At 57.0% G+C, this 44,318-nt stretch carries 35 protein-coding genes and 1 riboswitch; of the genes, 19 read left to right on the forward strand and 16 right to left on the reverse strand.

Translation table 11 applies throughout. The annotated features are described in order from the left end of the window. Nucleotides 1-2,694, reverse strand: a 2,694-nt coding sequence (locus APA10_RS15375; RefSeq protein ID WP_250698527.1) for a Hint domain-containing protein, incomplete at its 3' end; no start/stop codon positions are given. Continuing rightward, a complete protein-coding gene (locus APA10_RS05830; protein WP_003630127.1) occupies nt 2,691-3,986 on the reverse strand; it encodes an autotransporter strand-loop-strand O-heptosyltransferase in 1,296 nt (431 codons plus the stop codon). The genes APA10_RS15375 and APA10_RS05830, both read right to left, overlap by 4 nt. Before the next feature lie 449 nt (nt 3,987-4,435). Here APA10_RS05830 and APA10_RS05835 point away from each other — a divergent pair, with 449 nt between their 5' ends. Genes APA10_RS05835 through APA10_RS05850 form a run of 4 tightly spaced genes read left to right on the forward strand, consistent with a single transcriptional unit; the run spans nt 4,436 to nt 10,081 of the window. Next, nucleotides 4,436-5,902, forward strand: a complete 1,467-nt coding sequence (locus APA10_RS05835; RefSeq protein ID WP_035365953.1) for a sodium:solute symporter — start codon at nt 4,436-4,438, stop codon at nt 5,900-5,902. A gap of 20 nt (nt 5,903-5,922) precedes the next feature. Next, nucleotides 5,923-6,855 carry an N-acetylmuramic acid 6-phosphate etherase gene (locus APA10_RS05840; RefSeq protein WP_003630125.1) on the forward strand — a complete coding sequence of 311 codons (933 nt, stop codon included), beginning with the start codon at nt 5,923-5,925 and terminating at the stop codon, nt 6,853-6,855. Then, nucleotides 6,855-7,841, forward strand: coding sequence for an N-acetylglucosamine kinase (locus tag APA10_RS05845; protein ID WP_003630124.1), 987 nt, complete (start codon nt 6,855-6,857; stop codon nt 7,839-7,841). Before APA10_RS05840 ends, APA10_RS05845 begins: the two co-directional genes overlap by 1 nt. After that, on the forward strand, nt 7,838-10,081 hold the full coding sequence (locus APA10_RS05850) for a beta-N-acetylhexosaminidase (RefSeq protein ID WP_003630122.1): 2,244 nt from the start codon (nt 7,838-7,840) through the stop codon (nt 10,079-10,081). Before APA10_RS05845 ends, APA10_RS05850 begins: the two co-directional genes overlap by 4 nt. Before the next feature lie 27 nt (nt 10,082-10,108). On the opposite strand, the gene APA10_RS05855 is transcribed toward APA10_RS05850, so the two are convergent. The 6 genes from APA10_RS05855 to APA10_RS05885 all read right to left on the reverse strand — a co-directional run bounded on the left by APA10_RS05855 (nt 10,109) and on the right by APA10_RS05885 (nt 18,056). After that, complete coding sequence (locus APA10_RS05855; protein WP_003630120.1) at nt 10,109-10,861, reverse strand: ABC transporter ATP-binding protein; 753 nt, start codon at nt 10,859-10,861, stop codon at nt 10,109-10,111. Continuing rightward, on the reverse strand, nt 10,855-11,868 hold the full coding sequence (locus tag APA10_RS05860; protein ID WP_035367356.1) for a FecCD family ABC transporter permease: 1,014 nt from the start codon (nt 11,866-11,868) through the stop codon (nt 10,855-10,857). Before APA10_RS05860 ends, APA10_RS05855 begins: the two co-directional genes overlap by 7 nt. Then, a complete protein-coding gene (locus tag APA10_RS05865; RefSeq protein WP_003630118.1) occupies nt 11,865-12,776 on the reverse strand; it encodes an ABC transporter substrate-binding protein in 912 nt (303 codons plus the stop codon). The genes APA10_RS05860 and APA10_RS05865 overlap by 4 nt, the downstream gene beginning before the upstream one ends. After that, on the reverse strand, nt 12,776-14,935 hold the full coding sequence (locus tag APA10_RS05870) for a TonB-dependent receptor plug domain-containing protein (protein WP_003630114.1): 2,160 nt from the start codon (nt 14,933-14,935) through the stop codon (nt 12,776-12,778). Before APA10_RS05870 ends, APA10_RS05865 begins: the two co-directional genes overlap by 1 nt. Nucleotides 14,936-15,070: 135 nt before the next feature. Beyond that, nucleotides 15,071-15,302: riboswitch (cobalamin riboswitch) on the reverse strand. Nucleotides 15,303-15,354: 52 nt separating this feature from the next. Beyond that, the gene (locus tag APA10_RS05880; RefSeq protein ID WP_003630111.1) at nt 15,355-17,067 is read right to left on the reverse strand and encodes a Na+/H+ antiporter; all 1,713 of its coding nucleotides are present in this window, start codon (nt 17,065-17,067) and stop codon (nt 15,355-15,357) included. Between the two features lie 65 nt (nt 17,068-17,132). Next, the gene (locus tag APA10_RS05885; protein WP_003630110.1) at nt 17,133-18,056 is read right to left on the reverse strand and encodes a LysR family transcriptional regulator; all 924 of its coding nucleotides are present in this window, start codon (nt 18,054-18,056) and stop codon (nt 17,133-17,135) included. Between the two features lie 157 nt (nt 18,057-18,213). On the opposite strand from APA10_RS05885, the gene APA10_RS05890 reads away from it, so the two are divergent. From APA10_RS05890 to APA10_RS05900, 3 genes are all read left to right on the forward strand, one after another. Then, nucleotides 18,214-18,987, forward strand: a complete 774-nt coding sequence (locus APA10_RS05890) for an SDR family oxidoreductase (protein WP_003630108.1) — start codon at nt 18,214-18,216, stop codon at nt 18,985-18,987. A gap of 217 nt (nt 18,988-19,204) precedes the next feature. After that, nucleotides 19,205-21,454, forward strand: coding sequence for a TonB-dependent receptor (locus tag APA10_RS05895; protein ID WP_080587118.1), 2,250 nt, complete (start codon nt 19,205-19,207; stop codon nt 21,452-21,454). Between the two features lie 129 nt (nt 21,455-21,583). After that, entirely contained in the window at nt 21,584-22,096 is a 513-nt protein-coding gene (locus tag APA10_RS05900; RefSeq protein WP_003630104.1) for a hypothetical protein, read from the forward strand. A gap of 103 nt (nt 22,097-22,199) precedes the next feature. Here the strand turns inward: APA10_RS05900 and APA10_RS05905 are convergent, their stop codons facing one another. Next, on the reverse strand, nt 22,200-22,736 hold the full coding sequence (locus APA10_RS05905) for a DUF1269 domain-containing protein (RefSeq protein ID WP_003630102.1): 537 nt from the start codon (nt 22,734-22,736) through the stop codon (nt 22,200-22,202). Between the two features lie 379 nt (nt 22,737-23,115). Here APA10_RS05905 and APA10_RS05910 point away from each other — a divergent pair, with 379 nt between their 5' ends. The 3 genes from APA10_RS05910 to APA10_RS05920 all read left to right on the forward strand — a co-directional run bounded on the left by APA10_RS05910 (nt 23,116) and on the right by APA10_RS05920 (nt 25,780). Next, a complete protein-coding gene (locus tag APA10_RS05910; RefSeq protein ID WP_012812457.1) occupies nt 23,116-23,583 on the forward strand; it encodes a hypothetical protein in 468 nt (155 codons plus the stop codon). A 194-nt stretch (nt 23,584-23,777) separates the two neighbouring features. Continuing rightward, nucleotides 23,778-24,197 carry a hypothetical protein gene (locus APA10_RS05915; protein ID WP_003625093.1) on the forward strand — a complete coding sequence of 140 codons (420 nt, stop codon included), beginning with the start codon at nt 23,778-23,780 and terminating at the stop codon, nt 24,195-24,197. 143 nt (nt 24,198-24,340) lie between these two features. Continuing rightward, entirely contained in the window at nt 24,341-25,780 is a 1,440-nt protein-coding gene (locus tag APA10_RS05920) for a hypothetical protein (protein WP_003630096.1), read from the forward strand. Between the two features lie 3 nt (nt 25,781-25,783). Here APA10_RS05920 and APA10_RS05925 read toward each other — a convergent pair whose 3' ends face one another. Together APA10_RS05925 and APA10_RS05930 are read right to left on the reverse strand one after the other, a co-directional pair. Then, a complete protein-coding gene (locus APA10_RS05925; protein WP_003630095.1) occupies nt 25,784-26,386 on the reverse strand; it encodes a histidine phosphatase family protein in 603 nt (200 codons plus the stop codon). An 11-nt stretch (nt 26,387-26,397) separates the two neighbouring features. Further along, nucleotides 26,398-27,330 (reverse strand): ribose-phosphate pyrophosphokinase, encoded by a 933-nt coding sequence (locus APA10_RS05930; protein ID WP_035362377.1) that lies wholly within the window; start codon nt 27,328-27,330, stop codon nt 26,398-26,400. A gap of 122 nt (nt 27,331-27,452) precedes the next feature. Here APA10_RS05930 and APA10_RS05935 point away from each other — a divergent pair, with 122 nt between their 5' ends. From APA10_RS05935 to APA10_RS05960, 6 genes are all read left to right on the forward strand, one after another. After that, on the forward strand, nt 27,453-28,484 hold the full coding sequence (locus APA10_RS05935; RefSeq protein ID WP_003630094.1) for an ABC transporter permease: 1,032 nt from the start codon (nt 27,453-27,455) through the stop codon (nt 28,482-28,484). Nucleotides 28,485-28,489: 5 nt separating this feature from the next. Continuing rightward, nucleotides 28,490-29,296 carry an ABC transporter ATP-binding protein gene (locus APA10_RS05940; protein ID WP_003630093.1) on the forward strand — a complete coding sequence of 269 codons (807 nt, stop codon included), beginning with the start codon at nt 28,490-28,492 and terminating at the stop codon, nt 29,294-29,296. A 144-nt stretch (nt 29,297-29,440) separates the two neighbouring features. Then, nucleotides 29,441-30,937 carry an MATE family efflux transporter gene (locus APA10_RS05945; protein ID WP_012812453.1) on the forward strand — a complete coding sequence of 499 codons (1,497 nt, stop codon included), beginning with the start codon at nt 29,441-29,443 and terminating at the stop codon, nt 30,935-30,937. Beyond that, nucleotides 30,930-31,139 carry a hypothetical protein gene (locus APA10_RS05950; protein ID WP_003625103.1) on the forward strand — a complete coding sequence of 70 codons (210 nt, stop codon included), beginning with the start codon at nt 30,930-30,932 and terminating at the stop codon, nt 31,137-31,139. The genes APA10_RS05945 and APA10_RS05950 overlap by 8 nt, the downstream gene beginning before the upstream one ends. Nucleotides 31,140-31,152: 13 nt before the next feature. Next, nucleotides 31,153-31,731, forward strand: a complete 579-nt coding sequence (locus APA10_RS05955; protein ID WP_003625105.1) for a YqaA family protein — start codon at nt 31,153-31,155, stop codon at nt 31,729-31,731. Nucleotides 31,732-31,865: 134 nt separating this feature from the next. Further along, complete coding sequence (locus APA10_RS05960) at nt 31,866-32,873, forward strand: SDR family oxidoreductase (protein ID WP_003630091.1); 1,008 nt, start codon at nt 31,866-31,868, stop codon at nt 32,871-32,873. Nucleotides 32,874-33,066: 193 nt separating this feature from the next. On the opposite strand, the gene APA10_RS05970 is transcribed toward APA10_RS05960, so the two are convergent. Genes APA10_RS05970 through APA10_RS05980 form a run of 3 tightly spaced genes read right to left on the reverse strand, consistent with a single transcriptional unit; the run spans nt 33,067 to nt 36,315 of the window. Then, nucleotides 33,067-33,501 carry a hypothetical protein gene (locus tag APA10_RS05970; protein ID WP_003625111.1) on the reverse strand — a complete coding sequence of 145 codons (435 nt, stop codon included), beginning with the start codon at nt 33,499-33,501 and terminating at the stop codon, nt 33,067-33,069. A 49-nt stretch (nt 33,502-33,550) separates the two neighbouring features. Beyond that, a complete protein-coding gene (locus tag APA10_RS05975) occupies nt 33,551-34,456 on the reverse strand; it encodes a 4-(cytidine 5'-diphospho)-2-C-methyl-D-erythritol kinase (RefSeq protein ID WP_003630088.1) in 906 nt (301 codons plus the stop codon). Beyond that, on the reverse strand, nt 34,453-36,315 hold the full coding sequence (locus tag APA10_RS05980) for a tetratricopeptide repeat protein (protein ID WP_003630087.1): 1,863 nt from the start codon (nt 36,313-36,315) through the stop codon (nt 34,453-34,455). Before APA10_RS05980 ends, APA10_RS05975 begins: the two co-directional genes overlap by 4 nt. A 156-nt stretch (nt 36,316-36,471) precedes the next feature. Between APA10_RS05980 and APA10_RS05985 the strand changes: the two genes are divergently transcribed. Beyond that, on the forward strand, nt 36,472-37,326 hold the full coding sequence (locus APA10_RS05985) for a uracil-DNA glycosylase (protein ID WP_003630086.1): 855 nt from the start codon (nt 36,472-36,474) through the stop codon (nt 37,324-37,326). 224 nt (nt 37,327-37,550) lie between these two features. Continuing rightward, a complete protein-coding gene (locus APA10_RS05990) occupies nt 37,551-39,512 on the forward strand; it encodes a lytic transglycosylase domain-containing protein (RefSeq protein ID WP_003630084.1) in 1,962 nt (653 codons plus the stop codon). 141 nt (nt 39,513-39,653) lie between these two features. Here APA10_RS05990 and APA10_RS05995 read toward each other — a convergent pair whose 3' ends face one another. Both APA10_RS05995 and hpnH read right to left on the reverse strand, forming a co-directional pair. Then, a complete protein-coding gene (locus APA10_RS05995; RefSeq protein WP_003630082.1) occupies nt 39,654-41,036 on the reverse strand; it encodes a hemolysin family protein in 1,383 nt (460 codons plus the stop codon). 160 nt (nt 41,037-41,196) lie between these two features. Beyond that, nucleotides 41,197-42,408 (reverse strand): adenosyl-hopene transferase HpnH, encoded by a 1,212-nt coding sequence (gene hpnH / locus APA10_RS06000; RefSeq protein ID WP_035365943.1) that lies wholly within the window; start codon nt 42,406-42,408, stop codon nt 41,197-41,199. Between the two features lie 423 nt (nt 42,409-42,831). Here hpnH and dxs point away from each other — a divergent pair. Next, nucleotides 42,832-44,318, forward strand: a 1,487-nt coding sequence (gene dxs, locus APA10_RS06005; RefSeq protein WP_035367357.1) for a 1-deoxy-D-xylulose-5-phosphate synthase, incomplete at its 3' end; no start/stop codon positions are given.

The raw sequence follows: 44,318 nt of genomic DNA on the forward strand, positions 1-44,318 counted from the left end.
GCCTTCGGGCTTTTCGGCCTGAAGATGCGCTGTAATGGGATACAGCTTTTTGGCGGTGATAAAATGCACATCTGCCACAGCCACACCCATCTGGCGGCGGTCATCCACAAACGGGCCGATAACATCTGCCGGGCGGCTGGCGCGGGAAACAATGCGCACAGACTGCGTATTGGCGGGCAGCATAAAGCTGTAATGCTGGCCTTCATGCCTTACCGGGCGCACAACTGCCCCAGCCTGCGTAACCAGATGCAGGTTAGGATCTGCCACAACAACACCCTGTTCTGTTGGCACATTATGCCCAACCATACTGTTGCCGCGTGCTTCCAGCTTGTGGAACAGAGGTTCAACACAAGCGCGGTCCACACAAAGCGGTGCGCCTGCATCTTCTACCCAGCTCTGCACTGCGCCACGTAGCGTTGCAACCTTACCTTCCTGACGGAAAGCGCGGCGGTTACCGGTATCCAAGTAGCTTTCTGTCAGCATGCCATCAGCCGTGATGACGGAATGCTGGTCTGTTTCCACATGATAGTAATCGTAAGAGGTAATGGATTTATCATAGAAAATGGAAAAACCATTTACCAGCATACGAGCCGGTACAAACTTACCCTCAAAGCACAGGCAATGTTCTGCGGTAATCAGCATATCCTTGTAAGGCACGCCATCTGAAATGGCATTTTTAAGGATGCGCACAGGGTATCCGGCCTCATCATCCGGCAAACCAGCCCGCACTTTAGCATGCGCCTTGCCAACCCATACAACCGGGCGGGTCACTTCCCTATCATGTTCCCAATCGAACGTAACAAGCTGATCACCAATCTGGATATCTTCTACCGCAACATCACCATTGGGCGTGCAGATCATGCTGCCAGTCAGGAAGCAGGTAATGATTGTACCACCCTGCCCATCATTAATTATGCTGAAACCTGTTGTTTCAACATTCGGTATGTTCAGTGTGATAGTGTGTTTGTTTGCTAGCGTGAATGTAACGGAGTTTCCGTCATTTCCATATATAGGGGTTTTATCTGCGCCATCAAACGTAACATATTGCAGATCAATCTGGCTGTCTTTGGTCCAATTGTTAATAGTCGTATTAACAGTTGTATCCGTATCAATATCTATACCAGTAATTGTTAAACCACTTGTATAGCCATCTCCCAGATCAACAGTACCCCCTGTAGTGCCCGTGATGGAAGCCGTGGCACCACTTGAGAGTGTGAGTGTGTCGGTTAATGTTGCGCCGGTATTAAAATTAACCGTGCCGCCGGATGAAACAGTGACATCAGCAACAGATCCGCCCGTAATAGCTCCGGAACCACCAGAAGTAATGTTGATATCGGAAACAGTTCCGCCGCTTACATTGGCATGTCCGTTATTGTTAATGGTAACAGTACCGCTAACTGTGCCAGCAGAAACAGTCATTGTGGCGCCACTCTGGAACATGCCACCAGAGAGTGTGCCGCCGCTCATTGTAATACCACCGCCTGTTGCGGAAAGGTTATTTACAGTGCCGCTAATAAGGGTGACGTTACCGTAATCGTGCGTTGTGGCATCTGTAACCGTGCCGCCATTAACCGTAATGGTACCTTGCGTGCCGTAATCAGTACCTGAAGCAGTTACGCCAGAAGCTACCCCGCCATCATGAACTTTGATTTCTCCGTTGTAGATTGATCCACCAGAGAAGGTTCCATAAACATCAGTATACCCGGCATCAACCGTGGTATTTGCGGCAGAACCACCAGCAGAGATCCACAGGCTGCCTGACGTTGCGCTCATGCCGGAAATAACACCGCCAGCAGAAACAATTATCTGCCCACCATCCGTAAGCGTTCCGCCGGAAACAACACCCTCTACAAAAACACCACCACCATCAATGGTGTTTCCGTAAGCACTTGCATTGCTATTTACATACAATGATGCACTTGTACCGTTAACGGTAGTGGTAGTAGCCGTTCCGCCATCAAGAACAGTCAACTTTCCATCGTTTAGTGTTGTGTCGGTAACATTGCCCCAGGCAGACATGTCACCACCAGCATTGACTGTGGTGGCTGTTGCAGTCTGGCCAGCGGAGACCTGAAATTCACCACCAGCATTGACTGTTGTATCCGTCGCACTTGCTGCGCCAAGATTCCCAACAATAGTAACGCTGCCGCCACTTCCTGCAATAGCAGAAACAACACTTCCTTGTTCTGCCTTAATTGTACCGCCAGAGCTGGCTGTAACATTACTCAGAACAGCAGTGCTACCTTTAGCGTCAATCATGCCCCCAGACGTAGCAGTGCCACCATCTACCGTACCGCCAGAGATAATAAGGTAGCCTTTACCGTTAACATTATCGGCATTATCAACGGTTGGATCTGTAATTTTATCAACATACCCGGAAGCATATCCGCCGGATATGACCAGCCCGGTAATATCACCTGCTGAATTAAAATTAATTGTTCCGCCATCAATAGAACTCAAGTTATTAATGGATACACCATCGTTAACATTAATTGTTCCACCGGCTACATTTCTGTTTTCATCCATGCTTGCAAGATCACCAATAGCGGCGATGTCGGAGACGACTGCACCCGCACTAATGGTAATGCTATCTGTGCCTGTAACGTAGGAATCCGTAATAGAGCTCCCATTTGCAGCATCAGTGCCATATGTTGGCGTTCCAGTTACCTGCGTCTTGTCCGTGCTAATACTCATAATAATTTACCTTTTTGTGCTTGGACTTTTTTGCACTGCTCAATCACCTGTTTTGCCGTGATCAGTTGGGTGCATTCGAACTGTCTCGGCGTTCCTGCATGACGCGGACACCACAGGAAATCCTGGTGATTGAAGCGCTCTTTGGGGTCATTCCAGCACGAATTGCAGGTGTGCCAGTTTATGACCCGATAAGGCGTATAAAACTCAGTAGTGGGGTGGCTGAAACCAGCGATCATGACCACCGGTGTGCCGGCTGACCACGCAAGCCATGACAGGCCAGAACCAAGGCCAATAAAAAACGCGGCATGCTTGAGCCAACGGGCACGTTCTGCCAACGGGCGGTTGCCTGTCTGGTCTTCCACCCCATAGGGAATGTGGTTCCAGACAATACCTGTGCCGTGGACCTTTTCCCGATCAATGCAGATAACCCGATAGCCCTGCGCCTTTAGCCAGGAAACAACTTCCCCCCACCCATTCGGATTATTCCAGTATTTGGCCTGAGATGAAGCCTGCGCAGCAATACAGACATAAGGCTCTGCAATAGGCCGACCTTCATCCGGAAAGCTGAGACGCGCTGGTTCTTCATCCGGGCTCACACCCAAGATGTAAGCTGCTGTTTTATGCAGCCCCACCAGCCTGAAATCTGTGGGTTGCCAATCACAGGCTACATCATCAAAAAACAGGCCCAGATAATAGGTAGCGTAAGCGTTTTGCGTGAGCGCTTGCTGCGTGACCTCTTCTGGCGTGAAAAATTCAATATCTGGATACGCCTCTTTAAAAAGAGGTCTGATCAGATCTGAAAGAGCGCAGGTTACACGGGCCTGATGCTTGGCTGCAAAGCGGGCCGCATATGGCATCCATGCCAGGGTATCCCCCAACGTGCCAACCGGGAAAAGAATGAGAACGTTTTGCCCCGTCACATCCATTTCATGCGAGAAAACAAGCTGTTCTTCGGGCTGTGTTTCTTTCCAAACCTGTATGCCAAAACGCACAAACCAACGTTTGGCAGAACGGACAAAGGCATCTTCCAGGCCACCTTTTTCAAAAAGGATATTGCCCGTATCCAAATCCGTTAAACGGATATGCCATGTTCCGTTATCGGGTTTGGGCAACAAAACCCGGCAGCCCTCATTAAAATCATACAGAATGCCTTCGGGGCCTGCCTGTGTCGGGGTTGTGGCCACAGGAGGATAAGATGATTTTACTGGTTGTGGATTTTCGGCTTTTGGTGCGGAAGACGCAGTTTGCTCTGCATTGGAAATAGAAAGTGCGTTCGAATTTTCGCTCATCATAAATTATGCCTGCTTCCAAAACTGTTACGTGCACAAAAGATCTCGAAAAATCAGGCACTTCGTTAAATTATCTTTGCACCCTAGAATCTTAATTCTTGTTAGACAAACAAAAACTATAATGCAACCAAAAAACAAACACATTTCCCGATATTAATAACGTACCAAAATAGTCCAATATAACTTTGCTGTTCTTAACTAGAAAAAATAAGGACGGGTGCGTTCTGTAGTAGAATCACCTATCAACATATCACCCAAACATTACGTACAATAATGCGCAACACCCCTTGGTTTGTCCGCATGGCAGATATGGGGCCCAACATTATTGACTGCCACCACACAACAACATGCGCCTAAGCGGTTGATCTTTTATAGCGGCAAAACTACGCTTACCTTGTTTTTCCAAAACAGCTTTAGTGCAGCTACATCATGCCAAAACCTTTACGCCTGATATGACATTTGCCGATCTGCTGGTCATGCTGGCGTATCTAACTGCCCTGCCCCTTCTGGCGCTGGGGCTTGCTGGCCGCCAGACCTCCGCCACCGCATACCTTGAAGGGCATGGTGATCTGCCGTGGTGGGCGCTGTGCCTTTCCCTTGTGGCAACAGAAACCTCCACCCTTACGCTTATCAGCGTGCCGGGCATTGCCTATGGCAGCGGCATGGTTTTTGTAGGGTTGGCGCTGGGGTATCTGATAGGCCGCGCCATTGTGGCATGGAAATTTCTACCCCTTTACCAGTCCGGCAAAATGCTGAGCGCGTATGATTGGCTGGGCCAGCGCTTTGGTGCTTCCATGCAGCGCATGGCGTCCTCCACATTCCTCATCACCCGTCTGCTGGCCGAGGCGGTGCGCCTGTTTGCAGGCATGTTGCCTTTAGCCGCCATGCTGAATGCCGCACATATGGGCCTGCCCCATGCCATGCTGCTGGGCGGCATTATGCTTGTTACGCTGTTTTATACGCTGTGCGGTGGCCTGCGCGCTGTTGTGTGGTCAGACAGTATTCAGTTCGGGCTGTATCTGTTTGGCTCTGCGGCCTGCCTTGCGCTGCTATGGCACGCGGCCCCTGCTGGCGTTCTGCACACACTGCATGCTGCTGGTCGGTTTGATTTGTTTATTGGCCACACGCCACCTTTCACAAGTCCCTTTACACCTCTGGCAGCACTTTTGGGCGGCACGGTGCTTTCCGTGGCCTCCCACGGCACAGATCAGCTTATGGTGCAACGCGTGCTGGCAGCCCGCTGCCTGCGTGATGCCCGGCTGGCCCTTATGGGCAGTGCTGTGGGTGTGGGCCTTTTGTTTGCCCTGCTTTCTGGCGTGGGTGTGCTACTATGGGTGCATCATGGTGGGGCCACCTTGCATCAGGCCGGGTTTGCCACGCCGGATGCTGTGTTCCCCGCCTATATTGCGCAGGAACTGCCCTCCGGCCTGCGCGGGCTGATGCTGGCGGGTGTGCTGGCAGCCACTATGGGGTCTCTCTCCGCCACCCTTTCCGCCATGACAGCCGCCACTGTGGGAGACTTTGCAGCCCCCTGCGCATGGGCCGCCCGCAGGCTTGGCCTTTCCGGCCTTGGGTTTGCACGGGTTATCACCTTGTTCTGGGCTGGGGCGTTAGTGCTTTGCGCGGGCATGTTTGCACAGGGCAGCCAGTCTGCCGTGCTGGTGGGGCTTTCCATTGCCGCATGTGGGTATGGCCCCATGCTTGCCAGCTTTATAGCGGGCATGGCGTGGCCCGGTTTAAAAGCCCGCACCCTAGCCCCCGCCTTTGGCCTGAGTGTACCGCTTATGGTGCTGGCCATGATGTATCTGCACCCCTACGGCAAACCGCTGGCGTTTGTCTGGCTGATTGTGCTGGGCATGATCACACTGTTTGGGCTGGTCGGCCTGCGCTATGTGATGCAGAAGAAAAGTCACCGTTAGTTTTATAAAGGTTTCCGCTTATGCTCCAGCCTGCCTCTGTTCCACTTGCCCACACAGAAACGCTGGATGCCCGCTATACGGATCTGGACATATGGCCCACAGGCACGGTGTTGGAAGCCCTGCTGGAAAGCCAGCTTGGAGCCGTTGCGGCTGTAAAATCCGCCCTACCACAACTGGAAACCGCCATTACCGCCGCCGTGCCGCGGCTGGAAGCCGGAGGCCGCCTGTTTTACGTGGGGGCAGGCACATCGGGCCGCATTGGGTTGCAGGATGGGGTAGAGCTTATTCCCACCTATGGCTGGCCTGCCGAACGGCTGGTGCTGATGCTGGCGGGAGGCGATGCCGCACTGTTCAACCCCGTGGAAGGGGCCGAGGATGATGAGGCCGAAGCCCGCCGCGCCATAAGTGCCCACACGCCCACAGCGCAGGATGTTGTGATAGGTGTGGCCGCCAGCGGTGGCACGCCTTACACCTGCGCCGCGCTGGAAACCGCGAAGGAAGCAGGCAGCCTGTGCATTGGCATGTCGTGCAGCCCCAACACACGCCTTTTGAATGCGGAATACCCGGTGCTGATCCAAACCGGGCCGGAAGTGGTGGCGGGCTCTACCCGCATGAAGGCTGGTACGGCGCAAAAAGTAACCCTCAATCTACTTTCCACCACGTTAATGATCAGATTGGGCCATACATGGCGCGGGCAGATGGTGGATATGCGCATTGTTAACGCCAAGCTGGTGCGGCGTGCACACCGCATGTTGCGCCATCTTACGGGCTGCACACAGGCACAGGCGGAAGAGGCCCTGCAACAGGCCAATGGCAGCATCAAACTGGCTGTGCTGCTACGCCACGGGCTGGATGTTACTCAGGCTCAGCAGCTTTTGGTGTTGTGTGGCGGGCATTTGCGCAAGGCTCTGGCGCGTATTGCCGCACAAACACCCACAAAGGCCCACGCCTGATGCCCGCCCAGCCCACCATTCTGGCGCTGGATGGCGGCGGCACTCATACGCGTGCGGTGGTGATAGCGCCCGATGCTACCGTGCTGGCACAGGCTACCGGCCCCGGCTGCAACCCGTTTGACAGGCCGGAATGGGCCGAAAACCTGCGCCACCTTTTAGAGCAGATGCCCCGCGCCACGTTGCAATCCGCCGTGCTGGGCATGGCAGGGTATGATGCCGCACGCCCTTCCTCCGCCCAGCAGGAACAGGTGGCGCGCGCTGCCCTTGGCCCTGATGTGCGGCTGTGGCTGGAAAACGATGTAGAAACCGCACATCGCGCTGCCTTTGCCGGGCAAGCCGGTGTGTTTGTGCTGGCGGGCACGGGGTCTGTCGCCATGGCAGTGGGCGCAAACGGGCAAACAGCACGCGCTGGTGGCTGGGGCTGGCTTTTGGGGGATGAAGGCGGCGGATACTGGATAGGCCGCAAAGCCTTAGGCTATGCCACGCGGTATCTGGATGATCCTTCCGTGCCCTTTGCTGCTTTTGCACAGGAACTGCTGCACAGCCTGAACCTGCCCACCACAGGCCCCACCGCGCCAGATGCCCTGCGGGAATGGCTGCGCACCTGCACGCACCCGCGCTCCGCCGTGGGCGATGTAGCAGCAACCGTGCACACACTGGCCCTAAATGAAGACACATATGCCATAGCCCTGCTGCGTGCCGCTGGCGGACATCTGGCAGAACTGGCCCATACAACTACCAAACAGGTGAGCAACCTGCCACCTTCTCCCCTGCCCTTGGCATGGAGTTACGGCGGCAGCGTGATGCACAACCCCGTTGTGCTGCAAACCGTGACATCCCTGTTGGGGGCAGAACCGCACCCAGCCACACTGCCCCCTATTGGTGGGGCTGTATTAAAAGCAGCAGAACTGGCCGGATGGCACACTGATGCCACATGGATCTGCCAACTTGCCCGCAATCTCACGCATGGAAAGGCGATTGCATGATAAAGGGGTTTTCCATCCGCACTGGTTTACGTGTTCTGGCCGCCGGGTGCGCCATAGGTGTGCTGGCAGGTTTTAGCGCATATCCTGCCCCTGCCAAAGCAGATACCACACCGCCCGCAGCGTTTAATGCGCCACGGCCGCCGGTTATCATGCCCGCACCCAGCACCCTGCAAACGGATGGATCTGCCTTTGCCCTGCCTGCCAACTGGCAGGTTATCTGGCAAAACCCACCTACCCCGCTTTTAACCCGTGCCACACAACGCTTTGCAAACCGCATGAGCATAGTGGCCGGGCAGGCTGTTACACTCGAAAATGCGGGAAAGGACAAAGACACTTTCCCCCTCCACATCCAGTATGCGCGTGAGGCCACGTTCCCCGCCCCCACCATGCGGGAGGATTATACGCTGGATGTGGGGCCAGATGGCATAACCCTCACCGCGCAAGGCCCTGCCGGTGTGCTGCACGGCTTGGCCAGCATTGTGCAGCTTGTGCGGCGCGAGGCCACAGGCCCCGTTATGGCGCAGGCGCATATTCAGGATAGTCCGCGTTTTGCATGGCGTGGGCTGATGCTGGATGTCAGCCGTCATTTCATGTCCATCCCCACCATTGAGCGGCAGCTTGATGCCATGGAAATGGTAAAACTGAATGTGCTGCACCTGCATCTTTCAGATGGTGCGGCGTTTCGGGTAGAAAGCAGGCATTACCCGCGCCTGCAAAAAATCAGCAGCCACGGGCAGTATTACACGCAGGCCGAAATCCGTAATCTGGTGCAATATGCGGCAGACAGGGGCGTGCGCATTGTGCCGGAGTTTGATACGCCGGGGCACAGCTTTGCCATGCTGCTGGCCTACCCTCAATACGCCTCTGTCCTGCCCATGAACACGACAGACCGGGCCGAGATCAACCGCGCAGCGCTGGACCCCACAAACCCCGCCACCTATACTTTTGTGCGCGGCCTGTATGCTGAAATGTCCGCCCTGTTTCCGGACCCCGTGTTCCATATTGGTGGGGATGAGGTGGTGGCCAAACAGTGGACACTCACACCCCGCATTGCGCACTACATGCAGGCACATCATTTTGCCACACCGGCTGATCTGCAAGCCAGTTTTACAAACCGCGTAGCCCAAATGCTCAAAGCCGATGGCAAAACCGTTATGGGGTGGGATGAGATATTGGCCGCCAGCGTGCCGCCCCACACCATTATAGAAAGCTGGCGCGGCCCAGCCAACACGGCAAAAGCAGCAGAGGCAGGTTTGCCGGTGGTGGTTTCCGGCCCTTATTATCTGGACAGGCTGCTCCCGGCCTCCGCCTATTATGAGACAGACCCGCTAGACACCCGCAAGGATGCCGCAGAGGCACAGGCCGCAGCCCAAACAACCGGCCCCGGCGGCACCATTGCCACCCCAACAGACACCAAGCCCGAAGCCCCCGTGCCCCCTTTAACCAAGCAGCAGAAAACCCTGATACTGGGAGCCGAAGGTGCGTTGTGGACAGAAGTGGTGGATGAATACATGCTGGATGTCCGCCTATGGCCCCGCATGGCCGCTGTGGCGGAGCGTTTTTGGTCCACCCCACAAAACTGCGTGCCCCAAACCCTGTATGGCAGGCTGGCCGTAACGCAAGACAAGCTGGACCTTCTGGGCCTGAAAAGCCAGGAAGATGCCAATGCCCTGCTAGAGCGTCTGGCAGCGGGTGAAACACAGGCCCCGCATGTGCTGCTGAGTGCTGTTTCCCCTATTCGCAATTACGCCCATAACCACGAATTTTTACAAATTCGCCATAAGCAGACAGCCACGGAGCAGGATTTAAACACCCCGGCAGATATTGCCAGACCGGATAGCTTTGAGGCTGAAAAGTTTAATGCAGAAGCAGTGGCTTTTGTAAACGGCAAGGTGGAATTGCGGCCGGAACTAGAGCGGCAGCTCACAATCTGGGCGGATAATGATGCCGCGTTTAATCAGGTTGCAGCCCGCCATGCTGCCCTTACGCCCGCACTGGCAGCATCTGCCCGTCTGGCCGCTTTGGCGCGTGCCGGGCTGGCGGCACTGGGTGCAGAGCGCACCTCCGGGTGGCGCGAACAGGCGCGGGAAACACTGGATGCCGCACGCAAGGACATTGCAGCATCTTCCTCCATCCATGTTGTCACCAACACGCCCCAACCTGCGGGGGATCTCATCCAGCGCATTGTGCCGGGTGTGGAAGCACTTGTAACGCGTGAGGGCGGATTAACCCTGCCCTGATCACATATTTTGCAAATACTACCTTGGTTATGCCGTGCATAAATCCCACGGCACAACAGCGTCTTCTACCCGCCGAGTGGTTACACCATAAGTTTGGCGCACCATCTCATCCGTTAAACTGGCGGGCGGGATGGTGTGGCGTATACGCCCCTGCTGCATCAGCACAAGTGTTTTGCAAAAACGTGTAGCCAGCAGCAGATCATGCAGCACCACCACAACACACGTGCCCTGTGCTGCCAGTTTGCAAAACACCTGTATAACGGCCAAGGCATGTGCCGGGTCCAGTGCTGCTACGGGTTCATCCGCCAGCAAGATGGGGGCCTGCACGGCCAAGGCACGCGCCAGCATCAGCCGTGCACGCTCCCCGCCAGAAAGCTGGCTGGCCGGGCGCTCTGCCAAATCCTGCAACCCCACTTCTGCCAAGGCCTGCGCCACCGCCGGATGATGCAAGGCTTGCGCTGAAGATTCCCCATAGGGCAGACGCCCCAGTGATGCCACCTCCCGCACTGGCATGGGCGGAAACGGTGGCACATCTTGGGGCATATACGCCATAAGCCGCGCGCGCTGGGCCAGTGTAAGCTGCTGCAACGGTGTGCCATCACACTCCACCTGCCCCTGCGTGGCGGGCAGCAACCCGGCCATAATGCGCAACAATGTGCTTTTGCCTGCACCATTGGGGCCTATAAGCGCCGTCACACTCCCGGCTTCAAACCGCACGCTGGCGGATTGAAGAAGCTGCGCACCTTCTATGCTGAAGCCAACATTCTGCACATTCAGCATGACAGCATATTCCGTTTTCTAAACAGGATCACACGGTGGAAGAACACAGGCGCACCCACCAAAGCCGTAACCACGCCCAACTGTAACTCCGTGCGCCCGGCCATTAACCGCACGGCCAGATCTGCCGCCAACAAAAGTGCCGCACCGCCCAAAAAGGCTGGTACCATAAGCCGAGATGGCCGATGCCCCGCCAAAGGCCGCAACAAATGCGGCACCACCAGCCCCACAAACCCGATAGCGCCAGAAACCGCAACACAGGACCCCACAGCCAAGGCTGTGCCCACAACCACGCGCATTTGCACGCCCCTTACACCACCCAGCTGAAAGCCGAGGCTCTGGGCAACGTCTTCACCCATTGTCAGGGCATCCAGCGCACGGCCACAGTCCATAAGTAGGGCACAGCCCGCCACCACACCGGGCAAGGCCAGTAGCACATCATTTAATGTGCGATCTGTTAAAGACCCCATAAGCCAATGCATGATTTCAAACGTGGCATAGGGGCTGGGCACCAGATTGAGCACCAGTGCCGTAAGGGCAGCGGTAAAACTGCTAACGGCCGCACCGGCCAGCAGCAGCACCAAAGCCCCCCCACGCCCTACCAACGCCACCAGCAACATGGCTGTTACCAGCGCACCGGCCAAACCGCCCAGCGGCAGCAAAGCCGAGGCAATTTGAAAAAGCCCTGTATAAAACACGCACACAGCCCCAAGGGCCGCTCCGCCAGAAACACCTAAAAGGCCCGGATCAGCCAGCGGGTTGCGCAAATAGCCTTGCAGCACCGCACCACTTAGCCCCAACGTGCCGCCGACCATAAGGGCCAGCAACATACGCGGCAGGCGCAACTGCCCCATAATCACCGCGCCTATGGAATGGGCACCGGCCCACCAATCTGCCAAAGCCGCAGGCACGTTAATGCTGCTTTCCCCCCACCACAGAGAGGCCATAGCCATAACAGCCACCAGCAACGCCAGCAGGGTGTTCGGCACAACGGGGCGCAGGGGCTTCATGGTTGGGTCTCCTTTACCTTGGGCTGTGCGATGGGATTATCTGAAACATGCCTTGCAGCATCAGCCACAACACCATCCCGCGCATGGCGCAATGTGGCAACGGCATCCAGCGTTTGCGGCAACCCACAGAGCCACAGACGGGCGGGCACATCCACAACATGTGGCGGTGCAAACATGGCCAGCATAACCGGGTTGGACAGCATGGCCTGTGCAAGGGAATGGCCGGGGCCGGAGGGGTCTCTTACCAATAAATCCGGGTGATAGGCCAAAAGCACCTCTAGCGGCACGCGCCCACCCAAAGGGGGTGTGCCTGCCGTGGTGGCAAAGTTGCGCAAACCGGCATGGGCCAGCACATCATCTGGCAGACTATGAGCGTGCACCACAAAACCATTGGCCTCATACACCACGGCTATGGGGTCTGATACCTGGCGGGTTGTGGCTATTTCTGCCAACCTTGCCTGAAACGCCGCCACAAGCTGCCGCCCACGTTCCGGTTGCCCCACCGCATTGGCAACTTGCATGATCTGGTCTGGAATATCCGCCAAGGAGGATGCAGGTGGCAACGTAAGCACCTTGGCCCCTACCTCCTTGGCGGCACGCACAGCCAAGCGTGCCGTAAAGCGGCCTGCCAGCACCACATCCGGCTTGGCGGCCAGCACTGTTTCTGCGGTGGATTGCAACACAGGCACATCCTGCGCCTGCTGGCACAACACAGATTCCGTACAATCCCGCGCAAGGGTAGATACGCCTATAATATCCTTATGGTCTGCCAGCATAAGGGCAAGCTGATCTGTGCACAGGTTGAGCGATGCCACACGCTCCGCCCGTGCCGTGCCGGATGCAGGCACCGCAAGGGCTGCACCCAATGCACACACAACCACCCGGCGAAGGAAAACGGAAAAGCCCATCAGTAATTCAGCGTAAAGCCGCCATAGCCTGCGCGGCCGGGCTGAAGGTAGCCTATGGGGCTTTCATACTGGCGGTTGAGCAGGTTATCCGCCCGCGCAAACACGGTAACATAGCGGTTGATTTTATAACTGGCCGCCAGATCTATGGTGAAATATCCGTGGTCTTTGCCGCATGTGCTGCAATACTGGTACGTATCGGAAATAACCGGCGTATCGCGCGAACCGCTGACATACAGGATATTGCCCGAAAGCGAGAGCCCATCCACCGGTTGCCATGTGGTGTTGAAGTTGAACTTGTGCTGCGGGCGGCGCTGGAGGGCTTGGCCGGTAGAGGCATCTCGCGCGTGGGTCCAGGTATAGTTCAGGTTGAAATCCAGCGTATCCAGCGCTTTCCAGTCCAGATACGCTTCTACGCCATACATGCGCGCACGGGCCACGTTATTGTAGGAATAGGTGGAATAGTAGTTTTCGTAAGAGCTGACGGACTGGATAAGATTGCGCACGTGGTTTTCATACCATGTGGCCCCAAAATGCAGTTTATCATGCGCCAGTGTTTGTTCCACGCCCACATCATACCCTATCAGGCGTTCGGCCCGCAGGTTGGGGTTACCCTTTTCCGCATAGCTGGTGGAAATCTGGTTGGCAAAAAGCTGATACAATGAAGGACCATGAAAGCCGCTACCCGCACTGGCCTTGATAACCGTGCCGCTGTGCGGAATATGAATGGCCGGAGCCACGCGCCACGTCACGTAATTGCCGTAGCGGGAATTGGCATCATACCGGATATTGGCCGCGCCATATAAAATCTTGTTCCAGTTGCCCTGATACTGCCCGTAGCCCGCTGTGGTATCCATGCCCGCACTGGTGCTGAACGGTGTGGAAGATGCTGCACTCCCCCCTTGGCTGGAATTGAACGTATCATGAAAATGCTCTGCCCCCACAAGCAGAGATCCGTATTTGTCCAGATTAACAGTGCCATGCCAATCTATTTTAATGCGGCTGGTGCGGTAGTATGTGGGGTCATACTGCAAGGCATCGCCTTCCAGCGTGGTGCCGGTTTCTGTCCAGCTTCTGCGGCTTGTCATATACCCCAGACCAATCACCTGATCGAACCTGCCCCCGAATGAGGACAGATGCGCCGTGCCCCGCACAATGGCCTGATTTTGCGTGGTGTGTTCACGCTCGCTTCCCACATCACCATAATATCCTAGGCGGCTGTAATATTCATCTTCCATATTATAGGCGCTGTAGGTGTGCAGGTTGCTCTGAATCAGCCGAGCCGTGAGCCCCAGATCAAAATTATGGGTAACATCATAGCCCAAGCGAATGTTGGCAGAGCGATTATCGTTTCTGTCCCCCCGGTGGCGCTGTTCCTTGTTCGCGCCAAAATAGCGGCCGATATAGCGCGGAATTTCATGAAAACCATCCTGCCGGTAATGGGAAAGCTCAACATTGTAATGGAACTTTCCCTTACTGCCGCGCGCGCCCATAACCTGATTGAACGTGCCGTAAGACCCACCTTCCACCCGCACAAAAGGCGTAAACCTGCCCTGCCCCTGTGCTGTGGTAATATCTATAACCCCGGCCATGGCATCGGCCCCGTACAGGCCGCTTTGTGGCCCGCGCAGAATTTCTATGCGGCCCATGCCATCGGTTACAAACTGTGCGGCATCAAACGCACCAGAGGTGGAACTGCCATCGTTAATATCCATGCCATCCAGCCGCACTTTCACCTCGTTGGCATTGTTGCCACGCATGAAAATGGAGGTAGTGCCGCCAAAGCCGCCAGAGCGCACCACATTCAACCCCGGTTGACGGGCCAGAATATCTGTAAGCGTACGGCGCTGCTGGGTGAGGATCTGCTTTTCTGTCACGATCGTCATGGCCGTGCCAATTTCATCCGCCCGCATGGGGTGGCGTGCCGCGCTTACCGTAACGTAATCCGGGTAAGCCTGTGTGCTGCGGGCCTGCACAGCCTGCGTGCCCTCCGCCCCGGTAGAAACAGGCGCATTTTGCGCCGGAGCGGTGGAAGCCACTTTGGCAGCAACAGTGTTTTTACCCGTTGATGTGGTGGGGTTTGCAACATCTGCGGCCATAGCAGCAGTGGTTTCTACCAGCAGCAGGGAAGAGCCAGTAAGCAAAAGAGTTTTTAGGCGCATGGGTTAAGGCAATCTCGCGGTTTAACAGCGTTGCCACGAGACTTGGCCCGGCTTTTTCCACCACAGGGCACAAACCACCCCATTGGCTGACCGCTTGCCCAGCCTGCCAGCACACCCCGGCTGACATGCCCCGTCTGCAACTGTGTGCTGATGGCAGGTCTCCTGGCTTGCGGTTTTTCGGTTGTGGCACCCCTTCCCGGAAAGGTTTGTTCCAGTGGGCCAGCGCTTGGCGCTGTGCGTGCACATCCATGCCGCTTACAGTTGCGGGGACAGCCCGGGAATATCGCAAAACCATTGCAGGCAATGGCGCGGGCACCCGGTTCCCTTTTCATTCCCTTAGGGGGAAACCATCATGCGGTGTGGTTTACAGGCTGGGGGTGGCTTGTCAACAAAAGCACACCCCAGCGCGGCGGCTGGCTTTAGGCTTCACGCGGGAGGCGCTGGGACTGGGAGCGAATAACCTGCTCCTCATAATCCAGTTCCTGCTGGAGCTTCCATTCTGTCTGGTCGTTGATCTCGCTGCGTGATGTCATATCCCGCATGGCCTGCCGTTCGGCCCGTAGCAATTGCAGGCGCAGCGCCAGTTCCATACGGGCATGGCGTAGGGCGCGGCTGCGGTCTAGCGGCGTGATGCGCGGCGTTTCGTCCTCTTCTTCCAAACGGCTGTGATAAAGCTGGTACAGGCGGTCTATCACCTCCTGGCGCAGGGCTTCATCTGCGGCACTTTGCCCCTCCGGCTTGGCAAGTGCTGTGCCTTTTGGGGTGGGGACTGCCGGTTGCGCCCGCGCTTTTGTCAGCACCGCAAGGGCTGCGCGTATCAGCTTCTGGCGGGCCATGTTTTCTTCCTGCGCGTTCTTGTCCACCGTTTCCTGCGGCAAAAAGCGCAGGCACAGCGGGATGAACACGCTGGCCGCCAACAGGGAAAGAACAATTACGCCTGTAGCGGCCACCACCACGGCATCGCGCATAGGAAAGGCATCCGTGCCATCTGTGCCTTCTGGCAGGGAAAGCACAGCCGCCAGCGTAACAGCCCCACGCACGCCAGCGAATGTCAGCAACATGCTGCCTGCAAAACCTGTGGGTTCAAACGGCAGGCTGCCAATGCGCGCCACCACCCAACGGCCAAAAACGGATGTCCATACACCTGCAAAGCGCATGGCCAGCATGATGGCGTATATCTGCACCACAAACAGGCCAACCTGCCACAAGGCCACATCGTATTTATGGCCCAGCGCCACGCCATGTTGCAGCAGTTCTGGCAACTGCATGCCCAGAAACAAAAAGATAAGCGCGTTAAAAACGTAGCTGACAATGTTCCAGACCGTTGTGGCCTGCAGGCGTGTAAACGTGGCGGTGTCCTCTATCATGCCGGAAAGTTTGAGCACCATGCAGCCTGCCACGGCGGCCAGAATGCCCGAACATTCAACCGCTTCTGCCGCGGCGTACATTAAAAACGGCAAGAGCAGCACAAAGATGATCTGGGATTGCGGATCATCATACCCACGGCGCACCAGCACGCGGTTGAGCTTAACAGCCAGCCATGCCACCGCAGCGCCCACCAGCAGGCCACCCAGCGCCACCATTAGGAAGGTGCCAAAAGCCTGCCTGTAGGAGAACTCACCCGTAAGGGCATCGGCCATGGCAAAACGAAAGCACACAAGGCCGGAGGCATCATTAAACAGGGCCTCGCCCGATAAAATCTGCAACAGCCGGTTGGGCACCTTGCGCCCTTCAATAAGGCTGGAAACCGCCACCGTATCTGTGGGGGAAAGAGCTGCCGCCAGTGTAAAGCAGATGGGCAGGCCCAGCTCTGGCACAATCCAGTGGATGGCATAGCCACATACCAGTGTGCTGAGCACCACAAGCCCAAAGGCCAGAAACAGAATGGGGCCGCGCAGTTCTGCAAACTCACGCAAGGGCATGCGAAATGAATCTGCAAACAGCAATGGCGGCAGAAACACAAACATGAACATGTCTGGCTGCAGGCTGACATGCATGCCCGCCACCGCAGCAAACACACCCAGAACAATAAGGATAACCGGCTGCGGCACCTTCTGTTTAAACAGGGCAACAAGCAGGCTGCTGACTGCCGCCAGCAAAAGCAGCAGCAGAATGTTTTCTATGGTCAACATGGCCTGCGCTCTTTGGGCGTGTTTAGGTGTTTATGCAACGGGCATTATGCACATACACGCTCGCTTTACGGAATGGCGGAAACAGGGCGCAAAACCTGCTGGCGCACCAGTTCTTCCAACCATGTGGCAAACACCTGCACCCGCATGGAAAGATGCCGCCTGTGTGGGTAAAGCAGCGCCATAGGCAATGGGGCCGCACGCCACTGGGGCAGTATTTCCACCAACTGGCCTGTGTGCAGGTAAGAGCGCACATCGTAAGCGGGTATCTGCATAACCCCCAGCCCGGCCAGTGTGCAGGCTATTAAGGCCTCTGCGCTGTTAACCGTTACGCGGCCCGGTACATCCAGCATGTGGGTGTGGCCGTGTTCCTCCCACTCCCACTGTTCTACCCGACCATTCTGGGGGGAGGCATAACGCACGGCCTCGTGCCCTTTCAGCAAATCTGTCGGGTATTGGGGCGTGCCGTGCTGCTTAAGATATGTGGGGCTGGCCACGTTTATGAGTTCAAGCTCCCCCATGCGGCGGGCAATCAGGCCGGAATCCTGCAAGGGGCCTACGCGCAGCACGCAATCCAACCCATCTTCCACCAAGTTTACGGCCCTGTCCGTTACCCCTAGCTCTACCGAAAGACCGGGATATGTTGCCAAAAAATCGGGCAAGGCCGGGGCTACAATCAGCCGCCCAATGCGGCCGGGCATGTTGACGCGCAGCACACCCTGCACAGCACTTTCGCTCTGGCGGAACAGGTTTTCCGCTTCCTCCACATCCGCCACAAGGCGCAGGCAGTGTTCGTAAAAGGCTGCGCCATCTGGCGTGGGGGTAACGGTGCGTGTTGTGCGCGTTAACAAGCGTGCGCCCACGCGGCTTTCTAGCTGCTGCACGGCGGCGGATACGCTGGAACGCGGCATGCCCAAGGTTTCTGCCGCATGGGTAAAACTGGCGGCCTCTACCACGCGGGCAAAAATGCGAAAAAGATCTATCCTATCCATGCGCGTTAGCCTTTTGGGCTGCCACCTGATTGTTCGGGAAATCTGGCAAGTGTTGTCAGAACAGGCAGCTTTATCCGCCTACTGTAGCTGATACGGTAGCAAGAGAAAACGGGAGCCACATCCATCGGCCCCCGATACATGCAAGGGAGCACCCAACATGGTAGACCACAGCATTAAAGGCAAAACCGTTCTGATAGCCGGTGGGGCCAAAAATCTGGGCGGGCTGATTGCGCGGGATCTGGCAGAACATGGCGCCAAGGCCATTGCCATCCATTACCATAGCGCGGCCAGCAAGCCAGAAGCCGATGCCACAGTGGCCGCTGTAAAGGCGGCAGGCGCGCAGGCTGAGGCTTTTCAGGCTGATCTGACACAACCCGGAGCAGTAGCCAAACTATTTGCAGATGCAAAAACCGCTTTTGGTGCGCCGGACATTGCCATTAACACCGTGGGCAAAGTGCTGAAAAAGCCGATTGCAGACACCACAGATGAAGAATTTGATGCCATGTTCGCCATCAACACCAAGGTGGCGTATCAGTTCATCCGTGAAGCCGGAAAACATCTGGCCGATAATGGCAAGCTGCTCACATTGGTCACATCTCTGCTGGGGGCTTACACGCCGTTCTATTCCACCTATGCGGGTTCCAAGGCTGCGGTGGAGCACTTCACCCGTGCGGCCTCCAAGGAATATGGCGCGCGTGGCATTTCTGTTAACGCCATTGGCCCCGGCCCCATGGATACGCCGTTCTTTTACGGGCAGGAAGGCGCAGATGCCGTGGCTTACCACAAAACCGCCGCGGCACTTTCTCCCTTTAGCAAAACTGGTCTGACAGACATTGAAGATATTGCACCCTATGTGCGCTTTATTGTTTCTGAAGGTTGGTGGATGACAGGCCAGACCATTTTGGTAAACGGCGGTTACACCACAAAATAAAACCGGCTTTGTGCCCGTTGCAGCACACGCCATGTGCAGGGAGGCCACGTGCAAAGCGTGGCCTCCTTTTTTGTGCCCTGCCCTCAATGCAAAGCTGTTGCGCGCGTGCAACAGCCCACAGAAAGCTGAGCAAACAGGGTTCATTCCTGTTGTAATGTTATAGTGTTACATAATACATGCTGCGCCTCCACCACACTCAACCAAGGCAGCGCACAGCATGATGGTTCGATCAGCCGCTCTTCTTCTCTGCTCTACTGTTTTTACTGCTCTGGGCAGCAGCATGGCCCTGGCTGAAACCACCACGACCACGACGGAAACGAAACAGCAGCAGAAGCCCACGGAAACAAAGCCGCAAACCGTAAAAGTTATTGCGCATGACAAGAACGATGCCGAACAGGTGATTGTGACCGCGCATCTGGACCGCATGCGTTCAGAACTTTCGCCCTCTACCGGGGCCACGGTGCACAAGTTCAGCCGGCAGGCGCTGGAAACCATTCCAGGCGGTGATAACGCACCGCTCAATCAGGTTCTGCTGCAAGCGCCCGGCGTAGCACAGGACAGTTACGGGCAGATCCATGTGCGTGGTGACCATAACGAGGTGCAGTTCCGGCTGGATGGCGTGCAGTTGCCGGAGGGGTTGAGCGTATTTGGGCAAGCGTTGATGACACGCTTTGCAGATAACATGTCCCTCACCACAGGGGCGTTGCCCAGCCAGTTCGGGTTTTTGCAGGCGGCTGTGGTGGATATCAACACCAAGAACGGCACCACCAATTCGGGCGGCAACCTCTCGCTTTACGGCGGGGCGCGGGATTACTTCTTCCCTTCCCTGCAATATGGTTTTCATAAAGGGAAGTGGGATTTCTTTGCCACGGCGGATTATGTGCATGACCGCACGGGCATTGAAAATACAACATCCTCCTTCAACGCCATCCATGATTTAAGCGAGCAGTATCACTTTCTGGGCCATCTGCGGTACACGGCGGATGAAGATACGCGTATCAGCTTTATTGCCGGCATTTCCAACGCAGAATACCAGTTACCCAACAACCCCGGCCAGCAAACCCAGTTTGCCATGCCCGCCTATTCTGGCAGCGATTTGGCACAGCAGTTGAATGGCAGCGTGGACAGTGCACATCTGGATGAACACCAAAAGCAGATTACAGATTTTGCCATTCTGGCGTTGCAGAAAGAGATGGGAGACTTCAGCCTGCAAAGCTCCGTGTTCTCCCGCTACAGCAGCCTGCGCTATTCGCCCGACTGGCTGGGAGATCTGGTTTACAACGGTATTGCGCAGCAGGCCGCGCGCTCGGTGTTTTCCATGGGCACGCAGCATGACGTCACATGGCGTGCTGCAAAAGATCACACCGTGCGCTTTGGTTTTCAGCTTTTTGTAGAACGCAACACCTCCAAATCCCTCTCCCGCGTGTTTGGGCAGGAAGGTGAGGATGCAGATGGCAACGCCACCTTTGGCACCACGCCCCTGAGCATTTACGATGGCAGCGGCAAAACCGGCACGGTGTACGGCCTGTATGCGCAGGATGAATGGCGGCCGCTGAACAACCTGACCATCAATTACGGCCTGCGCTTTGATGGGGTGAGCGAATACACGGCGGAAAAACAGGTAAGCCCACGCCTGAACATTGTGTGGAAGCCGTGGAAAGGCGGGGTCATTCACGCCGGATATTCACGCTACTTTACGCCCCCGCCGTTTGAGGTTGTCAGTTCTTCCTCGCTGTACAAATTTGCAGGCACCAGTGCCGCGCCCTCCGTTTACCAGAACAACAAGGTGCGGGCCGAGCGCGACCATTACTTTGATGCCGGTATTGAACAAACCATTCTGCCGGGCTGGCGTGTCTCGTTCGATGCCTATTACAAGCTGGCGCACAACCTGATTGATGAAGGCCAGTTTGGTGCGCCCATCATCCTCAGCGGCTTTAACTATCGCCGTGGGCAAGTGAACGGGTATGAGGTCAGCACCTCTTATGATCGTGGCCCGCTTTCTCTGTATGGCAACTTTGCGTGGTCTCGCGCCATTGGCAAGGATATCACCAGCGCGCAGTTTAACATGAGCCCGGATGATCTGGCTTACATTCAGCACCGCTGGATCCATCTGGACCATGACCAGCGTTGGACTGCTTCTGCCGGGGCGGCGTATTCCTTCTTCCACAAAACGCGCTTTCCGCTGCGGCTGTCTGCCACCATGGTGTATGGCAGCGGGCTGCGGGCCGATGGCCTTGTGCCCAACGGTGTAGCACTTACGCCCTACGCTACCGTCAACTTCTCTGCCGTGGAAACCATCCACAACACATTTGGCAGCGCATGGCCGGGGGATACGCAGTTCCGCATAGATGTGATCAATCTGGGGGACCACACCTACAAGCTGCGTGATGGTTCCGGCATTGGCGTGGGGGCCCCGCAATACGGGCTACGCCGCACCATTCTGGGCGGGATTTCACAAGGTTTCTAACCACGTTACCGGCTGTGGCGCTGCCCACGCGCTACAGCCCCCACATGGGCATGGATTGATTTTACCGGCATTTTGCCCCAGAAAACGGCTCCAATACGAGGATATCCAGCCCGTGGAGGAGCCAGACCAATGGATATGACATGGGGCAACTTTCAGGCCATTGTTCAGCTTTCCGCCGGGTTGAATGTTGCCATTTTAAGTTTTGTGGATATCAGCCTGCCCGCCATTCAGGAACGGCGGAAGGTTTTTGCCAAGGCCCGGCAGGAGCTGGAGATCCACCGCAAGAACCCCCACAAGCGCACGGAAGCCGAAAAGGCAGACCACGCTGAAAACGTGGGTGACATTGACCGCCGCCTGTTTGACCTGTGGCGAGAAACCGCCGCCTTTGAACTTGTGGAAGATTCCCTTATGCGGCTTACAGGTGTTTCCGGCTTTATTGGCGCGGTGCTGAGCCTGACTTTGCTTTGGTATTCCGCCCTGCATTATGATGAAAAAATCTATCTGACCGGCCAGTTGCTGACTGCGGCCTCGTTCCTCTCATTGGCGGCGGCGTTTATCATCAACTGGATTACCGCCACGCGCGCTGCAAAATACACCCAGCGCTGCAACACCCTGCGGCAGGAAATGGGCAAACGGCTGTGAACCTTTTTCATTCTGTGCGTTAAGATACTAAAAAACCCCCGGTGTGCTTCTGCCACCGGGGGTTTTCCATGCACAAAGTGCAGGCTGATGCCTAAAGTATGGCTCAGGCCTTGGCTTGTGCCGCAGCAACCTGACCCAAAGCAGCCTTGAGCTTTTCTTCTGCTTCTGGGGAAAGAGAGGTTTGCAGGATACGGGCATGGCCCTTGAACTGGCTGAGATCGGCCAGCACTTTTTCCGGCTGAGACTTACGCACCAGAATGAACAGCGCAGAGGTGTTGGGCGGAATGGTGTCGCTTAGCTGTTTGATGAACCCATCATCAATTCCGTAATCAGAGAACTTACCAGACAGCGCGCCCGCACCGGCGCCCACAGCACTCCCGATCAAAAAGCCAGCCAGCGGGTTCAGGCACAAAAGGCCAACCAGCGCACCCCAGAAACCGCCGGAAAGCAGGCCCCAGGAAGCCCCGGCTTTTTCAAGGTTCACGCTTTGGTGCAGGTGCACCTTGCCCTGTGCATCCCGCGTGACAACCACGGCATCTTCCAGATCCAGCAGGTATTCTTTCTGCAAGGCACGGCATTCTGTCAGCACCTTGGCGGCATCATCAACGTGGTCAAAACCCAGAACAATCAGATCAGACATTCAAATCGGCTCCCTGCTTTATATCTTTCATGCCATCTGGCCTACGGGCGGCAAACGGCATGTACATTTGTATGTAGTCCTTTCAGGATATGGGAAGCCCACCCCACACATGCCAGTGGGCCAGATTACGCAGGCAACATAAAAATACAGAAATACCATTATAGAGTATTCGTATAAGACGACTAAATAACCATATCTCGCTCCACCAATACAGGTACAGCATCCACCCGCTCACGCCCGAGTGACAATACGGACCATTATTGTCCGATTAGATCACGAAACTTCACAAATCATGCAGGATTTTTGATAACAAACCAATATTTTCTGCATAACAGACCGGCAACCAAGGCCCTTGCCGCATATCCGGGCCGGTTCGATAGTGAGCCTCATCAAACTTGTTCACAAAGGAGGTTCACCCATGAACACACTGCGCAAAGCGGCCCTTGCTGCCGTATGTGGCCTGGCTTTGGCTGCCGGGGTTGCACCTGCCCATGCTGCCAATGTTGGCGTGGCTTCTGTGCCAGAAGCACCTGTTGGCCCCGGCCCCACGGTAGATAACGCATCTGTAGGCAACATTGCCGGGCTGATGTACTACTGCTACGCCCACAACATTGATGATGATACAACGGTGCGCTCACTCGGCCGCTCCCTTGCAAAACGCAGCGATGTGAAAAGTGATGCCGCATACCCCGCCGGTGGCGCAGGGCAGCTGATGGTTGGCCCCGGCCAGATGATTGACCTGAACACGGTGGATGACAAAGACATCCGCACCGCAACCTGCGCCCATGCTGCCCAGCGTGGCATCCAGCTGGATGATGGCACCTTTATGCTGCCGCTGCAGGACTAATACAGAAAAAGGCGGCTACGCCCGCCACGCATTGCCACACCATATGGCTTAAGGCTGATGGCTGTGGCAGATGGTCTGTTTGTAAAAACCGCCCTTGCTTTGGGGGCGGTTTTTATTTTTTGAGCACATGGAAACTCTCTGCGCCCACGCGCCGTTGGCAGTATGCACCCCTTTTATAAAGACGGGAGGTTTTCATGACATTCCTGAACTCCGTCTCCAACGCCATTTCCAGCGTGGGAGACTTTGTAACTGCCGCATGGTTTAACAAATCTGGTCTGCTAAGCGCACTCAACGAGGTTCTTGGCCCTGTTCCCACCCCGGATCATCCCAGTAAGCTGGAACAGCGGGCAGAAGCCATGGGCATGATTTCCACCATCCGCCGGTGGCAGACCGCCCCCCACAGCCCTCCGGCATCTGAAGCAGAAGTGCGCGGCTTTTTCCTGCAGGAAGAGCTGGACTGGTTTTCTGAACAGACAGGGCTTTCCGATACCGCCACCATGCACATTATCCGCAGGCTTCTGCCCCGGTGCGTGCGCCTACGTGCCCTGCATGATCCGGCCCTGTTCCCGCAAAGAAACCGTATTTCCCCCCAGGAACACACGCCCGCCGTATGATGTATTCAGCACCGTTAAGGTAAGCATGGCAGAAGCTGCCAAGTGGCTATTCTGCCATGCTTTTTAGAAAATTATTTAACTTATTTTCCCTTTACTTCCTTTTGCCTGCATGAATATCCAGACCTTCAAGCAGGAGAAGGGTAATGTCTGACTTACAAACGATTTTAAAAAACAAGGTATTCGTTTTTATTATATGTTTATGCAGCATTCTTTATATTTTTTCTTACCTGATCCTGCCTTTCTCCACGGCTGATACAATATTTTACGCACTTATTGGCCGCAGCCTGCTGCAAGAGCATATTCTGCCTTACCAATATGTGTTCGATCATAAACCTTTTGGCGTTTATGTGGTGTACGGTGCGTGGGATGCCCTTACGGCCCCGCTGCCTGTTGGCAAGTTTACGGTTCTGGCCCTGCTTTCCCTTGCGGCATTTGCTGCCATGGCCCGCAGTATCTGGCACACACGCTGGCTATGGGTTTTTGCGGCACTCGCGCTGCTGGGCGCACCATTTGAGCTGCTGGCCGGCAATACGGAAACACTTCTGATCACAACAGAACTGGCCGTGCTCTGGCTTGCGCGTAAAGGCACACTAGCCACCATTCAGCCGACAACCCGCATCCTATGGCTTCTGGCTGCCGGGGGTACGTTTGGCCTTACGGTAAACATTAATTATCTGGAAGGTATCTGCCTATTTCTGCCTGTATGTTTTTTATTACTGGCAAATACACGCCCAATTTTAAATATAAGTTTGTTTGCTATTGGCACCTGTGGCGGTTTGGCTGCTTTGTTTGCGCCATATTTTATACAGGGGCATCATGCGCTGGCTGATTACTTTACGCAGCAGCATCAGTTTTTACATGCTTACAGCGCCAAGCTTTCAAAACGCATAAAGTCTGTTTTGCTAATTGCTGCTTATCTGGCCGTTTTTTCACCCATTCTCATCAAATGGTTCGGGCAGAAATCCATACTTAAAATGGCCCCAACACCGGATACTACGTTGCTTACGCTCTGGTTTGTATCCTCCGTGCCTGCGGCTTTGCTTTCGGGGCATTTACTCAATCATTACTCGATTCTTTGGCTTGGACCAATTACAATTATGTTCGCTATGCTTGTAGAAAATTACACAAAATTTTCTATTTATTCTCTACTGCCATTAATACTTTTTCAGTCATACAATATACAAAATGACATACACAAAAATATTAAAGAATATTCCAATCTAAATCATATAAACTATAAATATATACATGAAATCACAGAAAACCAAAAAATTCTAAACATTCGTGCCCAGCAAAGTCATTTTTATATGGGCCACTTAATAAGTTTTGATAAATATTTATTCCATGATCATATAGATATTGTTTACGGCAAGAACGCAACGCAGCATTATTTGCAAGATCTGGCCGAACATCCTGTTTTTGTCATGTTACCATATAAAGGTTGTTCAACAGGCGAGATAGAACTGTCTGTTTGCTCCTACATCCAGCAAAATTATCACCAAGTTTACAGCGTACGTATTGGTAAAATTAACAGAAAAAAACCAAACCGCCTCTCGTTTGAACTCTACAAGCTCCAGAACTAACGCTTACGCGTCTATCAGTTCCCGCAGTTCCCAACGGTCATCCGCCTCTGGCTGCAAGCTTAGCGGAATAGCATTGGGCAGGCGCACATTGGCGGGCAGAGCCATAGCGGCGCGCAAAGCACGGAACAGTGCCCCATGTGCCACAATCAGGGGCCGACCGGGGGCCTGTGTGGCCCGGTTTACAGCATCTGTGGCGCGCTGGCGCAGGGCAGCAAATGTTTCTGCCCCCGGGGGCGTGTACTCACCGGCAATCCAGCTATTATACCAATCCCCTATCGGCTGGCCTTCCTGCTCACCAAAGCAGACTTCCTCCAACCCCGTATCCACATCCAGGGGCAAGGCTGGCAGACCATGGGTAACAAGCGCATCCCGCACAATGGTGGCCGTGCGCAAAGCGCGCTCCAGCGGAGAGCACACAATGCGCGTTACCCCATTCTCCCCTGCTGCACGCAGGGCAACCTCAAGCAGCTTTCCCGCCGCCACAGCTTGGTCAATGCCGGTTTCATTCAAGGGCACATCCGTGCGCCCCTGAGAAAGACCAGCCCGGTTCCAGTCTGTCTGGCCGTGGCGCAAATACCAGTATGGGCGGGGGAGAAGCGTGCTCATAGGGCCTCGGATCAATCGAACAGGGAGGAAACGGAGCTTTCATCCGCCACGGCATGAATGGCGCGTGCCAGCAGGCCAGAAATGGTGATCTGGCGGATATTGCGCGCAGCCATAACCTGCTCCGTAGCCCGAATGCTGTCTGTAAGTGTCAGCATTTCGATGGGCGAATCGGCAACACGTTCCACGGCCTGCCCTGTCAGCACACCGTGGGTAACGTATGCGCCCACAGATGCGGCACCTTGGTTGGCAATGGCGCGCGCTGCGTTGCACAGTGAGCCACCGCTATCCACAATATCATCTACCAGCAGGCAGTGGCGGCCGCGCACATCACCAATCACGTTCATCACTTCGGAAACGCCTGCGCGTTCACGCCGCTTGTCGATAATGGCCAGATCCGTGTTCAGGCGCTGGGCCAGCTGGCGGGCACGCACCACGCCACCCACATCGGGGGAGACGATCATCAGATCGCGGTCCCCGTAGTGGGAGCGAATGTCGCGCACAAACAGTGGTGCGGCGTAAAGGTTGTCCACCGGAATATCAAAGAAGCCCTGAATTTGCATGGCGTGCAGATCCAGCGTGAGCACGCGGCTGGCACCGGCTTCTACCAGTAGATTCGCAACCAGCTTGGCGCTGATAGGCGTGCGCGGGCCAGATTTACGATCCTGCCGGGCATAACCAAAATAGGGCATGACAGCGGTAATACGCTTGGCCGAACCACGGCGCAGCGCATCCAGCATAATCAGCAGCTCCATCAGGTTATCATTGGTGGGGGTGCAGGTGCTCTGGATAACGAACACGTCCTCACCACGTACATTTTCGTGGATTTCTACAAACACCTCCATGTCCGCAAAGCGGCGCACGGTGGCGTTGCAGAGGGGAAGGTTCAGCTCCGCGGCAACGGCTTCGGCAAGTGGGAGGTTGCTGTTACAGGCGACGATTTTCATGACAAGGACGGTTCCCGGCCTTAGGTGTGGAACGAAAAAAGGGCTCTCCGGCGGGCCGGGTGTAGCAACCACGGGGCCTGTTGTCATCTCTGCGGAGTGTTTTCCTGCCAATCGTTGCGTAAATGGCGCGCTGCTTTGGGGCGGAACAGGCCTATGCGGCAGGTCATAATGGCAGCATAAAAAGCATGCCAACCTTGCACAAACAGGCAGGGTTCTCTATCGCGTTAAACACCATGAACAGCACGCCCACCTTGCCGGATACGCAGGAAGAACGCGCCGCAAAAAAACAGCCCCCTCTTTCGGCTGCGCCGCAGCACGCCCCGCAGCCAGAGGGGCAGCCTGTGCTGCATTTGGTGCCAGAACGTGGTTTTTCCTACTTTGTGCATGCCGCCCAGGATTTTGCGCGCGGCTTCCGCCATGCGCGGCTGGGGCTTACGCTAGCTTGGCTGGATATTCGGCTGCGGTATCGTGGCTCCATTCTGGGGCCGTTCTGGCTTACGGCCACCACGGCCATTATGGTGGCGGCCATGGGCGTGCTGTATGCGTATCTGCTCAACACGGATGTGCACACCTATCTGCCCTTCCTTACCCTTTCTTTGGTGTTATGGGGCTTTGTAGGCGGCACCATGCAGGAAGGCTGCGGCACCTTTACGGGGGCTGCGCGGCTTATTCATGCAGCCCGCATGCCGTATTCCCTGCACGTGCTGCGCGTGGCTGTGCGCAATATTTTAGTGTTTGCGCATAACGTGCCCGTAGTGGCCGGGGTGTTTTTGTGGTTTCACGTTACGCCCAAATGGACATGGACTCTGCTACCCGCCACGGGCCTGTGGCTGGTAGACTGCTTTTTTGCCGTGCTTTTGCTGGGCATTCTGGGCGCACGCTTTAGGGATGTGCCCCCCATTATCGCCAGCCTGACGCAGGTGATGTTCTTTGTCACACCCATTCTGTGGTCTCCCCAGTTGATGACAACCGGGCAGGCCTGGCTGCTGCTGGACCCCTTCTTTCCGCTGATTGAAATTTTGCGCGCCCCCTTTACCGGAGACGTGATGCAAACTGCCGTATGGCCTGCGGCTCTTGGGTGGTCTGCCGTGCTGATAATTGCAACCTTCTGCCTGTTCGCCCGTATGCGCACACGGCTGGCATACTGGGTGTAAGGCGCATGACGGATATTGCGGTTGAAAACCTGCAAATCACCTTTCCGCTGTATCATGGCAATGCCCGCAGCCTGCGCAAATCGCTCAGCAAAACGCTGGGGCGCACGCTTAACACGCGCTTCATGCACGATAACCGGGACCGCGTGGTGGTGCAGGCGCTTAAGGGTGTCAGCTTTACCCTGCAACCGGGGGACAGGCTGGGCCTTGTAGGTGGCAACGGCGCAGGCAAAACCACGCTGTTACGCGCACTGGCCGGCATTTATGAACCCGTAGGCGGCAGTGTTACGGTGCGCGGCAGCATTGGCACATTGCTGGACCCCGAACTGGGCATGAACATGGACCTGACCGGGCGGGAAAACATTCGCCTGCGCGGCATGTTCTCTGGCCTGAACAAGGAACAGACAGCGCAGATTGAAGAAGATGTAGAAAGTTTTGCCAGCCTTGGTGCGTTTATGGACCTGCCGGTAAACACCTACAGTTCGGGCATGATGGTGCGCCTTTCCTTTGGGTTGGCCACGGCCATTATGCCCGATGTGCTGCTGATGGATGAATGGTTTATGGCGGGGGATGCCTCCTTCCGTAACCGTGCCCGCGCCCGGCTTGAAAACCTTGTCTCCCGCGCCGATATTCTGGTGCTCTCGAGCCATATGGCGGATGTGATGGCCGATTGGTGCAACCGCCTGATCTGGCTGGACCAAGGGCAGGTGCGGATGGATGGCCCGACCGAGCAGGTGCTGGAAGCATATTTAGGCCGCCCGCTGGAGCACAAGGCAGACGCAGAAAAGCCGGAAGAAGCACCCCCAGCCCCCTAAACTCGGCGCTTTGGGCACATTATTCGGGTTTGCACGCCTTTCAGGGCAGATGTTCCGTGTTCTCCCTGTTCGCAGGGGGAACAAGTCATGACATACTTAACACCCATATTGGCACGCGCGCAGCACAGCCCACACGGAGCATGAATGAACCGGCCCTCCCCGCCTGGCGGACGTCACAAGGCCTGCTTTACCACCGGCAGCATCATGCGCCACGTGCTAGTTATGGCTGGCACCGGAGCCATTGGCCTTATGGCGGTGTTTGCGGTGGATATGCTCAACATGGTGTATATCAGCCACCTGGGTAACACCGCCCTTACGGCAGCCATTGGCTTTGCCGGGGCCGTTATTGGCTTGCAGATTGCCGTTTCCATCGGGTTGACCATTGGCATAAGTGCCGCCACTGCGCGTGAAATTGGTGCAGGCCGCGCGGATGAGGCACGAGGCATTGCCTCCTCCGCCCTTACCGTCATGATCGGGCTGGCAACGGTACTGGGTGTGGGCACCATGATATTTGCTCACCCCATTCTGGAACTGTTTGGCGCGCGGGGTGAGGCCTTGGCCAACGCCACCACCTTCCTGCGCACGGTCAGCCCTGCATTGCCGCTTATCTGCGCAGGCATGGGGTCCTCCTCCCTCATGCGTGTGGTGGGGGATGCCAAGGGCTCCATGCACATTACGTTGCTGGGTGCTGTTGTGGCTGCGGTGCTGGACCCGCTGTTTATTTTCGGGCTGCATGAAGGGCTGACCGGGGCGGCCATTAGCACTGTGCTTTCACGCACCGTTGTGGCTACAGTGGGCCTGCGCGGCGCATTGCGGCACGATATGCTGGCCATGCCGCAGCTCCACCGCATTCTGCCAGACACCAAGCGCGTGGCCTCGGTGGCTTTCCCGGCTATTCTCACCAATCTGGCCACACCTGTTGGGGGGGTGTACGTCACGCAGGCCATGGCGCGCTTTGGGTTGGCGGCTGTTGCGGGGCAAGCCTCTATTGAGCGCACAGTGCCCGTGCTGTTTGCGCTGGTTTTTGCACTTACCGGCTCAGTTGGCCCCATTATGGGGCAGAACATCGGGGCCGGGCAGTGTGACCGTGTGCGTGAAACACTGCGCGCCGCCCTCAAACTGGTTATTCTGAGCGTAGGGGCTACATGGGTTTTCCTGTTCTGTGTGCAGAACGGGGTTGTGGCCATGTATAATGCGCAAGGTGATGCCGCAGCCCTTATCCACCTGTTCTGCACATGGACAATTGGCAGTTACCTGTTTGTGGGAATGCTGTTTGTAGCCAACGCGGCCTTCAACAACCTTGGTTTTCCGCTGTATTCCACCGCCTTTAACTGGGGGCGGGCCACGCTGGGCACCATTCCGTTTGTGATGATGGGCGCACGCTTTGGCCCGCTTGGCGTGCAGGCCGGGCAAGCGCTGGGGGCAGTGGTGTTTGGGTCTTTCGCGGTCTTGACGGCGTTCCGTGTGACACAAACATTAGAAGTCTCTCCCGCACAGCATCCTCTGCCAGCGGGAGTGCGGAGCAGCACGCCGGTTTCCGATGTTCCCACCACCAGCGCAGAAGCTGCCATGGCGGAACTGGACGAACTGGAGAGTGCCTCTGAACTGTGTGAGGAAGACAGGAAGACCAACCATGTCTAAGCTGACAACTGAAGAACGCAACGCCCTGCCCGATGATGCCTTTGCCCTGCCCGGCCGCCGCTACCCGATACCCGATGCCACCCACGCGCGTGATGCGCTGGCCCGTGCGAGTGAAATGCTGCACCGGGGTAACCTCACGCAGGAAGAATATGATACCATCCACGCCAAGGCGGAGGATGTTCTGCGCCGTGAACGGATGTAGTTTTTAAACCCATATGCTAAACCGCCTTTATGCCCGCGTTTTGCGGCACGCTGCCAGCCCCTACGCACCTTTATGGCTGGCGGCGCTGGCTTTTGCAGAAGCCAGCTTTTTTCCCCTCCCGCCAGAAACGCTGCTGGTGCCCATGGTATTGGCACACAGGCAAAAGGCGTGGGTTTATGCCGCCATCTGCACCATTGCCAGCGTGGCCGGTGGCCTGCTGGGCTGGCTGATTGGCGCGGCATTGCTGGATACGGTGGCCCGCCCCATTGTGCATTTTTACCATGCCGAGGGCACGCTGCTGACCTTGCAGGAAAAATTCCGCCAATGGGGGGTGTGGATTATTCTGCTTAAGGGGCTTACGCCCATTCCCTACAAGTTTGTCACCATTGCCAGCGGCATGGCGCATTTTGCCATTCTGCCCTTTATGCTGGCCAGCCTTGTAACGCGTGGCGTGCGGTTTATGCTGGTGGCCGGGCTTTTGTGGCGCTTTGGGGCCCCTATTCAGGATTTTCTGGAAAAACGCCTGCCGCTGGTGGCCGGGGCTTTTGCCGTGGTGTTTTTAGGCGGCATTATTGCGCTGAAATATCTGTAAATCTGCCACCTGCATTCAGGTCCACGCGGGGCAGAACCTCTGCCCTGTGGCTTGTGCCCTGCCCGATTGCGGCGCAAAATGGCAGCCAGATTTTGAACGTCTTGCTTGACTGATAACCGGGAGAAAAAACGCGGATGCCAACCCAGATAGCTGTGATTACAGGCGCAGGCGCCGGTATTGGCCGCGCGGCGGCACGTGCGCTGGGCCGCGCCGGGTTTGATATTGCCCTGCTGGGCCGGAATGAAGACCGGTTGAAGGAAACAGCAGAAAATCTGGCCAAGCACTCTGTGCGGTCATTGGTGATTCCGCTGGATGTTTCAGATGCCAAAGCGGTGCAGGATGCGGCAGAACGTATTGAAACAGAACTTGGCCCCATTTCGGTGTGGGCCAACTGCGCCGGGGCCACGGTGGTTGGGCAGGTGGCTGCTCTTTCTGCCGATGATATCCGCCGTGCTACGGAAGTAACTTATCTGGGCAGTGTAAACGGCACATTGGCCGCACTGGGCGTTATGCGCCGGCGTGGGCAAGGGGCCATTATCAATCTGGATCTGGCCCCCAACCTGCGCGGTATGCCACTGCAGGCGGCAGAAAACGGGGCGCGTTCCGCCCTGCGCGGCTTTTGTGAAAGCCTGCGGCCAGAACTGCTGCATGATGCCGATAATATCCGCGTGGTGATGGTGGATCTGCCCGCCATCAACACCCCCCATTATGGCTGGACACGCAACCTCACAGGCAAGCGCCTCAAACCCGTTGGCCCGGTGTATGAACCCGAAGTGGCGGCAGAAGCCATTTGCCGTGCCGCCTTTAGCACCAGCCGCTCTATTTCCATTGGGGCCACCAACAGCTTTGCCGCCCTGTGGCACATGGTTGCCCCCGGCTGCCGTGAAGCCCGCATGGCGGAAAAAGGCTACAAGGCCCAGATGGAGCATGACTGGGCAGAAGGCGAACAGCCGGATGATTTATACAAATCCGTGCCCGGTTCCTTTGGGGCGCAGGGCCCGTTTGATGAACATTCCCGCAGGCTGGATAGCCCGCTTACCTTCTTTGTTTCCAGCAGCTTGCGGGCCGGTATTTTTGGCGCGCTGACAGCCATGGGCCTAACCGCCCTGATGGCGCATATCCGCAACTGCCGGAAATCTTGAAAACACGTGCCATCCTGTTCAGCACATTTTTCCGGCTGAATGGGGTGGCGTTTTTTTTGCCTTGCCATATGTTGCTTCATGCCATGCGTTTTTGTGCCCGGCATGCGGCTAGAACGTGCCAAGCACATGGCATGGAGCGGCAAGGCCACCACGCATCCGTGCCTGTGCCGGATGCGCTACACCTAATCAAAACTTAGTTCAAACGCCCGCGTGGTTTGGCGGGCTGCTGGCGCATTTGCTGGTGCATGTGCAAGCCGTGCATCAGGCGGTCTGCATCAGCAGGTGGCAGCACAAGCCCTACCGGGCCAAAAGCCGGGTGCTGAAAGGCCAGAACAGATCCATCCGTGCTGGCTTCGGGCTGAAGCGCCCATTTGGTGCGGGTAACGGGCGTAAAGGTGGCCCCTTCTATGGGCGGCAGTTCCTTGCCTTCCAGCATCGTTTCCCGACACTGACCCAAAACCTGAATCAGCCGTGTGATGTCTTCTACCGAAAGCGCAACATCTACAGCAGGCTGGCCTTCCTGCTCCAGCACCTTGAGATGGACTTCTGTGTGGTCTGCGGAAAGAGACAGATCAAGCTTGGAAGACATAAAACCTCCTACACCCAGCCAGACCGGAATGGTTTGCACCTTCCGGCCTGCTGAAACAACTGATGCTGATATAAGGTGGCAAAACCCTTTAAACCAGAGCCCCGCCCCACACCCACCATGCGGTGTGTGCCTCTGCCAACCTGTCTGCTGCCTCCCGCGCGGCTTCAACAGTAGGAAACACGCCAAAGCATGTAGCACCAGAGCCGCTCATACGGGCCAACTGACAATCTGGCTGGGCCGCAATATCAGCCAACACCTTTTTAACCGGCGGGCATACGCTGCATGCCGGGGTTTCCAAGCTGTTTTCCTGCGCCTTAAGGGTTGCCACCATGGCGGCACTATTGGGCCAGCTTTGCGGTAAATCCGCCCGCGGCACAAAATCGCCCGTTCTTTTGCGGAACACATCCGGGGTGGAAACAGCCTGCCCGCAATTCACCAGCACAAGGCCACATTCTGGCAAACGCGGTGCGGGGGTAAGGGTTTCCCCAATACCTTCCATTCGCACGGTTTGGCTCAGCAGGCACACGGGCACATCGGCCCCCAGTGTTTCCGCCACGCGGAACAAGGTGGGTTCATCCACCTGTGCATTCCATGCCCGGTTTAGCAGGCGTAGGGCCGCGGCCGCATCTGCCGAACCTCCACCAATGCCGGAAGCCACGGGCAGGTTTTTTTCCAGCACAAGGCAACCACCCTGCACATTGGCATGCGGCCCGGCCAGATCACGCAGCACGGCGGCGGCTTTCATCACCAGATTATCGGCACCTGCGGCATCGGCACCAAGGGCGCGGCCAAAGCGGCCTTCCAGCTTAAGGTGCAGCGGTTCTGTGCCCGGTTCGTAATGCAGCACATCTCCTGCACCGGCAAACACCACAAGGCTATCAAGCAGGTGGTATCCATCTGGGCGGCGACCAGTAACGTGCAAATACAGATTGATTTTTGCTGGTGCAATTTCTGTCAGGGTTGTGGTTGCAACATCCAGAACATCAACTGTCATGGCGTGTGTGTTCCTTTATCCTGCGGCGCAACTTTAGCGGGCGCGGCCTGATCTGCCTTTTTCACATCCGGCTCCACACCTGCACGCTTGAGCGCAGCACGTATCAATACTTCATCCGACGGAATGGGGTGCAGCCCCAAAGCCACGTTCCACTGATCTATGGCTTCGGTCTTGCGGCCCTGCCGCCAGTAAACCTCGCCCAGATGATAATTCACTTCCGGGTCTTCGGGAGTTTTTTCTGCGGCTTTTTCTAAAAGGTCCAGCGCTTCGTTCAGGTCTCCACGCTCTGCACGCACCCAGCCGAGGCTATCTGTAATGGCGGCATCATCGGGGGAAAGCTGGTGCGCCTTGCGCAAAAGTTTTTCGGCTTCGGGCAGATTTTCATGCCGTTCCACCATGGAGTAGCCCAGAAAGTTCAGCAGCATGGATTCGTCTGGCGCATATGCCAGCGCTGCGCGGGCATCATCCCGCGCGTGGGGCCAATCCCCCATTTCGTGGTACACCATGGCGCGCAGGAAAAGCAGCGTCCAATCCACATCCTTCTGGGCGCTGGCAAGGTCTATGGCCTTGGTATAGGCGGCGATAGCACCCTTCCAGTCTTTCTGCTGTACCAGCGCATTGCCCAAGGCACGCTGGAGCAGAATCTGGTCCGGCAACTGGGCCACAAGCGGGCGCAACAGGCTGACAGCCTCGGTGGCCTGATCGGGCGTGGAATCCAGCACAGCCAACCGCAACCGTGCCACGGGGGACATGGGGTCAGACTGCGGCACGCGCAGCAATGTTTCTCGCGCGGCGGCCCCATGGTCTTCATCAATCTGGATTTCGGCCAGCATCAGCCGGGCTTCGGCCAATGTGGGGTCCATGGCCAAGGCAAAGCCCAGCATCAGGCGGGCGGCCTCGTTAAACTGGTAAAGGTTGGCATCATTCCCCACCATACCACCGGTGGCTGCGGCCTGTTGGGCCTGCTCCCGCCCCTGCTGGCGCAGCAAAAATGCCGTAAGAATATAAGCCCGCGCAATACCCCCACGTGCCGATGTCACCGGGAAATGCGAAATTGTGGCCTGAAGCTGCGGGCCAGCCAGCAGCAGAACCGGATCATCCCCTTCCAGCTTGCGCAACTCGGCGCGGGCTTTTTCCTTCTGCCCGTGCTCCCACAACCATGCGGCGTAGGAACGGGTGAGCAGCAGATCACCCCCCGGCATGATCTTGCGCGTTTCATCAAAAAGCTGGCCTGCGCGGTCTGTCTGGCCTGCCACTTGTGCAATCAGGGCCGCGTGCAGCGTGTAAAACGGCACCAGCACAGATTTCTGAATATGGGTCAGGCTGTCAACGGCCTCATTGGCATGGCCCTGTGCCTGCTCGCACCATGCCAGAAGCAGCGGCATAATAAGATGTGTCAGCGGGTCCGTGCGGGCCTGATGGTAATAAGTCAGCGCCTCGCCCCACTCACCGCGCACGGCGGCATCGTTCCCCAGCACAAGGGCGGAAATCACGCTCTGTGCGCCGGGCAGCTTATCCAGCTTGTGGGCCAGCGGCACGGCATCGGCATCACCCGCCATCACGCTGCGCACAAAGGCCTGCTTCAGCAGGTCCATATTTTCTGGGTCTGCGGCGGCAGCTTGGCGGAAAGAGCGCGCGGCCTGAAGGTCATCCCCCCTGCGCACAGCAATGACGGCGCTTAGAAAAGCCCCCGAATCGACATGCCCGACAGGCGCATGCATAACCGCGGTATCTGCTTTGGGTTCGGCCCCTTTAAGGGCGGCGCCAGATGTATCGGGCTGGGCCGCATACAGCGGAGAAGCCAGCACAGTGGCGGAAAGCAGCATGAAAACCGTAGGCAGAAGGCGACAAAACAGCATAAGAACCCTATCTACAGGATACGGTGGCAACCGGGCAGGCCGCCCACGGATGCCCCGCCCCTTCTGGCAGAGCGGAAAGGAACGACATGAACGACTGGTTTTGTCTAACGCGCCCGCGCCAAACCACCAAACCGTCCGCTTTGTGATACGGTTTATATGATGGAAGCTGCTCTGTCTCTCCTGCGCCTTTATACGGAATGGGGCGTGGATGTTGCTGTAACCGATGCCCCGGCCGATCATCGGCACGCGGGAGCCGGGCTTGTGCTGCCTCCGCTACGGGGCAAAACGCCCCCGCAAGCTCCCCCATACATACCCCCGCAGCCCGGAACCGGCAGAACACCAGCCCCTGCCGCAGTGACGCAGAACCCAGCCCAGCAACCGCCCGTCCCCACCAGTTTTGCAGATACGGTAGAACAGGCACAGCGCCTTGCCGCAGCCGCCAACAGGCCAGAAGAGCTGTTTGAGGCGATGGATTCCTTTACGGCATGCCCCTTGCGCGGTGCTGCCATGCACACCCTGATGCCCACTGGCCCCCGCAACGCCCCCTTGATGCTGATTGGGGAAGCCCCGGATGAGGATGAAGACAGAAGCGGGCAGGTTTTTGCGGGCCTATGCGGCACCCTGCTGGATACCATGCTGGCCCCGCTCCCGTTGGAGCGCAGCCAATTGGCCCTTGCCACAGCCCTGCCGTGGCGGCCTGCAGGCGGCACACCCCCAACAGAAATGGACCAACGCATCTGCCGCCCTTTTCTGGAACGCGCCATAACTTTGTTTGCGCCCCAGCGCCTGCTGCTATGTGGGCGGCTGCCTGCGCGTATGCTGCTTGGCAAAACCACGGATCTGCCCCGCCGCAACTGGCAGGAGATCACCCTGCCGGGACTGCCCCCCCTGCCCGTTATGTTCATGCGCCACCCGCTCCAGCTTCGGGCCAGCCCCGCAGCGCGGCGTGAAATATGGACAACACTGATGACGGTGATGGATACCCTGCGCCAAGACAGCCAAAGCATGTAATCAGCGCGCGCATGTAAGTGTAAACGCCGTGCCAGATGTTACAGAATATGTCAGTAAGAAATACAGTGCACAAACCGTGGGAATACCTGCACAAATCATAGAAATTATTCCGGCTTGACCAGTGCTGCACCTCAGGGAATGCAACAATTTTTGAAGAACCTTTCCCTTTTCTTACAAACAGGAAACTTGCCTTTTAGGCTGGAAGGGCCTAGACCCCGCCAGCCATGCGAGCGATAGGTCAAATTCCTCATCAGATCGCGGCAAAAGCCATTCTGGCTGGTGCCGCCCTTTTGGCCAGCGCTTCCGTCGTTGTGACGAGAGCCCATGCCAAGCCTCCGGAAGCCGGGCCCGAACCGTACAGCGAAGAGCTGGCTATGGTTCTGCCGCGCCAGGCTTTCCCCGAAGGTGATGATGTTACACTTCCAAAACCTCTTCCTCCTGAAGTTGCCACTCAGGTGCGCGCCATCCTGCGCCTCCAACAGCAGGGTGCGTTCACAGAAGCCATCAGCAGCACCACGCATCTGACAGATGCCACCCTGTTGGGTGAGCTGCAGGCAGACCGTTACCTGAACCCGAATTACCACCCCAATGCGACCGAACTGCGGAACTGGCTGAAACAATACACCAGCTATGCCGATGCCCCGGCCATATGGGCGCGCCTTGCCGCGTTGCCCGAACGGGGTGGCCCCCTGCCACCTGCCCCACCGGCAGACCATCTGGCCCCGGCCCATGCCGCCCTTGCGGCTGGCCCACTGGCGCAGGAATTCACCCGCAACCCCCTGCTGGACCGCACCTTGCGTGAACGCACCACATGGGGGCTGAAGGGCGTGCACAGTGCGCTGCACCTTATCAGCATTACACCGGGCATGACGCCCGCCTACGCGGCCCAGCTACAGGCTGAAACCGCACAGGCCATGCTGGTTTCCGGTGAAACGGATATGGCGCTAGATATTGGCCGCACGGCCGTAAACATCTCGCGCGAGCGCAATGCACTGGCCAGCTACATTACTGGGCTGGCCCTATGGCAGAAGCAGGCTTACGCCGAGGCTATTCCGTTTTTTGAAAAAGCCTCCCACGCCCCGCGCGCCATGCCGGAAATGCGGGCCGCCTGCGCCTTCTGGGCTGCACGGGGGCACGAAAAAACCGGCAATGCCCATGCCCAGCACATCTGGCTCCAGCATGCGGCGGCTTTTCCGCGCAGCTTCTATGGGCTTTTGGCCTATCGTATGCTGCGGCCAGACCCGGCAGACCATGCGGCCTCCAGCGCCCATACACGCCCTGTTGGCTTTAAACCGCTGGAAAACAGCCCCGTTCCAGATAACGGCGCATCCTCCGCCCCAGTGCTGACGGAAATTGATATTGAAGCCGTAGGCGCCACCGATGTTGGCCGCCGCGTGTTTGCCCTGCTACAGGTTGGTGAGCCGGAAATGGCCGAAAACGCCATCCGCCGCGCATGGCCAGACCTGCGGGACGTGACACTGGCACGGGCCTTTCAGCTTGTAGCGCAAACAGCCGGGCTGCATGATCTGGCCACAGAAATGGCCGATGCCCTGAACACCCATGCCGCCACGGCACAGAACGCAGAAGATACACCCCTGCCCCTGTTGCGCCCCCGGCACGGCTTTACCATGGACCCCGCCCTTGTTTACGCGCTGGCCCGTGTGGAATCGAACTTCGACCCACGCGCTGTTTCCGGCGCAGGGGCACATGGGCTGATGCAGATCCGCCCGCTTACGGCCGATTTTGTCACCAGTGAGTCCCCCACCAATATCAACCACCACTTCGTACATTCCGCCGAAGCCCTGCATGACCCCAGCATCAATCTGGAAATCGGGCAGCGCTATGTGCAGTATCTGGCCGGGCTCACACGCCAGACCAGCCATACAGAGGCACGTGGTGGGGATATTATCCGCCTGCTGGCCAGCTACAATGCAGGACCTTCCGCCCTTGCGCATTGGGAAAGCTCCACCGGCCCAGCAGCCAACGATCCACTGCTGTTCATGGAGCTGCTGCCCAACACGGAAACGCGGGATTACGTGCACCACACCCTCGCCTATCTGTGGATGTACGCCGCCAAGATGAAGCTGCCCACACCCTCCCTTACAGCCTTGGCCCAAAGCACGTGGCCGGACTTTGAGGATGAAAAGGCACTGGCACATACGCTGAACACCCGCACCCTGCACTAAGGCTCTGCGGCGCAGGCTCAGTCGGCTTATCGCATACAAAAAGGGGCGCAGCTTTAACCGGCTGCGCCCCTTTTTTATGACCTGTGGGCAGACTGAACCTGCGCCTTAGGGCAGACCAAACGCCTGCCCTGTGTAGCTGCTTTAGTTCTCTGCCAGAGGCTGCCTGCTGGCCCGCACGCGAGAGACACGGCGGCCTTCCATTTCCAGCACCTCAAACAGCCAACCTTCGTAAGCCACCTTGTCCCCCACCGCAGGCACACGGCGCAGAAGGGCCAGAATAAGGCCGCCCAGCGTATGGTAGCTGCCTTCCTCGGGCAAGGATTTCAGGGCCAGACGGTCCTTCACTTCATCGGCGGATTCCGTGCCATCCAGCATCAGCACGGCATCGGGGGCCGGTTCTGTATGCAGGCGGGTGAGTTTTTGGGGCTCGTGCGAGGTTTCACCCACAATGGCATCAAACAGGTCAGACGCCGTAACAATGCCTTCAAACGCCCCGTATTCATCAAACACAAAGGCCATGCCCAGCGGGATGCTGCGCATGCGTTCCAGCATATCCAGCGCGGAAATGCTGTCTGGCACCACCACCATTGGGCGCAGCCCTGCCTCTATAGAGGCAGGCATGCCGTCCAGAACGCGGTCCAGCATATCCTTGGCCAGAACCACACCTACGGGGTTATCCACCCCACCCTCGCACACCACAAGGCGGGCATAGGTGGTTTGCTTAAGCGCCTGCACCAGTGCCTCGCGCCCGGCATGGCGGTCTATCCACACCAGCTCGTTTCTGGGGGTCATGATGGCACGCACGGGCCTGTCTGCAAGGCGCAGCAGGCGTTCGATCATGGTGCGCTCTTCATGCTCCAGCACGCCCAGGCGTGCACCTTCTGCAATGTAGGCTTTCAGTTCTTCTTCCGTCAGCGTCTGGTTTACGGCATCTGCCGCCCCCATCAGGCGCAAAACCACGTTGGAAGACTGGCGGAGCAACCACACCACCGGGCGGGTGGCATTGGCCAGAACCTCCAGCGGCGCAGCCAGACGGGCAGCCACTTTTTCTGGCTCACGCAGGGCCAACTGCTTGGGAACAAGCTCACCCAGCACCAGCATGATGGCCGTAATCAGCACTACCACCACAATCATGGAAAGCTGCGGGGCAATGGGTTTAATGGCCGGAATACGCTCCAGCATGGGGGTAAGGTGCGCTTCTATCTGCACCCCACCAAATGTGCCTTCCAGAATGGAAACCAGTGTCATGCCCACCTGCACCGTGGGCAGGAAGATTTGCGGGTCTTCCGCTAGGCGCAAGGCCCGTTCGGCCCCGCGCACGCCTTGTTCCTGCAACATGACCAAACGGGGTTTACGCACGGAAATAAGCGCAAGTTCCCCCATGGCGAACACGGCGTTCAGCAACACCAGAAAGAAAATGACAAGAATGGAAAGTGCCATGAAAAACGATATGCCCTCTGTGTAGGGTACCCGCGTGGCGGGTTTCTGGCGGGCAGAATAGGGGATGATTTCCCCCAAAGCCACAGCTAGGCCATACAGGAACGCGTATTGCCTTATGCGAAGGCCGTATGCCTGCCTTCCTGATAAAGCGGACCAATTCGGTATGTTTTGAAGGGCAAAGACAAAAAAAGAGCGGCCCCTTGCGGGAACCGCCCCTTTTTAAAACCCGATTCGGAAGGCCCGATCAGTCCGCCGCAGTGGCTTCCACTGCTGGCTTTGCTGCCGGGGCATCGTTCGCGCCTTCGGCTGTGCGAATCACCTTCACACGTGGGGCCTTTGCAGGCTTGCGTGCTGCAATGGCTTCCATCTGTTCTTCCACCTGTTTGGAGAAGACGTACTGGGCCGGGCGCTGGTTTGCCAGCGAGATTTCCGGTGCCATTGGCTTTTCTGTTTCCGGGCCAAACAGCGCCACTTTGGCAATGTGCCAAGGGCGACGCACGGCATCCATAACAGCGGTGGATTCGTAACCGGAATGCACCATGCAGTCAGCGCATTTTTCGTAGTTACCGGTGCCGTAATCATCCCACTTCGTGTCGTCCATCAGCTCACGGAAGGACTTGGCATAGCCTTCACCCAGCAGATAGCACGGGCGCTGCCAGCCAAACACGTTACGCAGCGGCTTGCCCCACGGCGTGCAGTGGTACTGTTCGTTCCCCGCCAGGAAGTTCAGGAACAGCGGAGACTGCGTAAACCGCCATTTGTGGCCCTTGCCCAAACGGAAGATATCGCGGAACAGCTGCTTGGTTTTCTGGCGGTTCAGGAAGTGTTCCTGATCCGGTGCGCGTTCGTAAGCATAACCCGGTGCGGTCATGATTCCGTCCACGCCCATTGCCATCACTTCATCAAAGAAGCTGGCAACGCGCTGCGGGTCTGCGCCATCAAACAGGGTGCAGTTGATGGAAACACGGAAGCCGCGTTCCTTGGCTTTTTTAATGGCGGCCACGGCACGTTCATACACCCCATCCTGACAGACGGAGGAATCGTGCATGGTTTTGTCACCATCCAGATGCACATCCCAAGAGAAGAAGGGGGATGGTTCATATTCATCCATCTTCTTTTCAAGCAGCAGGGCATTTGTGCACAGATAGACGTATTTCTTACGTGCAATCAAACCGCGAATAATCTGCGGCATTTCCTTGTGCAACAGCGGTTCACCGCCGGCCACAGCCACAACTGGCGCGCCTGCTTCGGCATCCGCATCCATGCATTCCTGCACAGTCATGCGCTGGTTCAGAATAGCAGCCGGATAGTCGATCTTCCCGCAACCTGCACATGCCAGATTGCAGCGGAAAAGCGGCTCAAGCATCAGCACAAGCGGATAGCGCTTCCGCTTCTTGAGATGCTGTGTGACGACATATTTGCCGACCCTGACGGCCTGCATTATCGGTACGGCCATAAACCCCCGCTCCGGCGCATCACTTACGCCCGTATCGTGACTGGAAAGAACTTGTTCAGTTCAGTGTGTAACAAGAAACGCGGCCGTGCGACCCGCGGCAAGTATTTCCGCCCTGAGCCATCAGGTGGTCAGACAGAATACTGAATACACGCGTTACGCGGCCACGCATGAAAGAAGATATTGGCCTGCATATATGTTGTGTGGTTTGTCAAGCTCAAGTGTTTTCACACTCCTGTTGCAAAAAGGCCACATTCGGCGGCTTGTTTTGTTTCAATACTTGCGTTCTTGCGTGAAACATTAAACCACATGCCATCGGATCGCGATGTCTGTCGGCATGCAAACGCGGCGTAAGACACACTCCGGGTTGCGTCATTCGCCCAGATATCAGACAGCAGCCCGCAACAAAAAGATGGAAACGATCGCATGGACAGTTCTCAGGATAAGAACGCGCCTTCACCGATTCCGACGTTAGGGCGTTTTCCTGCGCTGGACCGGGTTGAGTATCCGGCGGACCTGCGCAATCTCTCGGTTGAGCAGCTCAAGCAGGTTGCGGATGAGCTGCGGGCCGAAACGGTGGACGCGGTTTCCACCACGGGGGGGCACCTTGGGGCCTCTCTGGGTGTTGTGGAGCTGACAGTTGCCCTGCATGCGGTGTTTGACACCCCGGATGACAAGGTGATCTGGGATGTGGGCCACCAGGCCTACCCTCACAAGATTCTGACTGGGCGGCGTGACCGTATCCGCACCCTGCGCCAGCCGGGTGGCCTGTCCGGCTTTACCCGCCGCGCGGAAAGCAAATACGATCCGTTTGGCGCAGCCCATTCCTCCACCTCCATTTCCGCCGGACTCGGCATGGCCGTGGCCCACCACCTGCGGGCGGAGGAAGACCCCAGCTACCGCGAACGCAATGTGATTGCCGTGATCGGTGATGGCTCCATTTCCGCCGGTATGGCGTATGAGGCCATGAACAACGCCGCCGTGGCTGGCCCCGGTGCGGAACGGCTGATTGTCATCCTGAACGACAACGAGATGTCCATTGCCCCGCCTGTGGGCGCAATGTCGAACTACCTGTCGCGCCTGATGTCTTCCCGCAAGTTCATGGGCCTGCGCGAACTGGCTGGCAAGTTCGTCAAAAAACTGCCCGCCCCTGTGGAACGCACGGCCCGCAAGGCCGATGAATATGCCCGCGGCATGATCACCGGCGGCACGCTGTTTGAAGAACTGGGTTTCTACTACGTTGGCCCCGTGGATGGGCATGACCTGCCGCAGCTGGTCTCTATCCTGCGTAACCTGCGCGATACGGATAACGGCCCCATCATGCTGCATGTCATCACGGAAAAAGGCCACGGCTATCAGCCTGCCGAAAAAGCCGGAGACAAGTATCACGCCGTTGCCAAGTTCAACGTGGTTACCGGTGAGCAGAAAAAAGGCCCCGCAGGCCCGCCGAGCTACACCTCCGTGTTCTCGCGCGAACTCACACGCCGTGCTGCTACCGACAACAAGATTGCCGCCATCACCGCCGCCATGCCTTCTGGCACGGGGCTGGATGCCTTTGCCAAGGCTTACCCGGACCGGTTTTTTGATGTGGGCATTGCCGAGCAGCATGCCGTCACCTTTGCTGCCGGTATGGCTACGGAAGGGCTGCGCCCGTTCTGCGCCATCTATTCCACCTTCCTCCAGCGCGCCTATGATCAGGTGATGCACGATGTGGTGCTACAAAAGCTGCCCGTGCGCTTTGCCATTGACCGCGCCGGTCTGGTGGGGGCCGATGGCGCCACCCATGCGGGCTCCTTCGACATCGCCTATCTGGGCTGCCTGCCGGGCATGACCATCATGGCCCCATCGGACGAGCTGGAACTGCTGCACATGACAGCAACTGCCGCCCTGTTTGATGAAGGCCCGATTGCCCT

Source organism: Acetobacter pasteurianus subsp. pasteurianus LMG 1262 = NBRC 106471, from assembly GCF_000285275.1.
In the GTDB taxonomy this organism is placed as follows: domain Bacteria; phylum Pseudomonadota; class Alphaproteobacteria; order Acetobacterales; family Acetobacteraceae; genus Acetobacter; species Acetobacter pasteurianus.

Coding starts and splice junctions, on each gene's coding strand:
- APA10_RS05975 (WP_003630088.1), bottom strand. CDS start 34,456: ATGACAGTTGATGTTCTGGATGTTGCAACCACAACCCTGACAGAAATT.
- APA10_RS05880 (WP_003630111.1), bottom strand. CDS start 17,067: ATGTTGACCATAGAAAACATTCTGCTGCTGCTTTTGCTGGCGGCAGTC.
- APA10_RS05940 (WP_003630093.1), top strand. CDS start 28,490: ATGACGGATATTGCGGTTGAAAACCTGCAAATCACCTTTCCGCTGTAT.
- APA10_RS05865 (WP_003630118.1), bottom strand. CDS start 12,776: ATGGGCTTTTCCGTTTTCCTTCGCCGGGTGGTTGTGTGTGCATTGGGT.
- APA10_RS05950 (WP_003625103.1), top strand. CDS start 30,930: ATGTCTAAGCTGACAACTGAAGAACGCAACGCCCTGCCCGATGATGCC.
- APA10_RS05830 (WP_003630127.1), bottom strand. CDS start 3,986: ATGATGAGCGAAAATTCGAACGCACTTTCTATTTCCAATGCAGAGCAA.
- APA10_RS05985 (WP_003630086.1), top strand. CDS start 36,472: ATGATGGAAGCTGCTCTGTCTCTCCTGCGCCTTTATACGGAATGGGGC.
- hpnH (WP_035365943.1), bottom strand. CDS start 42,408: ATGGCCGTACCGATAATGCAGGCCGTCAGGGTCGGCAAATATGTCGTC.
- APA10_RS05850 (WP_003630122.1), top strand. CDS start 7,838: ATGATAAAGGGGTTTTCCATCCGCACTGGTTTACGTGTTCTGGCCGCC.
- APA10_RS05920 (WP_003630096.1), top strand. CDS start 24,341: ATGTCTGACTTACAAACGATTTTAAAAAACAAGGTATTCGTTTTTATT.
- APA10_RS05870 (WP_003630114.1), bottom strand. CDS start 14,935: ATGCGCCTAAAAACTCTTTTGCTTACTGGCTCTTCCCTGCTGCTGGTA.
- APA10_RS05955 (WP_003625105.1), top strand. CDS start 31,153: ATGCTAAACCGCCTTTATGCCCGCGTTTTGCGGCACGCTGCCAGCCCC.
- APA10_RS05900 (WP_003630104.1), top strand. CDS start 21,584: ATGGATATGACATGGGGCAACTTTCAGGCCATTGTTCAGCTTTCCGCC.
- APA10_RS05835 (WP_035365953.1), top strand. CDS start 4,436: ATGACATTTGCCGATCTGCTGGTCATGCTGGCGTATCTAACTGCCCTG.
- APA10_RS05855 (WP_003630120.1), bottom strand. CDS start 10,861: ATGCTGAATGTGCAGAATGTTGGCTTCAGCATAGAAGGTGCGCAGCTT.
- APA10_RS05845 (WP_003630124.1), top strand. CDS start 6,855: ATGCCCGCCCAGCCCACCATTCTGGCGCTGGATGGCGGCGGCACTCAT.
- APA10_RS05895 (WP_080587118.1), top strand. CDS start 19,205: ATGATGGTTCGATCAGCCGCTCTTCTTCTCTGCTCTACTGTTTTTACT.
- APA10_RS05915 (WP_003625093.1), top strand. CDS start 23,778: ATGACATTCCTGAACTCCGTCTCCAACGCCATTTCCAGCGTGGGAGAC.
- APA10_RS05925 (WP_003630095.1), bottom strand. CDS start 26,386: ATGAGCACGCTTCTCCCCCGCCCATACTGGTATTTGCGCCACGGCCAG.
- APA10_RS05905 (WP_003630102.1), bottom strand. CDS start 22,736: ATGTCTGATCTGATTGTTCTGGGTTTTGACCACGTTGATGATGCCGCC.
- APA10_RS05960 (WP_003630091.1), top strand. CDS start 31,866: ATGCCAACCCAGATAGCTGTGATTACAGGCGCAGGCGCCGGTATTGGC.
- APA10_RS05935 (WP_003630094.1), top strand. CDS start 27,453: ATGGCGCGCTGCTTTGGGGCGGAACAGGCCTATGCGGCAGGTCATAAT.
- APA10_RS05945 (WP_012812453.1), top strand. CDS start 29,441: ATGAACCGGCCCTCCCCGCCTGGCGGACGTCACAAGGCCTGCTTTACC.
- APA10_RS05990 (WP_003630084.1), top strand. CDS start 37,551: ATGCGAGCGATAGGTCAAATTCCTCATCAGATCGCGGCAAAAGCCATT.
- APA10_RS05890 (WP_003630108.1), top strand. CDS start 18,214: ATGGTAGACCACAGCATTAAAGGCAAAACCGTTCTGATAGCCGGTGGG.
- APA10_RS05860 (WP_035367356.1), bottom strand. CDS start 11,868: ATGAAGCCCCTGCGCCCCGTTGTGCCGAACACCCTGCTGGCGTTGCTG.
- APA10_RS05930 (WP_035362377.1), bottom strand. CDS start 27,330: ATGAAAATCGTCGCCTGTAACAGCAACCTCCCACTTGCCGAAGCCGTT.
- APA10_RS05885 (WP_003630110.1), bottom strand. CDS start 18,056: ATGGATAGGATAGATCTTTTTCGCATTTTTGCCCGCGTGGTAGAGGCC.
- APA10_RS05980 (WP_003630087.1), bottom strand. CDS start 36,315: ATGCTGTTTTGTCGCCTTCTGCCTACGGTTTTCATGCTGCTTTCCGCC.
- APA10_RS05840 (WP_003630125.1), top strand. CDS start 5,923: ATGCTCCAGCCTGCCTCTGTTCCACTTGCCCACACAGAAACGCTGGAT.